Genomic DNA, 56,381 nt, shown 5'->3' on the forward strand with positions numbered 1-56,381 from the left:
GCCGCCGCCATCGACGGCGCGGGCTACTGGCGGGTCTTCCTCCAGGTGATCCTCCCGCTCTGCACCCCGGCCCTCGCCACGACCGGCATCTTCACCTTCATCTGGACCTGGAACGACTTCTTCAGCCAGAACCTGTACCTCACGAACTCCGACAACCTCACGGTCGCCGTCGCGCTGCGTCAGTTCCTCGACTCCAGTGGCGAGTCCTCGTGGGGGCCGATGTTCGCGATGTCGATCGTGTCACTGGGGCCGATCTTCGGATTCTTCCTGGCCGGCCAGAAGTACCTGATCCGTGGTGTGGCGACCACCGGTCTGAAGTAACACCCCCCGCAACCCTTAACAGGAGGTAGAGCCGTGAAGCCTAGGAAGATGTGGACGGTCGCCCTGCTCGCGGCCACCGTGATGACGTCGGTCGCCGCCTGCGGCAGCGGCGGCGACAAGGCCGCCGGAGACAAGGTCGAACTCCGCTTCTCGTACTGGGGCAGCGACTCCCGGCAGAAGCTCACCGAGCAGGTGATCAAGAAGTTCGAGGAGAAGAACCCGACCATCAACGTCGAGGGTGACTTCTCCGACTTCGCCAACTACTACGAGAAACTCGCCACCAAGGTGGCGGCGAACGACGCCCCCGACGTCATGAGCATCGAGATCCGGGGTCTGGGTGAGTACGCCGGACGCGGCGCTCTGGCGGACATGGCGGGCAAGGTGCCCACGACCGACTTCGACCAGCAGGCGCTCGCCGCCGGCAACATCGACGGCAAGCAGTACGGCATTCCCTCCGGCGTCAACGCCTTCTCCATGCTCGTCAACAAGGCGACGATCGAGAAGGCCAAGCAGAAGGTGCCCGACGACAAGAGCTGGACCTGGGACGACTGGATCAACCTGGCCAAGCAGATCAGCGCGAGCGGCACCGGCCTCACCGGAGCCGAGTACAACTACAACCCCGCCTGGCTGCAGATCTTCGCGGCCCAGCGCGGCGAGAAGCTCTACGACGGTAAGAAGCTGGGCGTCTCGCCTGACACGCTGAAGGCATGGTGGGGCATCCACCAGCAGCTCATCCAGACCAAGGGCTCGCCTGACGCGGCGAAGAGCTCCGAGCTGATCGCGGGCGGCGTCGAACAGTCGCCGCTGGGCACCAACACGGGTGCCACGGGCATGTGGTGGAGCAACCAGCTCGGCGGCCTGTCCAAGGCGTCCGGTCAGGAGCTGACCCTGCTGCGCATGCCGAAGACGAAGGAGGCGACCACCGGCGGCATGTTCCTGCAGCCGTCGATGTTCTACACGGTCGGCGCCAAGTCCGAGCACCCCGCGGAAGCCGCCAAGTTCATCGACTTCATGACCAACGACCCGGACGCGGCCTCGATCCTGCTGAGCGACCGCGGCCTGCCGATCAACGCCAAGGTGCTCGCGGCCGTCAAGGACAAGCTGCCGGCCGTCGACCAGAAGACGCTGGCCTTCATCGACGAGGTCAGGAGCGAGCTGGGCCCGATCGCCGCCCCGCCGAAGGGCGCCCTCCAGGTGGACGACATCCTCAAGCGCATCACCGAGGAGGTCGTCTTCGCCAAGACGACACCGGACGCCGCCGCGCAGAAGTTCCTGACCGAGGCCAACGCCGCCGTCGCCGGCTGAGGTCTGATCCCGGCTGGGGGTCCCGGCCCCCAGCCACCACTCCACGACTCGGGGAGAGAAGTTGAGCACCAGGTACGCCTTCGTCGGCCTCGGTCACCGCGCCCGGATGTACATCGACGCCCTGCTGGGCGACTGGCAGGACACCGGTACGATCGTCGGCCTCTGCGACGTCAACCAGACCCGCATGGACTACTACGCAGAGCGCATCGGCGACGACGTGCCCCGCTTCCGTCCGGACGAGTTCGGCAAGCTGCTGGAGCTGGCCGACGCCGTCGTGGTCACCACGGTGGACGCGACGCACGCCCGCTACGTCGTCGTCGCCCTCGACGCCGGGCTCGACGTCATCGTGGAGAAGCCGCTCACGGTGGACGCCGAGGGCTGCGAGGCCATCGCCGCCGCCGCCGAGCGCAACCCGGGCAAGCTGGTGGTCACCTTCAACTACCGGTACTCGCCGCGTAACTCGGCGGTGAAACGGCTGCTCAGCGCGGGCGAGATCGGCGAGGTCACCTCCGTACACTTCGAGTGGACGCTCGACACCATCCACGGCGCCGACTACTTCCGCCGCTGGCACCGCGAGCGGGTCAACTCGGGCGGGCTGCTCGTCCACAAGTCCACCCACCACTTCGACCTGGTCAACTGGTGGCTCGCGGCGGCGCCCGAACTCGTCTTCGCCCAGACCGACCTGCGCTTCTACGGCCAGGCCCTGCCCCGGGGCCCGCGCCCCGCCCGCGGCCAGGGCGCGCCCGGCCTGGGCACCGACCCGTTCATCCTCGACATCTCCGCTGACGAGCACCTCAAGCGCCTCTATCTGGACGCCGAGCACGAGGACGGCTACATCCGCGACCAGGACGTCTTCGGGCCGGGCGTGACGATCGACGACAACATGTCGGTCCTGGTCCGCTACGCGAACCGGGCCATGCTCACCTACTCCCTCACCGCGCACGCCCCGTACGAGGGCTATCGCGTGGTGTTCAACGGCACGGAGGGCCGGATCGAGCTGGAGGTCTGCGAGCGATCTTGGACGCCGCCGCACGCCGCGATCGACCCGAGCGCGGCCACCAAGCAACACGCGGCCGGCGCCTGGGAGCGGCTCACCCTGCACCGGCACTGGCAGGAGTCGGAGGAGATCCCGATCGAGCAGGGGGCGGGCGGCCACGGCGGCGGCGACCGGCTGCTGCTGGACGACGTCTTCCGCGGACCCGGCGACGACCCGCTCGGGCGCCCGGCCGGCTACCGCGACGGCATCCGCAGTGTGCTGGTGGGAGCCGCGGCCACCCAATCGGCCGTCACCGGCCGAGCCGTCCGCCTGACCGACGACGGCACCCGCCTGACCGACGCGTCAGGTCCTTGATCGCTGGCGGGGCGAGGAGCCTGGCCCACCGGCCTGTGCGCCATGCAGGACGATCTTGGCGTCTCTTCCCAGCTCCAGGTACATCCGGACATCGTCGAAGCGCAGGTCGCCCACCTCGATGACGTTGGGCAGTCTGCCCCACTCGCGGAAGCCGAGCCGCTCGTACAGCTCGATCGCTCCGAGGTTGTTGCCGCGCGCTCCCAGCGTCAGGGTTTCGATTCCGGCCTGCCGTGCGTGGTCGATGAGTGCGCTCACGATCAGCCGGCCCAACCCGAGCCCCCTCGCCGAGGGGTGCGCCATGATCTTCCCTATCTCGGCGGAGTGCGTGAAGATCGGCGCGGACCCCCGCATCCAGAGCCCCATCCCTTCGACCTGTCCGTCCACCAGGGCCAGCGCCAAGGCCGCATCATCGCGTTGTACGGCATCGAGCACGCCGGCCAGCCAGGTGTCGGCCTCGTCCCGTTCGGGCGGCTCCAGATAGCCGATCGCGCCGCCCGCTTCGACGACGGCTCGCAAGACCCTGTGGACCTCGGCACGGAGGGCTTCATCAGCGCTGACCGGCCAGAACAGCTCAATTTTCGGCTTCATAGCCAACCCATTATGGCGAGAAGCGCCGACATTCCCGGTCCGGGGTCCACGCAACCGGCGGCGCCCGCCGACTGGTGCCGGCGGGCGCCGCCAAGCTCAGGCGTGGCTATGCGTCGTAACGCGTAACCGTCGCATGGGTCATGTCGAATGTACATTCCCATCTGTCGAATGTGCCTTCGTAGCCTTTCGCGACTTCCGCGAATCCGTAGGTGTCGGGTTCGCCTTGGCAGGCATAGTGGATTTGCAGCTCCATGGATTTGGTGGCTTTCTTGCAGTAGCCATGACCGCTTGTGCCGTACCAGTAGCCGCGGCATCCATAGGTCCAGTGGTCTTCCGCACTGGCATTGGCCGTTGCTGTCGTCGCACCGAATGCCACGAGAGCCATGGCGATAGTGAGAGTGGTCTTGGCGATTTTGCGGGAACGTAACAGCTGACTTGTCGGAAACTCCATCGCCGAACCTTTCGCTAGGCGAATGTTCACATATCAACAGAGTAAGATCAGCCACTACAAACCAGCCATATAGCCGGCACATGCCGTTAAGCACAGAGAAAGCCCCGGTTCGCGGCGGGTGCCGCGAACCGGGGCCGGTGGGCGCTGATCAGTCGTTGAGGAACAGTTCGATGACCGGTACGGCGACATCCGGGCGGACAACCGGCAGGTCCATGGTCAGGACGTCCGGGGCCAGGCCACCCATTGTTGTGTTCCCGGCCGTCTGGGTGGGGTCGATGACGCGCGTACGGATCTCCGACGCGTCGTGCAGGAACTGGGCGTACTTCACGCGCCCGGCCAGCCCCGGCAGGTGCAGGTGGCGGAACGGCCAGGTGAACACGTGCAGATAGAGCCGGTTACCCCGCTGGGTGTAGCGGCAGTCGGGCGGCGCGGTGAAGCCGCTGGGGCCGCAGCCGTAGACGGAGCGGGAGTTCAGCCGCATCCAGGCGCCGATGTCACCGAGGGTATGGCTGGCGCGGGGGTCGATCTGGCCGCGCCCGTCAGGGCCCACGTTGAGCAGCAGGTTGCCGCCCTTGGCGACGCTGTCGACCAGCATGCGTACGAGCAGGTCAGGGGACTTGTAGTCGAGGTTGTCCCGGTCGTATCCCCAACTGCCGTTGAGGGTCTGGCAGGCCTCCCACGGCACCTCGCGGCCGTCGACGGTCATCGGGCCGGCGGGCTGGTACTGCTCGGGGGTGACGAAGTCGCCCGGGATGTCGAGCCGGTCGTTGACGATGATCCCTGGCTGGAGCTCTCGCACCATCTCCAGCAACTCGGGAGAGCGCCAGTCGTCAGCGCCCTTGCCGCCCCACTCGCCCGGCCTGTTCTTGTAGGAGAAGTCGAAGAACAAGTAGTCGATCCGGCCGTAATCGGTGAGCAGCTCGCGTACCTGGGCGTGCAGGTAGTCGGCGTACTTGGAGACGTCGCGGCCCGCGGTGGCGGCCTTGTACTCCTCGTCATCGCGCTGCGGGTGGCGGGAGTCGACGGGGAACTCGGGGTGGTGCCAGTCGATCAGCGAGTGGTAGAAGCCGACCTTCAACCCTTCGGCGCGTACGGCCTCCACGAACGGCGCGATCAGGTCCTTGCCCCAGGGGGTGCGGGTCACCTTGTAGTCGGTGTGCGCCGAGTCCCACAGGCAGAAGCCTTCGTGGTGTTTGGTGGTGAGGACGATGTAGCGCATGCCGGCCTCCTTGGCCAGCCGCGCCCACCGCACCGGGTCGTACAGGTCGGGCTCGAAGTGGTCGAAGTAGCGCTGGTAGTCCTCGTCGGTCAGCCGTTCGCGGTTCTTCACCCACTCGTGGCGGGCGGGGAGAGCGTACAGACCCCAGTGCACGAACATGCCGAAGCGGGATTCGGCGAACCAGGCGTGGTCCACAACATTCCTTTCAATGAGATTTCACCTGCCGCCGAAACCGCTGGTCGCGATCCCGCGTACGAGATGTTTCTGCAGAATGATGAGCAGCGCCGCGGTGGGCGCCATGGAAATCACCGAGGCGGCCATGATCAGGTTCCACTGGGTGCCCTGCTGGCCGAAGAAGAGATTCAGGCCCAGGGGCACGGTGGCCTTCTCGTCCACCGAGTTGATGATGATCAGCGGCCACATGAAGCTGTTCCAGAAGTTGATGAACGTGAAGACCGCCAGCACCGCGAGCGCGGGCCTGATCAGCGGCAGCATGATGCTGGTGAAGACGCGCACCGCTCCCGCGCCGTCGATGCGGGCGCTCTCGGACATCTCTTCGGGGATGGTCAGGAAGAACTGGCGCAGCATGAACGTCCCGAAGGCGGTGAACGCCCAGGGGAAGATCAGGGCCTGGAAGGAGTCCACCCAGCCGAACCATTTCATCAGCATGAACATCGGCACGACCAGCACTTCCTGGGGGATCATCAGTGTGGCCAGGAAGAGCAGGAACATACCGTCGCGACCGCGCCAGCGCAGCCGCGAGAAGGCGTACGCCGACATGGCCGACGCCACCAGCACCACAAGGGTGCCGCAGACGGCGACGGCGAACCCGTTGAGCACGAACCGCCCGAACGGCAGGTACTCGAACGCCTCGGTGTAGTTCTGCCACCGGAACACCGACCCGAACAGGCTCGGCGGCGACTCGAACACCTCGTCGGGGCGTTTGAACGAGGTGGCCAGCATGTACACCAGCGGCGACAGGAACGCGGCGGCCACCAGGTAGAGCGCGATGTGCGAGATGACCAGCCGGACGCGGCGGACGGCGTGATCAGACATCGTAGTTCACCCATCTGCGCTGGCCGGCGAACTGCACCGCGGTCACGCCCAGGATCAGCACGAACACGATCCAGGCCCCGGCGGACGCGAGTCCGAACTGATAGATCGAGAACCCCTTGTCGAAGACGAACATCATGAGGGTCTCGGTGTCGTTGCCAGGCCCGCCGCCGGTCAACAGGAACGGCTGGGTGAAGACCTGGAACGACGTGATGAGCGTCATGGTCGTGGCGAAGAACAGCGCTGGGGAGATCATCGGCAGCATGATGCGGAAGAACTGCCGCCATGGTCCCGCCCCGTCGATCTGCGCCGCCTCCAGCAGGTGCCGCGGGATGGCGTCCAGCGCGGCCGAGAAGACCAGCATGTTGTAGCCGAACCCCTGCCACACGCTCATCGCGACGACGGCGAACATGGCCCAGCCCTGCTCGCCGAGGAAGTTCGGCGCGTGCACGCCGGTGGCGGCGTACATCGAGCCGTCGATGAGCCCGTTCGGCTGGTAGATCATCCGCCAGACGACCGCGTTGGCCACCATCGGCGTGACCACGGGCAGGAAGAACACCACCCGCAGCGCCTTGCGGCCCCTGATGCGCGGGCCCATCCACACCGCCAACCCCACCGACACGATGAGGTTGAGCGGCAGGTAGAGCACCACGAACAGCAGCGTGTTGAACAGCGACCGCCGGAAGACGGGATCGGTGAACAGCGTCGTGAAGTTCTCCACCCCGGTGAAGGCGCGCTCGCCCACAGCGGGCCACTTGAAGAACGCCATCACCAGGGACAACACGATCGGGAAGAGGGTGAACACCGTCAACCCGATGAGGCTGGGCCCGGCGAACAGGGCCGCGGCCCGCCCATCACGGCGCAGGCGCGGCGGTTTGGCGTCGGCGTGCACGTCGCTCCCTACGCCGGTGCCTGCTGTTGCACCTGGCTGAGTACTTCCGCCCCCGTGGACTGACCGTTGAAGGCCTGGATGCCGTACTGGGCCAGCAGTTTCTCCACCGGGTCCCAGTTGCTGGTCGTCCGGAACGGCTTCGCCGAGGCGTTGGCGGCGTCGATGACCGGCTTGGAGCCCTCGAAGGCGTTCTCGTACCACTTGTTCTGTACGGACTTGCGCGCGGGATAGGCGCGTCCGACCGAGCCGAGCTGCCCGAGCACCTCGGCGCTGGTCATCGTGCTGACCGCCTTGAACGCTTCGTCAGGGTATGGGCAGGACTGGGAGATGCCGAAGCCGGACCCGGCCGAGTAGCTCTTGGTCCCGTCCGGACCGGCGGGGATGGTGGCCAGGCCCACATCGAACTTGGCCTGCGCCTTGAGCTCCAGAACGGACCAGGGGCCGTTCACCGACATCGCCGCGTTGCCGCCGAGGAACTGGGTCTCGGCCCAGTTGTTGTCCACGCCGGGCACCTTGGGCGCGACCCCCTGCTTGGCGGCCAGGTCCGCGTACCACTGGAAGCCGGCCTTCATCTGCTCGGTGGTGAGGGTGAGCTTGCCGGAGGAGTCCATCGGCTCCGCGCCCGTCTTGGAGAGGATCATCGAGAACATCCCCAGAGCCGAGGGGTAGGCCACGAAGCCGTACTTGCCGCCGGTGGTCAGCTTCTTGGCCGCCGCCTCGAAGTCCGCCACGCTCCAGCCGACCTTCGGCGCTGGCACGCCGGCCGCCTTGAACATGTCCTTGTTGTAGGTGATGATCAGCGAGCCGACGTCGTACGGCAGCGCGTACTGCTTACCGCCCGAGGCCAGCCCGGACATGATCGACGAGTCGAAGTCGCCGATGTCCAGGTTGTTCTTCTTGATCAGGTCGTCCAGAGGACGCATCCCGCTGACGTAGCCGCCCGTGCGCAGGCTCTGCATGGAGACGATGCACGCGGCGCTGCCGCCGGCCAGGCGGGTGCCGAGTTTGGTGAAGTAGTCCTTGAACGGCGACGTCTCGAGGGTGATCTTGATGTTCGGGTACTTCTGGGTGACCTGGTCGGCCACTTTCTGCCAGGCGTTTCGGTCTTCGGTTCCGGACGCCCACATCGACCAGTTGAGCGTCACTGCGCCGTTGCTCGCCTTGTTGCCTCCTGCCGACTCCTGGCTGCCGCCCCCGCAACCTGCCGTTAATCCTCCCGCGATGACCACCGCTGTTGCGACCGCCAGTGATCTCCGACCGCCATACATCCGCCTGCCCATCGCAGCTCCACTCAATAAGCTCGGGGCCGAGTTAATTGTTTCGAAACTAGGGCGTCGCAATCCGTAATGTCAATGAGATCTTGATAGGAAATATCCGATGACTGCTCGCCGAACGGCCGGTCGTGGTGATCTGACTCGCGTCGAGATCCTGGCACTTCTCGGCACCGCCGGCGCCCTGGACCGCCGTCAGATCGCGGTCCGGCTCAAGCTCGGCGACGCGACCGTGCACGAACACACGCGACGCCTGCTGGCCAGCGGTTATCTACGCACTCTGGCCCCGCAGGCCGGGGTGGTCGGGCGGCCGCGCATCCCGCTACAGGTCGTGCCGGAGGCCGCCGCGACCATCGGCGTACGGGTGGCGACCGACCACCTCGTAACCGTTGTAGCAGGGTTGGATGGCCGGACGCTCACATCCGATGTATTGCCCTTCGACTGTCACGCAGACCCGACCTCCCAGATACTCAGGGTCATCGGCCAGTGGCTGGCCGACCCCGCCGTCGGCCCCAGGCTCAAGGCCGCGGGCGTGGCCGTGCCGGCATCCGTCGATGCGGGTTATATCCGGTTCTGTCCGCGTTTTGGGTGGAGCAACCTTCCCCTCGGTGAACGGCTGCGGGCCGAGCTGCCGATCCCGGTGCTCGTCGACAACGACCTCACGGCCAGCACCACCGCAGAACTCCTGTACCGGACCGGACGTGACCATGACGACTTCCTGGTGCTCGGCATCGGCGACGGAGTGGGGATCGGGGCGGTCCTGCGGCGGCGGGTGCATCGCGATCCGAGCGGGCTGTCCGGCGAGTTCGGCCACACGCCGGTCGCCGCCACCGGCCCGCGCTGCGCCTGTGGCGCCCGGGGCTGTCTGGAGACGTTCACCAGCGACGACGGGATCCTGCGCGCCGCCCGTCTCGCGGGCCTCGCCGAGGCGTCCACCACCATCGAGGAGCTCCGCTCACGATGGGTCTCCGGTGAGCGGTCGCTGGCCGGGGTGCTCGCCGAGGTCGGCGCCGTACTCGGGCGGGCCGTCGCCGGTGTCGTCAATCTGCTCGGCACGCCCACCATCGCGGTCATCGGCGAGAACCACGTGCTCTGGCCGGGCCTGGAGCCCGGGTTCTCCGCCGTGATGCGGGCCAGTCAGGTCACCGCGGCCTACCGCGTCCAAGTGATCGTCCGTCCGTGGAGCGACGCCCAGCACGCGCTCGGCGCCGCCGGTCTGGCGCTCGCCGCTCCGGACACGCTTCTTGCCGGATGACCAGGGTGGTGCTGGTTCACTCCGGCGATGACGCGTTCCAGGCGGCCGGGCTCTGCCGCCACCGCTCGATGGCCTGCCGGAGGGCCTCGCTCACGAGGAGAAGGAGTTCGGCGGAGGACTCGAAGCGGGCGCCCGCCGGGGTCGCGGCCCCGAGGATCTCGCTTCCGCGCTGCGAGGCGGCCACCAGGGCCTGGTTCACCTCCACCGCCGCGACGATGGACCGGACCCAGATCCCGTCGTCGATGACGTAGCGTTCGCGGCGCCCGCCGGGAACCCGTTCGCGGCTGAGCAGTCCCTGCTGTTCGAGGTAGGTGACGGCGTGCGAGACCGACGCCGGGCTGACGCGGAGCCGCTGGACCAGTTCGGCGGCGGTGAGGCTGCCGGAGTCGGTGATGTACAGGCAGGCCATCACCCTGGCCACCATCCGGGCCATCCCCTGCTGGATGAGGAGATCGGTGAAGAACTCCGTGAAGTCCTGGACGGCTTGGGGGTCACGCCCATGGCCGCTGTCGGGGACCGGTGGTGGCGGCGGCTGGGCCTGCTTGTGCCGGCGCGCACGGTGCCGGGTGGCCTCGTGTGCCCGGTCCGCCCCGTAATCGTCGGGTCCGCCGTTGCGGGTGACCTCGCGCATGATGGTCGAGGCGGGCCGCCCCAGACGCCGGCCGATCTCCGCGTATCCGTGACCCTCGGCCAGCCACGCGGCGATGTGCTGTCGATCCTGGCCGGTCAGTCTGCCTCCGGGCATCGGTGCTCGTCTCCTGTCGCTCGGCCTGCGCGAACAGTATGCATTCACTCGCAGCCCATTGCAATTCTCATCCATTGCGTTCATTGTCAGACCCATTGCAATGGAAAGCCTGTTTTGCAGGCTAGATGCCCTTGAACTGTGTGTTGACGTATTTCTAAACGCAATGTACTGTCCCAGACGTTCAGCGATTCCCGAACGTTCGTGTGCGCAAGGAGATTGATGATGGAAACTGGCAAGGGCGGCTTCTCCGAGGCGGGGTTGCGCAGGCTTCGTGAGGTGCTGGCGCGGCATGTGGAGTCGGGGAAGATTCCCGGGCTTGTCGCCCTGGTCGGCCGGGGCGGTGTGACGCACGTCGAGGCGCTCGGGACGATGCGTCATGACGGTGGCGCGCCGATGCGCCGGGACACCATCTTCCGGATGGCCTCGACGTCCAAGCCGGTCGCGATGGCGGCGGCGATGGTCCTGCTGGACGAGTGCCGGCTGCGGCTGGATGACCTGGTGGAGCAGTGGCTGCCGGAACTCGCCGACCGGCAGGTGCTGAAGCGGATCGACAGCCCGCTGGACGACACCGTGCCGGCCCGGCGGCCGATCACCGTACGAGACCTGCTGACCTCCACCTTCGGGCTCGGCATGGACATGACGGCACTGGGCACCCCGATCATGGGCGCGATCTTCGAGCAGGGCCTCACCCCCGACCTGCCGGAGCCGATGCCCGGACCGGATGAGTGGATACGCCGTCTCGGCACGCTGCCGCTGATGTACCAGCCCGGCGAGCGCTGGCAGTACCAGATCAGCCACGACGTGCTCAGCGTGCTGGTGGCCAGGGTCACCGGCCAGCCGTTGGAGACGTTCCTGCGCGAACGCGTCTTCGGCCCGCTGGGCATGGCCGACACCGCCTTCCACGTACCCGCCGACAAGATCGACCGGCTGCCGACCCTGTACGCCCCCGACCCGCAGACCGGCGAGTTCCACGTGTGGGACGAGGCCGAAGGCGGACGCTGGAGCCGCCCTCCCGCCTTCCAGGGCAGCGGCGGCGGACTCGTCTCCACCGTCGACGACTACCACGCCTACTTCCAGATGCTGCTCAACGGCGGGACACACGACGGCCGGCGGATCCTGTCCCGGCCCGCCGTCGAACTGATGACCACCAACCGCCTCACCCCCGAACAGAACGCCGCCCGCACCGCCATGGCCACCGACAACGTCCACCTCTCCTACGGCCAGGGCCAGCACGGCGGCTGGGGCATGGGCATGGCGGTACGCACCTACCGCGGCGACTACGCCCCCATCGGCCAGTTCGGCTGGGACGGCGGCAGCGGCACCTCCACCTACGCCGACCCGAGCAACCAGCTCACCGGACTCCTGCTCACCCAGGTCGGCATGTCCGTCCCGAATTCAGCCCGGCTCATCCACGACTTCTGGACCACGCTCTACCAGGCACTCGACGACTGACACGTGGGTGGTCTACGGTCGTCGGGCCACCAAGAGCAGCCGGGGGCTGCCGAGCCGGAACGGTGTGCCGTCGGCGTCGCCGTACAGTTCGACGCCGTTGAACCCGGCCTCGGTGACCAGCCGGACGACCTCCGCCGCGGTGTAGACGTACTGCACGGAGGTCCCGCGGTGCTCCTGCCTACCCCGGCGGAAGGTGAACGAGGTGAGCCAGCGGCTGTTCGCCGCGTCGTACTCGTTGACCGAGACGGCCTCGACCCCGCCGAACGTCATCGGCGGCTCTTCCAGGGTCAGGTTCGGCAGCAGTGACTCGGCCACGAACCCGTAGTCCAGGATGAGCGTGCCTCCGGGCACGACGAGCCCGGCGAGGCCCGCGAGGAACCCCTGCGTGCCGGCGTGCTCCAGGTAGCCGAAGGCGTTGCCCATGCACATCGCCGCTTCGGCCCGGACCTCGGCGGGAAGCGCCCGCATGTCGCCTTGGCGCAGATCGAGGTCGAGCCGCTCGCCCGCGGCGGCGGCGCGGGCGTGGGCGATGGCCTCGGCCGAGACGTCCAGGCCGGTGACCTGGTAGCCGCGCCGGGCGAGTTCGAGGGCGTGCCGGCCGCTGCCGCAGGCCACGTCCAGCACCCGGGAACCGGGGCGGAGCCCGGCCAGGCGGGCGACGAAGTCAACCTCGGCGGCGGTCATCCACTCGGGTACGGCCGCCCGCCAGAAAGCGTTGGGCAGTTCGGTGAAGAAGTCCGCGTACCACGCGGACAGGGAGTCGTGCGACATTTCCGTGTGCTCCAGATCAGGTGCGCGGCGACCGGCACCGCGCGGACGAGACAATCTCCGCGAGACCGGGGCACGACGAACCCGTGCGTTCACACGCACCACACTGGCCGCCGGAACGGCCGTCTCGTCATCCGCCCCGGAGTGACCGGGCGGTGACCATGGCATCGCCTTCTCGTGATCGGCCGGGCCTGACCCGGCAGGAGCAACCAGAGCCAGCGTACGATCCACCCCACCGGCTCTTCAACGGGATAACCGGCCGGGACGCCCGCCGGCCGCCATGACGGCGATCGGCAGGCGACGTACACGAGCACGTGGGGGGTTGGGCATATGCCCGGCTAAGAGGCGGGTTCGTCGTCATAGAAGATGACGATCCGTGCGGTGTGCCGGTCGTCCTCGATCGGTTCGCCCGGTGACCGGCGGCCGGTGGCCAGAATGTCGCCGGTGCGGGGATCGACGACCCGGTAGGCCACGGGCAGTTCGTCCTCCCGCTTGGGACGGAGAGCGCCGCCGTGTTCTTGGTAGACGACGTGCAGCCGGCCTGGCACGCGCAGGGTTCGCGGGCTGATGAAGGTCTGCCAGTCCGGCTCCATGTCGGTGGTGGGCAGGCCATCGAGGATCTTGCCGAGGAGGCCGACGTAGGTGGATCCCTCGAAGTCGAGGGACTCGCGCCAGCCGCCGGAAGGGGCCAGGAAGTACGGTTCGTGGCCGGGTTCGCCGTCGTGCAGCCTCCACTGCCAGATGTTGGCGGCACCGTAGACCACGCCCATGGTGCCTCCCGCGCACAGGTTGCTCCACGCCTCGTGGCCCTGCCACCAACCGGCGGCGTTGGTGGCAGAGCGGGTCTGCTCGTAGGTCGGCTCGCCGTTGGCGACGGCTTTGAGTGGGGTGTTGCGCCACATGTCGGCCACCCGTTCGGGGACGTGCTCGCCGCCGTGGCCGGTCTGGCACCACTGGAAGTCCAGCCACTCGGCGTCCTGCCAGGCCCGGTTGTCGCCATGAGGGCGGTAGTGGATGCCGGTGGGCTGGGCGTAGCAGTCCCAGGCGTGGACCTCGGCGCCACCGGCCGGGATCTGCGGTTCGTGGCCGGAGCCGTCGGCCCCCACCAGGTAGATCGCCGGTCGGGCGCCGTAGCGGGCCACCAGGTAGCGGCAGTAGCGGGCGTATTCGGCGGGCGGGACGACGGTCCCGGCCACGTCCAGGCCCTTCCAGCCGAACCCCTGGAAGACCGGTTGCAGCACGGGGACGATCTCGTGCTCGACGAGGACGTCCAGCAGCCGGTCCAGGTACTGGAAGTAGGCGGGGTTGAGGGCGTTGATGTGGCCGGTGGGCAGGTCCTCGAAGGCGACGTCGAACCCCGTGTCGGCGCCGCGGTCGCGCGGCCCGACCGCGCGCATGTCGGGTTGGACGGACATGAGCAGCACCGCGTTGAAGCCCTTGGCGTGCCGGTCGGCCGCGTAGACGCGCACCTGTTCCTCGGTGGCGCGCCAGGGCAGCCCCCAGGCGGTGTCGGCCACGAGGATCGCCGGGGTGCCGTCGGCGTGGACGAGGTTGCGTCCGCCCGGTGACATCGTCCAGAAGCCGTGGCGCTGGAAACGATTGGTCGCCGGGCCGCCGGGTTCGACCTCGACGAACCCGGTCGCTCCGCGAAGACCGGGATCGTCGAGGGACGCGTCGGACGTCCACTGCCAACGCCCGTGCGGCAGCGGTGAGCTGAAGCGGATACGCCAGGTGCGGCCGCCGTCGTGGAAGGCGGGCCGGCGCAGGGTGAGACCGTTGTCGTGGGTGAATTCGGCCCAGACGTCTACACCGGTGTAGGCGTCGGGGATGTCGGCGGAGGCGGTGAGGGTGATCTCCGCTTCGCGCCAGGCGCCGCGGACTTGAGTGACTTCGCCCATCAGCCGTCGACCTCGGCGCTCAGCAGGGCCTTGCGGGCGATGCGCTGCGCGGCCAGGGCGTCCTGGCGGGCCTGGGCCTCGGCGAGGGCGTCGACGTCGAGGATCTGCAGGGCGCGCCAGATGGTACGCATGACCTCGACGCCGGCGCGGGCCGCCTCGACGGAGTCCTCGCGGAAGGGGAACTGGTCGAGCTGCCAGACGCCCTGCCAGCCGGCCTGGCGCAGGGTGTGGAAGAACTCGAAGGTCTCCACCAGGTGGATGGAGCCGACGACCATGTCGTCGTCCCAGCCGCGGAAGTTGTCGTTGACGTCGATGGCGTACAGACGGTCGTGGTCGAGGATGAGCTGGGCGGCGTCGGCGGGGGATTCCAGGCCGTAGAGGGAGTGGCCGAAGTCGAGCAGGATGCCGACGTTGGGCACGTCCATCTTCTCGATGGCCAGCAGGGTGCGGGCCGCGGAGGAGAAGGTCATGCGGTTGCGCGGCTCGCGCGGCTTGTACTCGATGGCGAAGCGCAGGTCGGGATGGCGCTGCGCGAGCTCGCGGACGGCGTCGATGGACATCGCCCACAGGGCCTTGTAGTCGGCCTGGAAGGGGTAGTCCCAGCCGTCCTGGCCGGGCCAGAGCTTGACGTAGTCGCAGCCGAGCCGGCGGGACAGGTCCGCCGCGTCGCTGACCAGCTCGATCGCGGCGCGCCGGACCTCGGGGTCGGGGTTGGTGAAGCCGCCGCGACTGAACTTGCGGGTGTAGATCTCGGGCGTCAGGGCGATGGCGCGCAGCCCGTTGGCCTTCAGCCGCTCTTCCAGAAGCGCCACGTCGAGGTCGGCGGGGTTAAACGGGTAGTTGATGTCGACGACCGACAGGCTGCCGACCTGGCCGGCCCGGTCGACGGCCTCCAGCGTGGAGACGGGCGGGCCGTAGCCGTCGGTGGCGTAGCGGTCGCGGAACTGGCCGAAGTGCCAGAGTCCCGCGCCGAAGAGAGGTTCTGCGGCCATGGAACGGTTCCTATCCCTTGACGGCGCCGGCCAGGGCGCCTTGTGTGAAGAATCGCTGGAACATCAGGTAGACGATGAGAACGGGCAGGATGGACATGATGATGAAGGCGTTGAGCTGGCCGTAGTTGGAGGCGAACTGCGACTGGAAGGCCTGCAGCGCCAGCGGCACGGTGCGCACCTCCTGGTCCTGCAGCAAGACCAGAGCCATGCCGTACTCGTTCCAGGTCGCGACGAAGTCCAGGATGAACAGCGCGGCCAGCGCCGGCTTCGCGAGCGGCAGGCACACGCTCAGGAACAGCCGCCAGTTGCCGGAGCCGTCGATGCGGGCGGCCTCGTCGAGCTCTAGCGGCAGCGAGCGGAAGAACCCGTACAGGAAGAACACCTGATACGGGATGCCGAAGGCGAGATACGGCAGGATGATGCCGTTGGTGGAGTTCAGCAGGCCCATGCTCGACAGCGTGGTGAACATCGGGGCGAGGGCCACCTGGACCGGGACCATCGACCCCAGGGTGATCACGATGAGCAGGGCCCGATGCCGCTTGAAGCGCAGCCGGGCGATCGCGAAGGCGGCGGCGGCCGACACCAGCAGCCCCAGCGGCACCTTGATGAGCGCGATGTAGGCGCTGTTGGCGGCAACGGTCCACAGCTCGCCGCGTTCGGCGGCGTTGGCGTAGTTGTCCCAGTGCCACACCTCCGGCAGGGCCCAGATGGAGCTGTGGCCGATATCGGCGGTGGACTTCAACGACGTCAAGACCATGAAGGCGAACGGCGCCAGCCAGACCAACGCACTGATGACCAAGGCGATCCACAGCCCGATGAGGGGGTAATTGGTCCGGCGGACCGCGCTCATCGCTCGTCCTCCTTCAAGGTCCACATCAGGTACGGCAGCACGAGCGCCAAGGTGATCAGGAGCAGGACGACGGCGAGGGCGTTGCCGCCGCCGAAGTTGTGGTTGATGAACGACTGGCTGTAGGACCACAGGGCCAGGACCTGGCTGGACTGGGCGGGGCCGCCGTTGGTCATGCCGACGATGAGGTCGAACACCTTCAGCGAGCTGATGACGGTCAGGACCAGGACGACCGTGAAGGTGGGCCGCAGAGCCGGCAGGGTGACGTTGCGGAAGGTCTGCCAGGCGGAGGCGCCGTCGAGTTTGGCCGCCTCCACCAGGTCGACGGGCACCGTCTGCAGCCCGGCCAGGAAGAGCACCATGGAGAAACCGGTGGTCTGCCAGACGAAGGCGACGAAGACCGAATAGAGCGCGATCTGCGGGTCGCCGAGCCAGTCCTGAATCCACGACGACAGGCCGAGCGAGGTCAGCGTCCCGTTGACCAGGCCGGAGTTCGGGTTGTACATCCAGGTCCACATGGTCGCCACGGCGATCGAGGCGAGTACGGCGGGGATGTAGAACACCGACCTCAGCAGGTTGCGTCCCAGCAGCCTGCGGTTGAGGGCCAGGGCGAGCAGCAGGGCCAGCACGGTGGGCACGATGAGCGACAGCACCACCCAGATGAGGCTGTTGCGCAGGGCGGTGTGGAAGACGGTGTCGTTGGTGAGGATGTCCCGGTAGTTGGCCAGCCCCGCCCACACCTGCGGCACGGTGGGGAAACCGTTCCACCGCATGAAGCTCAGGTAGACGGCCGAGACGATCGGGAACAGCAGGAACACCGCGTACAGCGCCAAGGCCGGGGCCAGGAATGGCAGCGCGCCCAGGATCGGCATCTTCCCCCGTCTTCGTCGGGGGTGGTGAGGGCGATGATCGGTGGGGCGTGGCGTGGCCGGGGCGGTGGACACGGTGGCCATGGCCGCTCCTTGTCGGTTGATTGTTCGGTGCCGGTGGGGCCTGGCAGGTCAGTTCTTATGGGTGTCCATGAACTTCTGCAGCAGCGCGCCGGCTTCCTTGGGCGCGATGGAGCCGCTGGTGACCCCGTTCTGGATGCGCCAGTACTCGGTCGTCACGTCCGTCGGGAAGTTCTGGTCGTTGTTGAGGAAGAAGCCCTTGGCCTGACCCGTGAGCTGGGCGATCTGGGCGTTGATGGGCTGAAGGGCGTTGGCCGACTTGCTCTCCTTGTTGACCGGCAAGGAGGAGAAGACGCCCAGGTACTTCCCCTCGACCGGCGCGGAGGAAAGGTAGTCCAGGAACTTGGCGGCCTCGTCGGGGTGCTTGCTGCTCTTGCTGATGTACATGCCTTCGAAGAAGCCGTAGAGCCGGCCGGTGCCCGTCGGCATCGGGAAGACGCCGACGTTGTTCTGATCGTCGCCGGCGTCGACGTTCTGCTGGGTGAACCAGTCGCCTTCGAGCTGCATCGCCGACTTGCCGGAGTTGAACAGGGCGGCCGCCTCGGCCGCCGGCAGCCCGGCGAAGCCCTTGTTGAAGTAGTTGGCGGACCACTGCTTGAGCTGCTCGAAGGACTTGTCGACGCAGGGCTGGCCGGCCCAGCTCGTCGCGCGGGTGTTGAGCTTGTCGCCCAGCTCGGCGCCGCAGTTGGTCTCGATGAAGGTGTCCAGCAGGCGCATGACGTGCCAGTTGTCCTTGCCGCCCATGGAGATCGGCGTGAGGCCCGCGTCCTTGAGCTTCTGCGCCGCCGTGGCCCACTCCTCATAGGTGGTGGGCGGTGCGCTGATGCCCGCCTTGGCGAACTGGTCCTTGTGGTAGTAGACGACCTCTGTCCGCTGCGTCCAGGGGATGCCGTGGTGGCCGCCGTACTGGGTGAACGCGGACAGCGTGGCGGCGTTGAAGCGGTTGTTCCACTGGTACTGCTGGTAGTACTTGCTGAGGTCGAGGCTCACGCCGGACTTGACCAGCTCACCCCCGAGACCGGGTCCTGCCCAGTTGTAGTAGATGTCCGGACCCGAGGTGCTGCCGGCCGTGGTGCGTAGCGCGTCCTTGTGGGCGTCCACGGCTCGGTACTGCAGATCCACCTTGATGTTCGGGTTCTGCTTCTCGAAGTCGGCGATGATCGACTTCAGTGCGGCGCCCGCCGTGTCGGCGTTCTGCGTGACCATCCACCAGCTGAGCTTGACCTGGCCCCCGCTCCCGCTGGTCGCACCGGTGTCTTGCACACGGCCGCTACAAGCGGCCAGGAGCAGCACGGAGGCTGCCAGCGCCGCGGCTTTCGTCGGGATGTTCATGTGCGTCTCCAAGAGCAGGGGAGAGTATTCGGTAGCGATTCGTGAGGCGCGCTCGGGTACGTCAACGTCGCCATGCGACGTTTCCGCTGGTCGGAGGACCATCGTAGGAGCGAAAGCAGAGTGTGAATATCTATTCAATGCTGCTTTGCTATTCAGCCGGAATGTAACGTCGGCGACTGCGCCCGTCAAGGAGCCGGCGCGTAAGTGATCATCACCCCCTCGTTGACACGAATCCGCCGACGGCCGTAGCTTCTAGTTATGTCTAGTCGCTATGGAATAGATATTCACATCGGTGATGTCGATGCTCGCCCCTGATCTGGTGCGAGCGGCCGCCTACCGCAAGACGGTCGAGCGCATCCGGGAGACCGACCGGGAGAGCGCCGCGGCAGAGCTGGACCGGTTGGCCACGGACGTGCGCCGGAGCATCATCCAGACCATCGGTCGGGCCGGCATGGGACACATCGGCGGCGATCTGTCGGTGACCGACATCTTGGTGTCCTGTTTTTACGGAGCGTTGTCCGTCGACCCTGAGCGTCCGCACTGGTCCGGGCGCGACCGGTTCGTGCTGAGCAAGGGCCACTGTGCCGCCGCGCTCTACTCGACCCTGGCCCAGTGCGGCTTCTTCGCCCCGGCGGAGCTGGAGACGTTCATGGCGCCGCTGTCGGCGTTGAACGGCCATCCCAACCGGCTCAAGGTTCCCGGGGTCGAGACCAACACCGGCGCGCTCGGGCACGGCCTGCCGGTGGCGACCGGCTGTGCGCTGGCGGCCCAGCTGGATGGTCTGAGCTGGCGTACCTTCGTCGTGCTGGGCGACGGTGAGCTGCAGGAAGGCAGCAACTGGGAGGCCGCGATGGCCGCCTCTCACCATGGCCTGTCGTCGCTGACGGCGATCGTCGATCGCAACCGGCTGCAGCAGGGCGCCAGGACGGAGGAGACCAACGCTCTCGGCGCTCTGGGGGACAAGTGGCGCAGCTTCGGCTGGGAGGTGCGCGAGATCGACGGTCATGACCACCAAGCGCTGCTGCGGGCGATGAACGGCTCGCTCACCGGCCGGCCGGTCGTCGTCATCGCCGACACGATCAAGGGGAAGGGCGTGTCGTTCATGGAGGACAGGGTGGAGTGGCACCACAAGGTGCCCAGCCCGGACCAGGTCGAGTCGGCGCTGGCGGAGCTGGCACGATGACCCTCACCGAGCAGCAGGCCGTCTTCGACTGCCGCCAGGACTTCGCCGACGAGTTGCTGGCCCTGGCCGGCGCGGACGAGCGGATCGTGGCGGTGTGCAACGACTCCGTGGGCTCCAGCAATCTCGTCGGGTTCCGTGAGCGCTATCCCGACCGCCTGATCAACGTTGGCATCGCCGAGCAGGATCTTGTGGGCGTGGCCGCCGGTCTGGCGAACGCGGGCAAGATCCCTTTCGTGTGCGCGGCGGCGCCGTTCCTGACCGGACGGGCCCTGGAGCAGATCAAAGCCGATGTCGCCTACAGCGAAGCCCATGTCGTGCTCTGCGGGCAGAGCCCCGGCATGGCCTATGGCGAGCTGGGGCCGACCCATCATTCGATCGAGGACCTGTCCTGGATGCGCGCGGTCGCGAACCTGGACGTGATCATCCCGGCCGACCCGGTGCAGACCCGGGCCGCCGTACGCTGGGCGGCGGCCTCACCAAGGCCCTCCTACCTGCGCATCCCACGCTTCAAGGTGCCGGTCGTCACTCCCGACGACGCGCCGTTCGAGCCGCGCCGCGCCGTGCTGCTGCAGGACGGCGGCGACGCCACCGTCATCGCGATCGGCTCGCTGACCTCCCGCGCTCTGGAGGCGGCGGCCCGGCTGCGCGGCGAGGGCGTGTCGGTGCGGGTGCTCAACATGCCCTTCCTCGAACCGCTGGACGAGGAGGCCGTTGTCGCTGCGGCCCGCGAGACCGGCCGGATCGTCACGGCCGAGGAGGCCACGGTCAGCGGGGGCCTGGGCGCGGCGGTGTCGGCGGCCGTCGTCACCCACCACCCGGTGCCGATGCGGATCCTCGGCGTGCCCCGCGTGTTCGCGCCGACCGGTGACACCGCTTTCCTGCTCGACCACTTCGGGCTGTCGGCCGAGGGCATCGTGGCCGCGGTGAAGGACCTGCTGCGCCAGGGCTAGGTGGTTCTACCGGTGAGGCCAATACAACCGTGGACCAGCGGCCGCGGTCTGGTGCGGTTCGGTGTCGGCGAGCTGGGCGCGGACATAACTGGCGTCGGGGTGAGCGAGCTCGTCGAGAATGACGAGGGCTTGCCGCCAGGTGTCGCGGGCGGTGTCGTGCTCGCCGTCGGTGTGGTGGGCGTTGCCGAGACGGATCAGCGCCTCGACTTCGCCGATGCGATCGCCCAGCTCCAGGTGCAGCTTGAGCGCCTGCCGGTGACAGCATTTGGCCAGGTCGTACTGACCGAGGTGGTGGTGTGCGTACCCAAGGCCGTCGAGAGACGCGGCCTGACCGTTGAGGTCGCCGAGTTCCTCGAACAGGGTGAGGGCTCGCCGGCAGTACCCGAGCGCTCGGTTGTGGTGTCCGAGGAGGGCGTGGCAGTTGCCGACCCCGTTGAGCGCCTTGGCGTGTCCAGGGCGGTGGCCGGCCGTTCGGAACAGGTCGAGGGCTTGCCGGTCGGGGTGGAGGCCGACTTGACGTACTACCTCTTCTTCACCAGAGCAGCGGGAAGCCTGGACTTCTGCCTCGATGCGAAAGCCCAGACCATCGGCAACGGCGGCATCGTCCAGCTCTGGACCTGCAACGGCGGGAACCAGCAGCAATGGGCGTTCTACCGCAACGTCGGTACGTACACGTACTTGAAGAACAGGGCGTCACCGGCCGGCCGGACACTCGTGCTCGACGCGAAAGCCCAGACGATCGGAAACGGTGGCGCCATCCAGCTCTGGGACTACAACGGCCAGGCCCAGCAGCGGTGGGCACCGTACGGTAACGACGCCTTGAGGAATGTCGCCTCCCCAGCGGGGCACAATTACGTCCTCGACGCGAAGGCGCAGGAAATCCGCGACGGCGGCAAGATTCAGCTCTGGGAATACAACGGAGGGCCTCAACAGCAATGGGACACCGTGCAATGGGACGTCGGTCCGTGAATCGGTGATACGGGCGGGGAGCGGCATCAGTCTCGCTCCCCGCTCTTGGGATCAGGTTCGGTGGGCATGTCACCACGCTGATCGACCGGTTCGAGGGCAAGGACCTTCGACGGTGTCGCCCCACCCTCATGATCACGCCCGCCCGCGCCACTACCTCAGCCCCGGGGCAGCACTGTCGACTTCGTTACCTTCCTGGCTGCCTGGCCCCCGAGCAGGTCACTGCGACGGTCGACCATCGCCTCCTCAGGGACGCGCACGATCAGATGATCTTCGACGGCCGGGTCTCCCGCGAACTCGACCCGGCCAAGGGCTACGTGCGGTGCGTGTGGTGGCATCGTGGCTGGATACGTTTCGCCGAAGACAGCGGTGGCAACCTGCTCTGCATCGACCTCGCGCCCGCCCACCACGGAAGCCGCGGCCAGGTGATCCAATGGGAGACCCACGGCGGACCGTACGGCCCCCAAGCCTGGTCGTTCGAGGATCACCTGCGCGAACACCATGACACGCTGATCAGCGTGCAGCATATCTACGACGTGCAGGGACGGCTGGGACGCCCCTGCTGACGGCCGAGCGCATGTGACTCGCCCTCGGGAACCCCAGAGAAGCGTTGCGTCTAGCCGGCGGCGGACGCAGGGCAGAACACCGATACGAGGGCCTGATCGACGCGCCTCCCAACAGCGCCGCGCTCGGCATCGTCCGCGGCCACCGTCACGGAGACCGCGAACTGCAGTTTCCCGTCCGGGGAGGTGTAGGTCACGGCGACGAAGCCGGGAGCGCTGCCGCCGCGTGGCTGGAAGCTGGGGTTGCCCTCGCACAGGCCGCCCTTCGGCGGCGGCTGCTGGCCGGGCGCCGGGTCGGTGATCACTTTTTGCAGGGAGTCCGGCAGCAGTCTGCCCTGAACGAAGGCGCGTTCGAAGGCGCTGATGTCGTGCGCGGTGGAGATCACGCCGCCGGCGCCCAGCATGGTGGTGGCGTTGAGCTTGTCGACATCGAGCAGCTTGCCCGTCTCATCCACCATGTAGCCGTGCCCATGCGGGCCCTTGATCCCCTCGGCGGCCTTGACCGGCAGGTAGGTGTCTCGCATGCCCAGCGGGGTGAAGATCCTCCGCTTGAGCTCGGTCGCCAGCGAATGCCCGGTCAGCTTCTCGATGATCATGCCGACCAGGATGTAGTTGGTGTTGGAGTAGTTGAAGGTCCCGATCTCCGATGGCCGTTGCCGCTTGCGGGAGGCGGCCAGCAAGTCGGCGGGGCGATACGTGATCGTGGTGTCGAGCGGGTCGATGTCGGGGGTGAGGAAGTCGGGGATGCCCGAGGTCTGCTGGATCAGGTCGCGTACCGTGATCTCGTCGGCCCGTTCCACGAGATCCTTCTCCGCCACCTCGGGGAGCAGCTCGCTGAGCTTGTCGTCCAGCTTCAGCTTCCCGCTCCGCACGAGTTGCAGGGCCGCGGTGGCGGTCATGTTCTTGCTCTGTGAGCCGATCCGGTAGCGGGCGGTGGAGGGGATCGCGCCACCGTCGCCGTCGAGCAGCTGGGATCCGGCCGATCCCTTTCCGGCCCGCTTGCCGTTCACGTACACCTCGCCGATGGCGCCCACCACGTGGCCTGTCTTCACCAAGGCCTCCATCGCCTTCTGCACGTCCCCTAGCTTGACGGAGGCGTTGTCCGTCGACGCGATGGCGGGCGCGGACACGCTCAGAGCCAATGCCGCGCATCCTGCGGAGACGACGCGGGCGACTGCCGATTGACGCGAAACCATGAGTCACTTCTCCTAGAAAGCCGAAGCTCCGATGTGAAGCTCCAGTCCTAGTCAGGAGACCGTTTCCTCGGCGTTTCCATCGAGCCGGTACGAGCCAGGCCCGCGAGCGGCTGGGTCACCTTCGACTGCTACGGCACGCTGGTGAATCGGAAGGCGGCCCTGACGGGCGCCCTGCGCACCGCACAGCTCGCCGGCGCCGCCCTCGACGTCCTGGCGCTGGAACCACCGGATGAGCATGAGGACCTCATCGGCCCGCCCAATGTCGTCATCACCCCCCCACGCAGGTTTCTGCTCCGAGCAGTCGCCGGCCGACCTCAGGTCCGTACGGCACTGCGCGGGGAGATCCCGCGGAACGCCGTGAACCGGCTCGGCGGCTAGAAATGTCGAGGAAAGGATCGCGCGTTCCTGTTCACCAGTGAGGCGGCCGGAAACGCCGAAGGCTCGCGGCCCGTGTCGCCGATGTCTCAGATAGGATCTGGCCCGCCAAAGGCACCATTTATCGGTAAATCCCCGCAAAGGTGGCATCGTGACAGAGACCGCGCCACTGCGGGGACGGCATCGCGAGTTAATGGAGCTGGGCGCGCTGATGGACCGTGCCCGCGCAGGTCACAGCGGCGCGCTGATCGTCTCCGGCGAGGCCGGCGTCGGCAAGACGGCACTTCTGGACCGCATGGCGGCGCGCGCCGCGACCGACGTCCGGGTCGAGCGCATCGTCGCGTCGGAGTCCGAGATGGAGCTGGCCTACGCCGGTCTGCAGCAGTTGTGCGGGCACATGATGGGTTCTTCCGGGCGCCTGCCCGCCCCGCAGCGCGAGGCGATCGAGGCGGCGTTCGGCCTGCGCCAGGCTTCCGCGCCCAGCCCGTTCCTCGTCGGGCTCGCACTGCTCGGGTTGCTCACCGAGGCCGCGGGAGACCGGACGCTGCTCTGTATCGTCGACGACGCGCAGTGGCTCGACGAGGCGTCGGCGCGCGCTGTCGCGTTCGCCGCCCGGCGGCTCGACGTCGAGGGGATCGTCATCGTGCTCGCCATGCGCACGGTCAACGAGGTGTTCGCCGGGCTTCGGCAGCTGGTCGTCGAAGGGGTGGGCGACGACGACGCCCGCGAGCTCCTGCGCCTCGCGGTCCCCGGCGGCCTCGACCAGCGGGTACGCGACCAGCTGATCGCGGAGGCGCGCGGCAACCCGCTCGCGCTGCGGGAGCTGCCCTGGGCGCTGAGCCCGGCCGAGATCGCCGGCGGGTTCACTCTCACCGGCTCGATCCCGCTGGAGAGCCGCATCGAGCAGAGCCTGGTCGCGCAGCTCGAACCGCTGCCCGAGTCGGTGCGCCTGCTGTTGCTGCTGGCGGCCGCGGACCCGACCGGAGATCCCGGGCTGTTGTGGCGGGCGAGCGCGGCACTGGGACTGGGCCCGGAGGACTTCGACGCCGCCAGGAACGCCGACGCGCTCGCCGTCGGCACGCGCGTCGGCTTTCGCCATCCGCTCGTGCGGTCGGCGGTCTACCGGGCGGCGTCGCCGCAGGATCGGCGGCGCGTCCACGCCGCGCTGGCCGACGTCACCAGCGTCGAGCACGACCCGGATCGCCGGGCATGGCATCGGGCCAGCGCGACGCTGCGCCCGGACGAGGAGGTCGCTGCCGACCTCGAGCGGTCCGCGGTGCGTGCGCGGACCCGCGGCGGCGCGGCCGCCGCGGGCGCGTTCTTGGAGCGGGCGGCGGAGCTGACGCCCGCGCCGGTCCGCCGCGTGCAGCGGCTGATCGCGGCCGCCGAGGCCAAGCACGAGGCGGGCGCGCCCGCAGCGGCCCTGCACCTGCTCGACACCGCCCGCGACCATCCTCTCACCGCGTTGCAAGAGGCGCTGGTCGCCCGGCTGCGCGCCCGCGCCGGGTACGCACTGCATCGAGACAGCAGCGGGCCGCAGCTCCTCCTCGCCGCGGCCCAGGGCCTCGAAGGGCTCGACCCGGTGCTCGCCCGCGACACCTACATCGAGGCGCTGTCGGCCGCGATCTACGGCGGTCGGCTCGGTGACGCCGAGCAGGTGGCCGCGGTCTCGAACGCGATCCTGGAGGCGACCGCCGCCGAGGAGCCCGACGCCGCCGAGGAGCCCAGCCCAGCCGAGGAGTCCGGCCGTGCGCGGGATCTGATTCTGCGCGGCCAGGCGCTGCTCGCCGCCAAAGGGCAGGAGGCCGCGATCGACACCCTGCGCCGGGCGCAGCGCGCGTTCCTCGAGCAGGCCCCGGACTCGCTCGAGCTGCACTGGATGTGGTTCGCCTCCCGCGCCGCGCAGGACCTCTGGGATGCCCGCGGGCTCCGCGCGCTCGCCGATCGGCAGGTCGAGCTCGCCCGCGTCGAAGGCGTCGTGACAGTGCTGCCGATCGCCCTGAGCCTGCTGATGGTGGCGCAGACGGTCGACGGCGAGCTGGACGCGGCCGAAGCCTCCTGCGACGAGATCGACGCCATCAAGGACGTCACCGGCCACCCGCTCCCGCAGTACGGGCGATTCTTCCTCGCGGCGTATCGAGGGCAGGCCGGCGAGGCGGAGCCCCTGGCGGAGCAGATCCGAGCCGACGCGCAGGCGCGAGGCGAGGGGTACGGGCTGAGCGCGGTCAACTTCGGGGAGGCCATCCTCTACAACGGCCTGGGACGCTTCGCCGAGGCGGTGGCCAGCGGTTGCCGTGAGCTGCCGTACACGCACGAGCTGAGTCACGCGATGCGCACGCTGCTCGAGCTCGTGGAGGCGGCCACGCACACCGGCGAGCTCGCGCTCGCCGAGCAGGCGTTCGAGCAACTGGCGAACGTCACGCGGCCGGTGGGGACCAACTGGGCGTTGGCCGTGCTGGTGATGGCCGAGGCGCAGTTGCACGAAGGTGACGAGGCCCAGGCCCTGTACCTGGATGCGATCGACCGCTTCGAGCGCGAGCGGATTCCGATCATGGTCGGGCGCTGCCGCTTGCTGTACGGGGAGGAGCTGAACCGCCAGGGCCGGCACGCCGATGCCCGCGAGCAGCTCCGAGCCGCGTACGAGGTGTTGTCGGGCATCGGCTTGAGCGGCTTCGCCGGGCGCGCCGCACGCGAGCTGAGCGCGAGCGGCGAGACCTTGCGCGTGCGCGCGCATGGGTCAGCGGCGCAACTCACCGACCAGGAGCTCAATGTGGCGCGCCTCGCACGCGAAGGACTCACGAACCGGGACATCGGCGCGCGGCTGTTCATCAGCGCGCGCACCGCCGAGTACCACCTGCGCAAGGTCTTCATGAAGCTCGGCATCAGGGGGCGCGCCGAACTGAAGACCGCGCTCGCCGATGATGGACGCTCATGAGCGTTGCTCCGGTGGCACGTATTCGAAGGTGGGGCCCGCCGTGGTGCTGTCCTCGTCGGGCATCAGCATGAGGGCGCCGGCCTGGGCCTTGAGCGCGTACATGGTGCCGACGGCGGCCCCGAGCTGTTTCGGGTCGCCGTTGAAGGCCTGCTCCAGCTGGTTCAACAGGGTGCAGTAAGTACGGTTGAACTCTTCCTGCGCGGTACGGATGGCGCTGCCCGAGGCATGATCGGACAGCCGCGGGTTGGGCCGCATCGGGCGCGCGGCGGCCAGATTCATCGAGATCGGCTCGCCGGTGGGCCCGGACTGCGGGGTGTCGCCGCGCTGGTAGCGTCGGCCGAGTTTGAGTTCCTGGAAGCGGTAGTAGTGGGCGACCTCGTCCCGGTCGGGGTGGAAAACGTCCTGGTCGCCGTCCCAGACCTCGCCCCGGGCCGTGCCCTCGCCCTGTTCGACGATCTCCTCCAGCGCGCCCAGCGCCGACTCCAGATCCTCCACCGCGAACAGCGAACCAGCGGTGTGCCGGAAATGGCTGCCGTTCACCTGGCGGGCAGAGTCGCCGCAGAAGACCTCCCGCTCGCCGAGTTGCTCGCACAAGTGGCGCAGTCCTTGTTCTATCGCGTCGTAGAACTGCCCGATTGTCTCGTAGCCGTCGCCTTGCGGCGGGGCGCCGGGCGGAGCGGGCCGTTCCAGACGCAGGAACACCTCCAGGGCCTCCGGGCCGAACGGGAGCAGCGACAGTTCCACATCGCTGTGGGGCAGCCGCCGGGGATGCGGCGGCAACATCCCCGGCAGGTCGAGGCGCGGCCGGCCGCCGACGGCGTTGAGCAGGTTCGCGGCCAGCGCCAGGTGCAGCATCTCCTCGGCGAAGACGCTGCCCACCACCTCCATCGCCTCGGGGTTGCGCTCCGGGTCCAGGGAGTACAGCGCGCACAGGTACGGCGGCAACGTCGCGTGTTCCAGCTCGACGGCCCACTGCAGGTGCTCACGCAGACTGTCGAGGGTGTCGATCCGTCCTGCCCCGGAAACAGCGACAGGTTCCAGATTCTTCATCAAAGTCCTACCTCTATGTCAGGCGGCTTGGTGGCGCTGCCAGTGCTCCTCGAGAGCGGCGGCGACCCGCGCCGGCCGCTGCAGCAGCGGCCAGTGGTTACAGTCGAGCTTGAGTACGTGTTTTGTGTGGACGGCCCGGCCCAGTTCGTCGGCGAACTCGACCTGACAGGCGGGGTCGCGTGCACCCCAGAACACGAGGCCGAGCGCGGTCATCTTCGCCAGCTCGGGCTCCCACTCACTGCCCATCCGCACCGCGGAGCGGTAGAGCTTGAGAATGCTGTCCTTCATCGGCGCGTCCACGTGCCGCACCATCTCCTGGGCCAGGTCGTCGGGCACCTCGAAGCCGTTGATCAGGGCGTCGGCGAAGCCCTGCGGCGTCAGCCCGGCCATGAAGCGGTCCTCCTCGACGGGGTCCTGCCAGAGCTTGGCCAGCGGATGCCAGACGTACCGGGCGCTGATGGGGCCGTTGCCGCCGGCCCAGGTGCGTACCAGGTCGGGGCGCAGTGACGCGACCCGGGCGGTGAGGATGCAGCCCCAGTCGTGGCCGACCAGGTCGACCGGCTCGCCGATTTCCGCCAGGCGGCCGATCAGCCAGTCGGCGTACTCCTCCTTGGTGCTGTTGAAGCCGTCCGGGCGTGGAGCGCCGAAGCCCGGCAGGTCCCAAGCCTCCACGTCCGTGCGCGTCAGGCGCCGGCGGACGCCGGCCCAGACGCGGTGGGTGTCGGGGACGCCGTGAATGAGGATCGCGGGCAAGGTGGTGTCACTCCTGCGCGTGGTCGGCGGCGTCGCGGATGACCGCGGTCACGGCGTCGGGCCGCGAGGCGGCGACCGCGTGCGAGGCGCCGGGGATCTCGCGGGTTCCGCGTGAGCCGGCGCGTTCGGCCATGAACCGCAGCGCCGCGGCCGGGATGTTGAGGTCGCGCTCGCCGTGGACGAACCAGGACGGTTTGCTGCGCCAGCCCGGCTCGCTCGCGGTCAGGGCGTCGGTCAGCGCCCGCTCGGTCACCGGCCGCTGGGTCGCGGCCATCAGGGCGGCCTCGCCGGCATCGAGGTCGGCGCAGAACTGGTGGTGGAACTTGTCCTCGGCGATACGGAACTCGTTCCCGCCGGAGGCGACCGGATACGCCTCCAGCGCGCCGGCCAGGGTGCTGCCTTCGAACTTGGCCGACAGCAGCAGCGCGCTCTCACCGGGTTCGGGAGCGAAGGCGGCGACGTAGACCAGAGCGCGGACCGCCGGGTTGCCGGCGGCGGCCTGGGTGATCACCATGCCGCCGTAGGAGTGGCCCACCAGCACGACCGGGCGGCCGATGTCGGCGATCACGTCGCGCACGTACGCGGCGTCGCCTTCGACGCCGCGCAGCGGGTTGGCCACGGCGACGGCGGTGAGCCGGTCGCTGTGCAGGCGTTGGATGACGCGGTTCCAGCTGGCCGATTCGGCGAAGGCGCCGTGAACCAGGACGATGACCGGCCGTTCGCTCATCAGTTGGCCTTTCCGGTGTTCAGGGCGGCGTCGAGGACCTCGATGGCCTGGGCGGTGGCGGCGCGCGCGGCGTGGGTGTCGCGGACGGGGTTGAGCATCATGAAGTCGTGGAGGGTGCCGTTGTAGCGGACGCTGGTGGTCGGCACGCCGGCCGCGGTGAGCTTGCGGGCGTAGGCCTCGCCCTCGTCGCGCAGCACGTCGTTCTCGTCGACGATGACGAACGCGGGCGGCAGCCCTGCCAGGTCCTCCAGGCCGGCGCGCAGCGGTGAGGCGGTGATCTCGGCGCGCTGGGCGGGGTCGGCGGTGTAGGCGTCCCAGAACCAGGCCATGGCCTTGGCGGTCAGGTACGGGCCGTGGGCGAACTCGCGGTAGCTGCCGGTGTCCTGGGCCGCGTCGGTCACCGGGTAGTACAGCGACTGGTGCACGAAGGTCACGTCGCCGCGCCGCTTGGCCAGGATGGTCAGCGCGGCGGTCATGTTGCCACCGACCGAGTCACCGGCCACCGCCAGCCGGGAGGCGTCCAGCCCTTCGTCCGCGCCGTGCCTGGTGATCCACTGGGCGGTGGCGTAGGCCTGCTCGATGGCGACCGGGTAGCGGGCTTCGGGCGAGCGGTCGTACTCCACGAAAACGACCGCGGCGTTCGCGCCGACGGCCAGCTCGCGGACGAGGCGGTCGTGGGTGCCGGCGTTACCGAGGATCCAGCCGCCGCCGTGGACGTACAGGACGGTGGGCAGCGCGGCGGTCGTGCCGGCGGGCTTGACGATGCGTACTCGTACGTCGCCGACCTCGGCCGACACCGTGATCCACTTCTCGTCCACCCCGGGCTTGTCGACCGGGGCGGACTGGAGGTCGTCGAGGACCTTGCGGGCGCCTTCCACGCCCAGCTCGTACAGGAACGGGGGCTTGGAGGTGGCGTCGGCGAGCTCCTGCGCCGCCGACTCCAGGACGTGGCTATTCATGCGGAATTCTCCGTTTCCAAGTTCGGGTCGACTCACCCACTTAGACCGGACAGCCCCCCGATCCGTGACACCGGGGATCGAGAGGAAAGGAGATGACCATGGGCACCGGGGCCCGACCAGGTCGCGGGTCAGGCCGTGGCCGCCGTGCCTTTGAGCAGCGTGGTGCTGATCTGTTTGCGGGACACGATGCCGAGCTTGACGAAGATTTTGCGTAGGTGCCATTCGACGGTGTGCGGGCTGATGAAGAGCTGAGCGCCGATCTCGGGGTTCGTCAGCCCGTCACCGGCCAGGCGGGCGATCTGCGCTTCCTGGGCGGTGAGAGTGGTTCGCGCCTCGGCGGTGCGCTTGCGTACCGTCAGGCCGGTGGCTTGGAGCTCGCGCCGGGCGCGTTCCGCGAACGCCTCGGCCCCCATCCGGCTGAACATCTCGTACGCGATGTCCAGTTGCTCGCGTGCGTCGACACGCCGGTTCTCCCGCCGCAGCCACTCGCCGTAGAGCAGTCGGCCACGGGCGAGCGTCACCCGGACCTCGGTGCGGTCGAGCCGCTCGATCGACTCACGGTACAGAGCGTCGGCGGCCGATCCGTCGCTCACCTGGGCACGCGCGCTCGCCGAGGTGCCGAGGGCCCAGTCGGTGCCACTGGCCCGGGCCATCTCGTCGAGTCGCCGGGCGGCTTCGGCGGCGCGGGCCGGCCTTCCGCTCCGGGCGGCGGCCTCGACAAGCTCGATCAAGGACCTGATGAACGGGCCCCCGAGCTCCTGTGGGTGCTCGCAGCCTCGCTCTGCCGCGACGTACGCCTCCTCGTAGCGACCGAGGCTGTTGTAGAGCACCGCGTTCGCCCATTGGGTGGCGGTCACCACCTTGCCTTCCCCGTGAAGGGCCGTGTCCTACGTGAGCGCTTCGATCGCCTGTCGTGTCGCGGCCTCCCGGCCCCTCCAGGGCTCGAGCACCAGGGCCGCGTACTGGGCGAAGAAGCGGCTGCCCGTCACCTCGCCGATCGTCACCGCCTCAGCGAGCAGCGCGTCGGCGACGGCGAGTTCGCCGGCGAGGGCCCGGTTCGACACGAGCATGTGGAGAGCCGACGGCAGCACCGACAGAGCCCCCGTCTCGCGTGCCAGGTCGACCAGCCTGGCCGAGAGCGCCGACCAGCTGTCGAAATCCCAGACGTTATGGGCCATGCGGCACGCGAACGAGAGCCAGCCAAGGCTTTCTTCCCTGGAGACTCCTTCGGCGCGGAAGGCGACCAGGGCCTGGAGCACCATCGGCACACCCGCCGAGTACCCCTCAGTGGCCACCACGGCCACGCCGTTCAGGAACAGATCGTTGCGCTCCGGTGGCGGCCCCGGCGGTGCGGCGAGCGTCGCCTTGGCGACATCCGCCAATTGAGCGCCTCTCGGCAGGCGGCCGGCCGTCAGGGCCGCGTTCAGCGCGTCTCGGTAGGTCTCGCGGGCCAGTCCGGGGTCCAGCGGCTCAAGTTGCTTGCCGGCTTTGAGCAGCAGCGGCAAGGCGGCGCCGGCACTTCTGGAGACGAACACGATCTGACCGCGCAGCAGCTGGGACCGGGCGAGTTCGCGTTCGTCCAGAGGGCTGAGTTCCGCCGCGTTCAGCAGCTCGAGCGCGGCGCCGTACCCACCGGCCTGATACTTGGCCCGGGCCGCCGCCAACGCTCTGGCGCCGCGGCGTGCGGAATCGGGGGTCAGCTCGGCCGCCCGCTCGAGGAACGCGGCCGCCGCCGCGACTCCGCCGCGCGCCTGCGCCCGGTCGGCGGAGCGCTCCAACTCGGCGGCCACCGTCTCGTCCGGGCTGGTCGTCGCGTTGGCCAGATGCCACGCCCGGCGGTCGGGATCCGACTGGGGGTCGGTCGCGTCGGCCAGCGCGCGGTGCACGTTGTGCCGGTCCTGCGGGGCCGCCACACGGTAGGCCGCCGAACGTACGAGGGGATGACGGAAACGTACCCGGGTCCCGATGGTGATCAACCCCGCCGCTTCGGCCGGCGACGCGCCGGCCCTCGCGATTCCCGACAGCTCGGCCGCTCGCGTCAACAAGGTCACATCGCCTACCGGCTCGGCCGCCGCGATGAGCAGCAACTGCTGCGTCTCGGCCGGTAGCGACCGGATCTGCCGGAGGAAGCTCTGCTCGATCTGGCCGGCCAGCGGCCGGGCGTCGGGCCGCCCGAACCCACCTGCCAGCTCCGCCGGTGTCAACCCCCGGGGCAGCTCGAGCAGGGCCAGCGGGTTTCCCCGCGTTTCGGCGATGATCTGGTCCCGGACCTGCTCGTCGAGTCGCCCGGGAGCCACGGAGTCGAGCAGGGCGCGGGCGTCGCTGTCACTCAAGCCCCCCACCTCAAGCTGCGGCAGCCCCGCCAACTCGAGTTCGAGGCTGTGCTCGCGCACCGCGAGCACCAGCCCGATCGGCTCCGCGAGCAGGCGCCGCGCGACGAAGGCGAGGGCCTGCGCGGAGGCTTCGTCCAGCCACTGGGCGTCATCGACGAGGCAGACCAGAGGCTCTTGCCCGGCTACGTCGGCGAGCAGGCTGAGCACCGCGAGCCCGACCAGGAAGCGGTCCGACGGGGTCCCTGAGCTCAGGCCGAATGCCGTCCCGAGCGCGTCGCGTTGCGGGCCCGGAAGGCGGTCGAGATGATCCAGGAACGGGGCGCACAGCTGATGCAGGCCGCCGAAGGCCAGCTCCATCTCCGACTCGACGCCCGCCGCTCTGGCGATCCGGCAGCCGGACGCGCTGCCCCGCGCGTACTCCAGCAAGGCCGTCTTGCCGATGCCGGCCTCGCCGCGCAGGACCAGGACAGAGCTATGGCCGACCCGCACAGCCGTCACGAGTTGGTCCAGCGTCTCGCACTCGATCCGCCGCCCACGAAGCCGCGACCCGGGACTTCTGCCTGCCATGGACACCGCCCCCGCCGACCGTTGACCGCTGACTGCAGCGGTCCGGACCAGGGTACCGACCAGGCTCTCCCCAGGGCGCGATGGAGGGGCCCATGAAGCGACCGTGATCACAGTGGCATCGCCGGATGCTGGGGTGCGAACGGAGCCGAGATCGTGACCATGAACCTGTTGGAGTCGTACAGAGGCCATGCGGAGCCGAGCGATGAGGGGTCGATCAGCGGATGGGACGGAGCCGTTTCAGCGTTCGTCAGTGCCGCGCCCCGGCTCTTCACGATCGGGCTGCGTGTCCTGCAAGACGTGGGGGAGACCGAAGACGTGGTGCAGGAGACCTGGCTGCGATGGGCCGGCGCCGATCGCTCGGTCGTCATCAGCCCGCCCGCGTTCCTTGCGCTGACCACCACCAGGCTCGCCCTCAACGTCGCCCAATCCGCCCGCAGGCGCCACGAGACCTCCGCCGGCCCTTGGCTTCCCGAGACGATAGACGGCTCTGTCAGCCCCGAGACGGCAGCCGAACGGCGCGATGCGGTCGACACCGCGATCCGGCTGCTGCTGGAGAGGGTGCCCCCCGCCGAACGCGCGGTCTATCTCCTGCGCATAGCCTTCGACTACCCCTACCGTCGGCTCTCCGAGATTTTCCACCTGGGCGAAGACCATGCGCGTCAACTCGCGCGACGCGCCCGCCACCACCTCGCCACCGAACGACGCCACCCGGTGAGCACCGCCGCGCACCGGCGCCTCGTACAGACGTTCCTCGCCGCCGCGCAGACCGGCGACCTCGCCGAACTGGAAGAACTGCTCGCCGCCGACGTCGTCCGCTAGGTCCGGGGGCTGGCGTCGCTCGCCTACTGGGTCTGGTCGGTCGGGCGAATGAGGATCTCGTTGACCGCGACGTGCTCCGGCTGGGTGACCGCGTACACGACGGCATTGGCGATGTCCTCGGGTTGCAGGGTGCGCATAGAGGTGGCCAGTTGCCGCGCGGCGGCCCGCATCGTGGGGTCGGTGATGTGGTCGGCCAGTTCGGTGGCGACGAAACCGGGCTCGACGACCACGACACGCACGCCTTGGGCGGTGACCTCCTGCCGCAGCGACTCGGAGAAGGCGGTGACGCCGAACTTCGTCGCGGCGTAGACGCCGTTGTAGGCCGAAGCGATCCGGCCCGAGGTCGAGGAGACCTGCACGACGGCGCCCTTGCGCTCCAGCAGCTGCGGCAACGCCGCGTGGACCGTGTACATCGACCCGAGCAGGTTGGTCTCGACCATGCGCGTCCATTCCGTGACGTCCGCCCCCACGATCGGGCCGGCGAGCATCACCCCGGCGTTGTTCACCAGGATGTCCAGGGCGCCGAAGCGTTCGACGGTCTTCGCGACCGCGGCCCGCACCGACTCCTGGTCGGTCACGTCGAGTTCGAGGGCCAGCACCTCGCCGGGCGCCTTGCGCACCAGAGCCTCCAACCGGTCGGCGCGCCGGGCCCCGACCGCGACCCGGGCCCCCTCTGCGGAGAGGGCCAGCGCAGTGGCCTCTCCGATGCCCGACGACGCTCCAGTGATGAGGACGACTCTTCCATCCAACGCGTTGCTCATGTGCTTCCTTTCGCAGGGGTCTCACAGGTTTCGTCATGCGCCGGGCCAGTCGTGGTAACGCGATCCCGTCTGTCCGCCGACCATCTCGTTGCCGCCCAGTCGCCAGCTAAGACCGGGCAGCCTCCAGGCTTGTGACAGCTACCGCCGAATTCCTTAACGGTCAGCGTTGCCCTTGGCCGCCACACGAGAAGTTCCTGGCCTGGCTGACGTCACCGTGGCCTTGGTACTTCGGCCACAGCGGGTATTCGCACAAGGGGCGTGTGCGGTTCTTCGTGGCGGGGTTGGCGTCGGTCGCCACCGGGTTGACCGGAGGGTTGTTCCGGCTCGTCCAGTCGTCCAGGGCAGTGAGGGAGTCCCACGCCAGGTCGAAGCGTGGCGCGCGAAACGGTCGATGTCGGGGTCCGTCGTGTTAAGGAGCCGGGACAGTTCCTTGACGCGCTTCTCGTACCGTCGATAGTCGAAATTCACCGAGAACCCGTCGGCATCCTGTTCGATGAAGTAACGGATTATCGGATCGAAGAGCGTGTAGTAGCCGGTGGCTTCACCATTTCCCGCGCCGTCGAGCATCAGCGGGGCGAGATCGGCACCCCGCAAGACGGGATAGGGTCCTGTCCCGGTGACTCCGTTCGCCAGCGGGAACGCGAACTTGTACCGAGATGCCGCTGCCTGCAGGGTTTGGAGCTGAGCCTGGGACAGACAGGAGTCTGAGCTGTCGGTTCCGCCGGGGCAGCGTAGCGGCTCGATGGAGAAGGCATCGTCGCAGCCCCGGACATTGGAGATCATTCCGTCGACGGCACCGTCGAGTTCGTCGCACGTGCTGTACGCGGCGTTGGCGACCCGCTGCTGCTTGGCGGGGTTGAGATAGCCGCCGGGACGGCCGTATGCCTGTTGCCATATGTGGTACCAGCTGACGGGGGCGGAGGATGGGGTGTGCAGCTCGGCAATCGGCCGGATTCACGGCCACCCAGGGCGCCAAGCGGGTCAGCTTGTGGGCCAGGCAGGGCACTCCGGGGATTTCTGCCGCGACTCTCAGGATGACGTCGTGGTGGCCGTGACCAGTAGTCACTGCCTCAACGTCGACGTCCCGGCCCGCAGGGTCGTGCGGGCCGGGACCGGTCGCGGCAAGCCGAGGATCTTCGGCTTTGGGCTCCACGATCCACCGGCTCGCTGTCCCGCCGTGACTCGCGGATGCAGGGCCCCATCCCAACCCGTCCAAAGCCGCTGACGGCAAACGGCTCCACAGGCTGGAGCCCAACCCGCTGCGGTGATGGCCTCGTCGAAGCGCCGCACCTGGCACAGGGCGCGGCCGAGGTTGTTCAACGCCCGGCCTTCGCCGTGGCGGTGGCCGAGGTCGCGGCAGACTTGCGTCTCTTGTCGGTGGGCCGGCCCGAGTGGTGGACCGGCTATTGGTCGGGGTCGATCACCTCGACCACGTAATTGACCTCGCAGGCGACGTCGTTGAACACGAAGTTGGTCGCGTTCGCGTACGGGCCGTTCAAGGTGGCGTTGAATCCGAGGTCGAAACTCGTGCCCCCGGGGATGGCCGGGTGCCAGACGGGGTTGGCGACCGTGACCGTGCCCGTGCCTATCACCGACCAGTTGCCGTTCCAGGTCTGAGTGATGTTCTGGTTGTTGGGGAGGTCGAATTCCAGGTACCACGGAGGTCCCGGCGGGACCGTGAAATTGTGCAGGGCCATGTCGGCCGAGAGGCCCGTGCCCCAGGTCGTGACCTTGTAGTCCACCACGCATGGCGGGATGAGGGATGCCCCTCGGGCCGGCTCGCCGAAGAGCGCGATCAGGAGGAGGGCGGCCATTCCGGTGGCCAATAATCGCCTTGTCAAGCGCATGGTTCGGCCTTTCTGGACGAGGGGGTTCGGCCAGACGCCTTGCCTGGAGATCGTCAGCCGCTGCTCATCCGATGTCAACAACCGCTGCGTGTACGTCCCGCGCTTCGGCGGCGGCGATGGCAAGGCAGACGCGGTCGCGAGCCGACGGCAGCGTGCGGAACCGGATGCCGGTGGCATGCCGCGCGCGTTGGCCGGCGCGGGAACCACCGGAGTGAACAGGCTCTCGCTCATCGACTTGGCTCCGAGCGGGCCGACGGTATCGGAGGCGCGATCCAGAAGCGCCGAGCGCGGGCACTCCGTTGCCGCGGCGCAGTGACTGTTCCTCCCGGGTGTGCGGACGTGCCAGGCGCTCCCGAGTACGCCCGAAGCGATGGATAAGGGATCAATCTTCGGCGAGGACGATGACCATGTCCCGGGGGCCGAGCGTGACCGGATCGGATTTGCCGGGGTTGAGCACCACGCCGAAGTTGGGTGGCGCGGTGGACTCGACCTGCAGCCGGTAGCCGATGGCGGTCTCGCCGCGCATCCGCGCCGAGGCGATGACGGTGGCGAAGCTGACCGTCATGCCGGGGTGAACGTAGTCGGTGGCGGGCTTGAGGTAGATCTCCGAACCTTCGGCATCGAACAGGTATTCGAACACGGCGCCCAGGTGCGGATTCTCCGAGAGCTGGGTCATCAGCAGGCTGATCAGCTTGTCGCCGACCACGAAGTCGTCGGCCTGGGTGACCTGGCCCAGGCGGCGGTTGCGGTCGTCGTTCATCTCGCTGACGATCGGGAACCGCTGCCCGGTCCGGGAGCCCATGTCGCGCAGGTGCAGCAGAGTGACCAGGGTCCGCGAGTCGGCGTACTGGGGCTCCAGATGCCCGTCGGCCAGCACGATGATGTGGTCGAACATGCCCGGGTTCAGCGACTCCAGCACGATCCGGTCGGTGGTGTCGCACTCCTTGACGTTCACCACCAGGTTGCGCAGTCCGGCGGTGAGCCGCTCCAGGTGCTCGGTGTCCTCGATGACGCCGGCCGCGATGTTCAGCGCCGAGCCGGGCGAGACGTACTGGGCGAGCTCGGTGACGACCTTCGGGGCACGCTTGTTCCAGCCCAGGAGGAGCGTGGTCTCCGGGGGCATGGGCTGGCGAGGGGGGTGAGTGATCGCCTGCTGGACGACGGGCGGGAAGCTGCGGACGAGCCGGATGGTCGAGTCGTCCTCGGCGATCACGATCATCTGGTCGCCGTCCATGATCTGGGTGTCCATCGGCGGATTCAGTACCACCGAGCCGTCGCCGTGCCGAATCCCGATCAGAGAGGCGGTCCCGTAGGCGAACAGCGCCTCCCCGTACGGGAAGCCGGTCAGCTTCGGCTCGGCCCGCATGTAGATCTCGTCGCCGCCGAAGTCCAGCAAATCGGTGCAGACCACCGACAGGCCCGACTGGCGGGAGGTCTGGACGATGAGTCGTGAGGCGATGTCGTCGCTGTCGACCACCTGTGCGTGGCCGCCTCCGGCCAGCTCGGCGGCGGCCAGGTTGTTGGTGTCGATCACCGAGGCGATGATCGGTGGGCGCCGCCTGCGCCAGTTGCGGTTGGTCAGCGCGAGCAGCGTCTTGATGACGTGCGCGTCGGAGTCCTCGCCGGGCGGCGAGAGCACGATGATCGAGCGGGCGCTGTCCAGGCTGAGCAGGTCGAGGTCGGACGGCTCGGCCGGGCTGCCGCTGCGTACGACGATCCGGGTCTTGCCGGTGTCGCCGACCCGGGCGCGCAGTTCCTCCTCCATCTCCAGCTTGTCGCCGTCGCCGAGGATGGCGATGCAGGACTTGGCCTCGCTCTCGTTGGCCTCGACCAGCTCCGGGATGATCGTGAAGATCTGGTCCGACCAGCCGATCAGCGCCGTGTGGCCGGACTCGACGATTCTGGAACGGCCCTTGCGCAGCTCGGTCAGCTTGTTGTCCAGGCCTGTGGTGAGCACGCCGACGAGGCTGGAGACGATGAGCAGCCCGCCGATCGTAATGGAGAACCCGAGGATCGTGAAGATCGTGCTGCCGTCGTTGTCGCCCGCCACAGTGCCGGCATCCATCGCGCGCATGAGGCTGCCCCACAGCGCTTCGTACCAGCTGTCGTGCACGTCCTTGTCGGCGAAGAGCATGGACAGGCCCGCGAACACCGTGACCATGACGACGGTGACCAGCGCGAGCCAGCCGATGAGAGCCGGTGTGCCTTTCGACATGCTGTTGTCGAACCGGTAGCGCAGACGTTCTCGTCGTGTGGCCATGACAACCCTGTCCTGTCGGCCCGGCCACCTGAAAGCTGCTCGATGAACTGTTGGCGGGCGAGCTGAGAGGAAGTGGCCAGGGAAGCGCGAATATTATCAATCGCCACAATTGTCACTTTGATGCTTTCCCATCACTTGCAGCTCCCTTACACCCAGGCCTCTCGGACTGGGACCAGCAGCGTCGCGGAGGTGGACGATGCCCAGCGGCCTCGTGCAGCTCGGCGGGTTCGTCGCCTTGACCGGCCACCTACCTGGCCTGCGCGATCACCGCCAAGGCCAGGCTCCAGCATCAGCCGCACTGAGTGAAGACGCGACGTCATACCGCCCAGCACCACGAGGCACCCTGCGCTAAGGGCCTTGATCGCGTTGGGGTATCAGGCCGACTGATCGTCAATGCCGAGGCCGGATCGACCCTTCACTGAACCACCTTGGCGATGTCGACGCCGTGTCGGACCGGATGTGTGTCCGAGGGCTGAGCACCACCAGTTCAGTCTTCGCGTAACGCCTTTTGCTGGTCACGGGCGACCGACTGAGTTCTCCTATCGCACGTTGTGGCGGAATTGAAGCCGATCTTCGCCGGGTATTGACAGTCGCCGTGTCGTTGATGACACTTTGGTCGAACACAGCAATCTGCATGTTATGGCGGGACGCTCGTCGGCGCTTGACCTGCGGTTTACGTCACTGTGCGCAGAGCCATGCCGACGGTGCCATACCAAGGAACCGGCCAATTGCCCGTTGATAACAGAAACGCGTGTGGATATTTATGTTAGCGCTAACAATTCAACTTTGTTTCACGAAAATGTTAGCGCTAACAGATTTGCTCTATCCCCAATGGTAACCGCGCTGTCCCGCCGCACACGAAAGGCACACTATGGGTTTCTGGTCTCTGCGCCACTGGCGGCGAACGGCCCTCTCGGTCGCCTCCTTCGCGGCGCTCGTCGTCACCGCGCTGGTCGCCGTGCCAGGCACGGCACAGGCGGCCGGCATGTTGTCCTGCGACATCTACGCGAGCGGCGGTACGCCGTGCGTCGCCGCTCACAGCACCACCCGTGCGCTGTTCGGCTCCTACAACGGGGCGCTCTACCAGGTGCGGCGCTGGTCCGACGGTGCGACGACCAACATCGGCGTGCTCAGCGCCGGCGGTTACGCGAACGCCGCGGCCCAGGACTCCTTCTGCTCGGGCACGTACTGCACGATCGTTCGCATCTACGACCAGACGTCGCGGCACAACGACCTCACGATCGCTCCCGGCGGCGGCGCCAATCCCACAGCCGACCAAGGCGCGAACGCGGCGGCTCTGCCCGTGACGGCAGGTGGCCACAAGGTCTACGGCGTCTACATCTCCGCGGGCAACGGCTACCGCAACAACGCGACGAACGGCGTCGCCACCGGCAGCCAGCCCGAGGGCATGTACATGGTGACCGAGGGCACCCACGTCAACAACCGGTGCTGCTTCGACTACGGCAACGCCGAGACCAACAACATGGACACCGGCAACGGCGACATGGACGCGATCTACTTCGGCACGCTGTGCTGGTTCGCACCGTGCGCGGGCGGACCGCGCGTCGCGGCGGACCTCGAGAACGGGTTGTTCGCCGGCGGCGACGGTTCCTGGACCGCGAACACCGGCCGTAGCTCCGCATTCGTGACGGCGATGCTGAAGAACAACGGCACCTCGACATACGCCATCAAGGACGGCAACGCGCAGTCGGGCAGCCTGGCGACCCGGTACAACGGAGCGCTGCCGAGCCAGGCCGGCTACCGCCCGATGACCAAGCAAGGCGCGATCATCCTCGGCATCGGCGGCGACAACAGCAACGGCTCAGTCGGATCGTTCTTCGAAGGCGTGATGACCAGCGGCTATCCGAGCGACGCCACGGAGAACGCCGTGCAGGCCAACGTCGTCTCCGTCGGCTACGGCAAGAGCGTCACCTTCCCCGTGAACGGAGCCACCTACCGGCTCACGAACCTCACCAGCGGCAAGGTGCTCGACGCCGTCAACTGCGGCACGGCCAACGGCACGCAGATCGACCAGTGGCAGGCGCTCGGCAACACCTGCCAGCAGTGGCGCTTCAACAGCGTCGGCGCGAACAAGTGGACGATCACCAACGTCAACGCCGGCAAGGTGCTCGACGCCGTCAACTGCGGGCTGGCCCTCGGCACGGCCGTCAACCTGTGGGAGCCGCTCGGCAACACGTGCCAGCAGTGGGCGGTCATCCCCGCGGGCAACGGCCGATATGAGCTGGTGGTCGAGAACAGCGGCATGGTGCTCGACGACCAGAACTGCGGCACGGCGAACGGCACGCCGGCCCGGCTGTGGATGTGGCTCAACAACACCTGCCAGCTCTGGTCGATCGCACCGTAGGGCACCGGCTGGGCGCACTCGAACGGCATGAGCGTGGGACCGTCAGACGCCGGCGGTCCCACGCTCCATCTCGCACCGCAGATTCCGGCTGAGCGATCGAGTGCCCGTCACGACGATCGAAGAACGGTGATCGCGCCGGCCCCGCCGACCAGCACCGAGCGGTTCCGCCTTCCATCACTAAGCGCGTCTTGCCTCAGACGCTCAGTGCTGTCAGCAGCGACGATCGGCGTCGGACTGAACACGCTCAGGCTCGATCACCCCGAAGCTGCCGAGGTGAGCTCGGGGATGTGACAGGCGTGCATGGTGGCGTGCACCTGGCGAACAAGGTCGATGAGGCAGGCGTACAGGACCGCACGGGCAGCCGGCGGATGTCGAGCAGGGCCAACGTGACGCGTTGGACACTGCGGATCTCGAGAGGGTGAGCTGCCGCCTGGCTCTACAGGTCGCTACAGGCGCCGACATGCGAAACGGGAGAAGTCATCACTTCTCCCGCTTCAATATGAAGTGTCCGAGGGGGGACTTGAACCCCCATGCCCCGCAAAGGGCACTAGCACCTCAAGCTAGCGCGTCTGCCTATTCCGCCACCCGGACTTGGTGCCTGCACGCGAGACCGTCATCCCGCGTCGGCTCCGTAAGGTTAGCAAACTCTGAGGGGTGCGTCATACCAGGATTCCGGAGGGAGGATGAGACGGGAATTCGTACCCGAGCGAAGGAGCCGCCATGGCCGAGGACGAGGTCGTCGAGCTGTGCTGTGATCTGATCCGGATCGATTCGACCAACGCCGGTGACAACGCGGGGCCCGGGGAGAGGGCGGCGGCCGAATACGTCGCGGCGAAGCTCGCCGAGGTGGGGCTTGAGGCGACGATCCTGGAGAGTGATGAGCGCCGGGCGAACGTCGTCGCGCGCGTCGAGGGCACCGATCCAGGGCGTGACGCGCTGCTGCTGCACGGGCATCTCGACGTGGTGCCGTTCGACGCGGGGGATTGGCGGCATCATCCGCTCTCGGCGGAAGTGGACGACGGGTGCGTCTGGGGGCGCGGGGCCGTGGACATGAAGGACATGGACGCGATGATCCTGGCGGTCGTGCGGCAGCGGCTCAGGGAGGGGCGCCGGCCTGGGCGGGACGTGGTGCTCATGTTCACCGCCGATGAGGAGGCAGGTGGGGAGTACGGGGCGAGGTTCCTGGTCGATGAGCATCCGGAGCTGTTCGAGGGGGTCACGGAGGCGATCGGGGAGGTCGGTGGGTTCAGCGTGTCGATCGGAACGGATCGTCGGCTCTACCTGATCGAGGCCGCGGAGAAGGGCATGGCGTGGATGCGGGTGGCCGCGAAGGGCCGGGCCGGGCACGGGTCGATGCTCAACCTGGACAACGCCGTGACCGAGCTCGCCGACGCCGTGGCGCGCGTGGGCAGGCATGAGTGGCCGGTACGGCTGACACCGACCATGAGCAGGTTCCTGGAAGAACTGGGCGCCGGCGATCCCGAGGTCGCGATCGCCAAGCTGGGGCCGGTGGCCAGGATGCTGGGCGCGGGGCTGCGCAACACGGTCAATCCGACCATGCTGGAGGCCGGTTACAAGTCGAACGTGGTGCCGCAGACGGCTTCGGCGGTGATCGACGGGCGGTTCCTGCCGGGGTTCGAGGAGGAGTTCTTCGCCACGATCGACGAGTTGCTCGGGCCCAACGTCACGAGGGAGTTCGTGCAGCACCAGGTGGCGCTGGAGTTCGGCTTCGAGGGGCCGCTGGTGACCGCCATGGTCGAGGCGCTGCTGGCCGAGGATCCGGACGGACGCGCCGTGCCGTACACGATGTCCGGAGGGACGGACCTCAAGTCGTTCAGCCGGCTGGGAATCCAGGGATACGGATTCGCGCCGCTCAAGTTGCCTGCTGACCTGGACTTCTCCGGGATGTTTCATGGGGTCGACGAGCGGGTGCCGGTTGATTCGCTCCGGTTTGGGGTGCGGGTGCTTGACCGCTTCCTGGATTACTGCTGAAAAGCCCTTGCGACGACTTTGAGTGATGCTACGGTTACGGATCGTTGAGGGGTGAGTCCATGGACCGGCCTCACACTGTGAGGTCGGTTCTGGAGCGCTTTGAGGGAGGGTCACGTGGCACGCATGCCGGTGCGGCAGTGGAGGCTGATGCCTCTCGCTGCTCGGCGCGTGCCCGTGAGCATCCCCGTAGAGGATGCGATCGCCGATCGGGCCGCCCGGATGGCGCGGTTCGCGGCCGGCGCCCGCGAGGTCATCGCACGAGCAGTCGCGGTCGGCGCCCTGCTGGCCGCGGGATGGCTGCTCGCCGTTCTCTTCGGAATGCTCTCCGCCGCTCCGGCGGCCGCGGATTCCACCGCGGCAGCAGGGACGGCGGCAGATACGGCTACAACAGTCGGCACACCTCACACCGTCACCGGGTCCATCATGGACGGTTTCCCCACGGCTGACGGAAAGGTCTCGGCGTCGGACAACGCCGAGGCGATGGCGGGGCGGACGGTCGACGGGCTCAACAGCCAGTCCGATCCCGGCCTGCCACCTTCTTCCACTGCCAGCGACATCCTGGACACCAATGGTCTGGTGCCCAACGGCGGTGGCAGTGGCCCCTTCGGGCCAGGCATGGGAGACATCGCGAGGTCCTGCTACGACCCGCGTATCGAGGCTCGGCGCGCCCCCCTGGCGTCCGTGCTTCCTCCGGTCGTCCGCACAGCGGCGGATGACCCCTCTTTCTCACCTGACTGACCCCCGCCACAGATTCCGGTAAGTACGGCGGCGGAGCGCGGCTCGATCCCCTCCGCCAGCGGGTGACATGTCAGTCATCTTGGTTCGCGATTTCCCCGAGGTCTCCGCTGTGCGCGGCGTTCTGCGACCTCGCATGCCCTCGGCTGCCCGCGAACTGTCAGGTATCTCCCCATGAACCAAGTAGGAGCATTCATCATGCGTACGTGGGCGAAGGCTTCGGCCCCCGCGGCTCTGCTAGCTGTCGCGGTCATGTCCCTCGGCAGCGGCACCGCGCTGGCCGACACCTCCGGCGACTCCTCCATCGGCGGCGGCAACCAGATCAACGCGCCTGTCTCGCTGCCGATCGACATCAGCGGCAACGCCGTCGGCGTGGTTGGCAAGTCCCACGCCGACTCCGAGGGCGGCGCTTCGGTCGAGAACAAGGGTGCCGGCACCGGCGGCAACACCACCTCGGGCCGTCACTCCGTGCTCGGCGGCAACCAGGTCAACGCGCCGATCAGCGCCCCGATCAACGCCTGTGGCAACGCCCTCTCCCTGATCGGCAGCTCCGACGCGGGCTGCAAGGGCGGCGCCTCGGTCAAGAACAAGGGTGTCGGCGGCGGCAACCGTACCTCGGGCGACTCCAGTGTCCTCGGCGGCAACCAGGTCAACGCGCCGATCTCCACTCCGGTGAACGTCTGCGGCAACGCGCTGGCGATCTTCGGCAGCTCGACGGCGGGCTGCAAGGGCGGCGCCTCGGTCAAGAACAAGGGCGTCGGCGTCGGCGGCAACCGCACCTCGGGCCGTCACTCCGTGCTCGGCGGCAACCAGGTCATCGCACCGATCAGCGCACCGATCAACATCTGCGGCAACTCGGCCGCCGTGCTCGGCAGGGCGTTCTCGGGCTGCAAGGGCGGCTCGTCCGTGACCAACGGCGGGCACACTCCTTACCGCAGCCCGCACGGCTCGACGGGCAACGACACTGACGGGCGCTTCGCGGTCGGCAGCGGCAACCAGGTCATCACGCCGGTCAGCCTGCCCATCACGGCCTGCGGCAACGCCGTCGGCAACGGGCACGCCGGGTGCAAGGGCGGCGCGTCGGTCAAGAACGGCGGTGGCTCGGGTGCGGGCGGCAACCGCACCTCGGGCAGCGGCTCCGTGCTCGGCGGCAACCAGGTCATCGCACCGATCACCGCGCCGATCAACGTCTGCGGCAACTCGGTCGCCGTGATCGGCAGGGCGTTCTCAGGCTGCAAGGGCGGCGCGTCGGTCAAGAACGGCGGCGGCTCGGGTGCGGGCGGCAACACCACTTCGGGCCGTGGCTCCGTGCTCGGCGGCAACCAGGTGGTGGCGCCGATCACCGCGCCGGTCAACGTCTGCGGCAACGCCGTGGCCGTGATCGGGCTGGCCCAGGCCCACTGCAAGGGCGGTGCCAGCGTCTCACCGCAGGGCGGCACCGGGGCCGGCGGCAACCGCACCTCGGGCAGTCACTCCGTGCTCGGCGGAAACCAGGTCATCGCGCCGATCACCGCGCCGATCAACGTCTGCGGCAACGCCGTGGCCGTGCTGGGCGACGCCGCGGCCGGGTGCCTCGGCGGCTCGCGCGTCGGCAAGCCGGTGGACGAGGACTACGCCCCTAACAGCCACTACAGCTACCGCAGCAAGGTCGCCAGTTCCAAGTCCGACGGGGTGCTGCCCGCGCTTCCCCCGGTGCCGGTCCTGGGCGGCCTGCAGAGTGTCGGCAAAGTCACTCCGATGCGCGGTGGCGGCTCGCCCGACGTGCCCCTCGTCGAGGGCATGCCGCTGGTCGGGGAACTGCAGGAGATGTTCAACCTGCCCAACCTGCCCGACCTGCCCGAGCTGCCCGGCCTCGCCGGCCAGCCCTCGACCCCGGTGAGGCACGTCACTCCGGCCAAGCACGTCAAGAACGGCAAGGCTCCGGTCGCCAACGCCGCTCGCGCCGCGGACCCGCAGTCGCCCCTCGCTCCGGCCACCTCGCTGATCGCCTCCACCCCCGTCGGCGGTGTGGTGAAGTCAGCGACCGGCAACCTGCCGACCGGCGCCCTGGGCCTGATGAGCGCGTCTCAGTCCGCGGGGGTCACCGGGATGACCACCGGCTCGCTGTTCGCGCTGGTTCTGGGCGCGATGTTCGCCGCCTCGGCGACGCTGTTCGCGGCCACCCGCCGCTTCCGGCTCGGCCGGAAGTAATGACAAGAACGTCTACCGCTCACAGCCGGTGAGCGAGTAGCGAAAGACGCTTTGCCCGTTCCGGGGGCGCGGCCCGGGGCGGGCAAAGCCATGCCCGATCACAGGGTGCTGCGGACGCGCATGACCTTGCGGCGCAACCGTACGTGACGACTTCCGTCAGGGTGCAGGCGTACGCGGGAGAGCTCCCACTGACCGTACTCCGCGTGCTCGGTGAGCAGTTGACGTGCTGCTTCGCGGGAGAGATCGCGCGGAATGAAGATATCCATGTAGGAGTAGTCGAGCACAACGATTAGTCTCCAGGGTGAGTCAGGGCGCAATGCCGCTCGATGGGGCTTATTCTGCGTGCTTGTGGGTGGGTCCGGAAGCTAGTGGGTAGTCCCGGGGGAAGGAAATTTCCGCGAGTCGGGTTACCTTTCAGATCAGTGCCGGCTCCCGGCAGGGGGAATTGCAAGCGAACAGTGAGGTAGGAAGCAGCGTGCCAGCCAACAACGGCAGCACCGGCGGAACCCGCCGCCTGGTGATCGTCGAGTCGCCCGCCAAGGCGAAGACGATCATGGGATACCTCGGTGCCGGCTACATGGTCGAGTCCAGCATTGGCCACATCCGTGACCTGCCGGAGCGGGCCGATGACATTCCCGAGAAGTTCAAGGGGGAGCCGTGGGCACGCCTCGGGGTGAACGTCGAGAACGAGTTCGAGCCGCTGTACGTCGTCAACCCTGACAAGAGATCGCAGGTCAGCAAGCTGAAGCAGCTGCTGAAGGATGCCGACGAACTTTACCTGGCGACTGACGAGGACCGTGAGGGCGAGGCCATCGCGTGGCACCTGCGTGAGGTGCTCAAGCCCAAGGTGCCGGTGCACCGCATGGTCTTCCACGAGATCACCCCGCAGGCCATCCGGGACGCGGTGGCCAACCCGCGTGACCTGAACCTGCGTCTCGTCGACGCCCAGGAGACCAGGCGCATCCTCGACCGGCTCTACGGCTACGAGGTCAGCCCGGTCCTGTGGAAGAAGGTCAAGCCGCGGCTGTCGGCGGGCCGGGTGCAGTCGGTGGCGACCAGGCTGGTGGTGGAGCGCGAGCGGGAGCGCCTGGCGTTCACCTCCGCCCATTACTGGGACCTGCAGGCGCTGTTCGACACCAACAAGCCCGATGAGCGTCCGCGTGACTTCACCGCGACGCTGACCTTGGTCGACGGCAAGCGGGTCGCCCAGGGCCGCGACTTCGCGAGCACCGGCGTGCTCAAGAACAACGACGTGCTCCACCTGTCGGAGGCCGCCGCCGGTGAGCTGGCGGGCAGGCTCCAGGGATCGTCGTTCGCCGTCAAGTCCGTGGAGCGCAAGCCGTACACCCGCAAGCCGTACGCTCCCTTCCGGACGACCACGTTGCAGCAGGAGGCCAGCCGGAAACTGGGCTTCTCCGCGAAGTACACGATGCAGGTGGCGCAGCGGCTCTACGAGAACGGCTTCATCACCTACATGCGTACCGACAGCATCACGCTGTCGGAGACGGCGGTGGCGGCCGCGCGCTCCCAGGCGATCAAGCTGTACGGCTCCGCGTATGTTCCCGACAAGCCCCGCGTCTACACCAGCAAGGTCAAGAGCGCCCAGGAGGCGCACGAGGCGATCCGGCCTTCTGGGGAGGAGTTCCGCACTCCTGGCGAGACCGGGTTGTCCGGTGACATGTTCCGCCTGTACGAGCTGATCTGGCAGCGGACCGTCTCGTCCCAGATGAAGGACGCGGTCGGCGAGTCGGTCACCGTCAAGGTGCGTGGCGCGTCCGCCTCCGGTGAGGACGTCGAGTTCAGCGCCTCGGGCCGGACGATCACGTTCTACGGCTTCCTCAAGGCGTACGTGGAGGGGGCCGACGATCCGTCGACCGACCGCGACGACTCCGAGAAGCGGCTGCCCAACCTGGTCGAGGGCGACGCGCTGAGCGTGTCGCGGCTCGACGTGGCCGGCCACTCGACCAAGCCGCCCGCCCGTTACACCGAGGCGTCGCTGGTCAAGGAGCTGGAGGATCGGGAGATCGGGCGTCCTTCGACGTACGCGTCGATCATCGGCACGATCCTCGACCGTGGCTACGTGTTCAAGAAGGGCACCGCGCTGGTGCCCTCGTTCCTGGCGTTCGCCGTGGTCAACCTGCTTGAGCAGCATTTCGGCAACCTGGTCGACTACGACTTCACCGCCGAGATGGAGAAGGTGCTCGACGACATCGCCAACGACCGGGCGGAGCGGGTGCCGGAGCTGCAGCGCTTCTACTACGGCGAGGAAGGCGACGAGGGTCTGAAGGAGATGGTCACCGACCTCGGCGACATCGACGCCAAGGAGATCAGCTCCTTCCCGATCAGGGACACTGACATCGTCATCCGGGTCGGGCGATACGGCCCATACCTGGACAGGGACGGCTCTCGGGTGAACATTCCCGAGGACATGACGCCCGACGAGCTGACCGCGGAGAAGGCGGAGGAGTTCTTCTCGCGGCCGACCGGCGACCGCGAGCTGGGCGTCGATCCGGTGAGCGGGCACAAGATCGTGGCCAAGGACGGGCGATTCGGGCCGTACGTCACGGAGATCCTGCCCACGCCGGAAGAGGAGACCCCGAAGCGGCGCACCAAGAAGGCCGACGCGGCGAAGCCGCGGACGAGCTCGCTGTTCAAGACGATGTCGCTCGACACCGTGACGCTCGACGACGCGCTCAAGCTGCTGTCGATCCCCCGAGCCGTCGGCGAGTTGGAGGGCGAGGAGGTCGTCGCGTACAACGGGAAGTTCGGCCCCTACCTGAAGAAGGGCACCGACTCGCGGTCGCTGACCTCGGAGGAGGACCTGCTCACGGTCACCATCGAGCAGGCCAAGGAGCTGTTCGCGCAGCCCAAGCCGCGCGGCAGGGGCCGGGCGGCGGCCGCGGCGCCGCTGCGTGAGCTGGGTGATGACCCCAACTCCAAGAAGCCCGTCGTGGTCAAGGAGGGGCGATTCGGCCCGTACGTGACCGATGGCGAGACGAACGCGTCGCTGCGCAAGGGCGACACGGTCGAGGAGATCACGATCGAGCGGGCGGCGGAGCTGCTGGCCGAAAGGCGTGAGCGGGCTCCGGCGCCGAAGAAGACGACGACCAGGAAGGCGCCGGCCAAGAAGGCACCCGCGAAGAAGCCGGCGGCCAAGTCGTAAGTAGCATTGCCGGCGTGGTGGTCTTGGTCTTCGTGGGCTTGGTGTTCGCGGCACATCTCTATCTGTGGCAGCGGATGGTGCGGTCGACCACCCGGCCTGGGCGGTTACGCAAGGGCCTGAGCTGGGGGTTGGTAGGGCTCATCCTGCTGGTCGTCGCGACGTTCGCGGGGTCGCGGCTGGGGGTGTTCCAGTGGCTGGCGTGGCCGGGGTATCTGTGGATCGCGGTCATGTTCTACCTGGTGGTCTTCCTGGTCCTGCTGGAGATCCCCCGGCTGGTGGCGTGGTTCGCGCTGGTCCGTGGGCGTGCGGCCGTTTCGTCGCCGGCAGAGGCCGTGCTGGTGCCTGCTGGGCCGGTTTCGGTGGATGTGGCGCCGCCCCTTGAGGCGCCACCGGCAGGCATCGACGCGATGAGCAGGCGGCTCTTCCTCGGGCGGGCCACCGCCGCCGTCGCGGGCGTGAGCGCGCTCGGCACGGTCGGGTACGGCATGAGCGTCGCGCTGGGTGATCCGGTGATCGAGCCGGTCAAGGTCACGCTGCCCGGGCTCGACTCCAGACTGAGCGGCCTGCGGTTCGCCGTGGTCAGCGACATCCACCTGGGGCCGCTCACGGGTAAAGGGCATACCGAGCGCATCGTACGGATGGTCAACGGGCTGCGGGCGGATGTGGTGGCGATCGTCGGCGACCTGGTCGACGGCTCGGTCGCCGAGCTGGGCGCGCTGGCCAGGCCGCTGCGGAGCCTCGAATCCCGCTATGGCGCTTATTTCGTGACAGGAAATCACGAGTACTACACGAGAAACGGCCCCGGTGAGTGGGTCGAGGAGCTGGACCGGCTCGGCGTGCGCTCGCTGCGGAACGAACGGGTGGAGATCCGGCACCAGGGCGGCGTGCTCGACCTGGCCGGGGTGAACGACCTCAACGGTGCCACCGCGAACGACGCGCCCGACTTCGACAAGGCGCTCGGTGGTCGTGACCCGAGCCGCTCCACGGTTCTGCTGGCCCACCAGCCGGTGCAGGTCGAGCAGGCCGCGCGTTACGGCGTCGATCTGCAGCTGTCCGGGCACACGCATGGCGGGCAGATGATGCCGTTCAACCTCGTGGTGCCGTTCCAGCAGCCGGTCGTGTCGGGGCTGGCCACGGTTGACGGGGTGCAGGTGTACGTCACGCGCGGCGCCGGGTTCTGGGGGCCGCCGGTCCGGGTGGGCGCGCCGCCCGAGATCACGCTGCTTGAGCTGCGCTCCTGACTTTCCGCGATCCGCTGGCTACTCAGGCCGCCAAGGCGTAGTATCCAAGCGGATACGTTGGAGGTGCGATGATCTCTTCCCCGGTGGAGGGGGTGTTCGGCGGTCTGCTGCCCGAGCGGGGCGAGGCGCCCGGGGGCTCGCCGCCCGATGTCACGTTCTGGGCGGAGCGTGGCGGTCTGCTGCTCAAACAGGCCAGACACGCCGCCAACATGAACCAGAAGGCGCTGGCCGGCATGAGCGGCACGTCGCGGACGACACTGTCGGCCTACGAGCACGGCCGCAAGTCGCCCACGCTCGAAACGGCCGGGCGCATCCTCGACGCCGCCGGGTTCCGGCTGACGCTGGAGGTGAAGGTCGAGTTCACCACCCACCGGGCCGCCGACGGGCGTCCGTTCTTCGTGCCCAACCGGTTGAGCAGGCTACCGACGTTGCGGGCCTTGGCCACCGTACGGCTCGGGGGCAGGGTCTTTGACCTGGCCGATCGCGGGGATCGCCGGGACGCGTACGCGGTGCTGTTGCGGGAAGGGAGCCAGGAGGAGTTGCTCGAACATGTGGACGGGCTGCTGCTGGTGGAGTTGTGGGATGAGCTGGTGCTGCCTGAGCCGGTCCGCGCCGGCTGGCAGCCTTTGGTGGAGCTCGCTCGGCCGTACAAACCGAACTAACGAGACGAGAGGGATCTGTCTGGTGTTTTCGGGGGCCTATTCGAGGTGTGTATCATGCGCGTCGGCCCGCATACGTAATACCCTCAGCGACGAGCAGCCGGGTATATCCGGCTGGTCGCCCATCTTCCCTTTTCCGGCGAACACCTGGATACGCTGACATCATGACCGCCCGTGGCCGACGCCAACCGACACATGTGCTGGCAAACGCATCTTTCCGCCGGCTCTGGACGGCGATGTCGGTGTGCAGCCTCGGCGACTGGCTGAACATCCTGGCACTCACCGCCCTCGCCGGAAACCTGACCCAGGGCGACTACCGCACGCAGTCACTGGCCGTCGGCGGTGTCTTCATCGCCAAGATGCTGCCCGCCGTCCTGCTCGGGCCGCTCGCGGGAGCGTTCGCCGACCGGTTCGACCGCCGGGTGACGATGTTCTCCTCCGACCTGGCCCGGTTCGCCGTGGTGCTGTCGATCCCGTTGATCGGCAGCTATCAGTGGATCATCGTCGCGACGATCCTGGTCGAGTGCGTCAACCTGTTCTGGGTCCCGGCCAAGGACGCCACGGTCCCCAACCTGGTGCCGAAGGAGCAGCTCGAATCGGCCAACCAGCTCAACCTGCTGGTCACCTACGGCAGCGCGCCGATCGCCGCGATCCTGTTCACGGCGCTGTCCGTGGTGGGCGACGTGCTGAAGAACGCCGTTCCGTTCCTGTCCGGCATGGACTCGACCGGGCCGGCGCTGGTCGTCAACGCCTGCGCGTACCTGGTGTCCGCGTTCCTGATCTTCACGCTGCGGGGCATCCCCAAGCGTGACGGCGCCATCTCCACCCCGTCGGTGCTCAAGCAGATCGTCGAGGGCTGGCGGTTCGTCGGCGGCAACCGGCTGGTGCGCGGCCTGATCATCGGCATGCTGGGGGCGTTCGCGGCGGGCGGCGCGGTCGTGGGCGTGGCGAAGATCTACGTGGGCGCGCTCGGCGGTGGCGACGCGGCCTACGGCGTGGTGTTCGCCGCGGTCTTCGTCGGCATGGCGCTGGGCATGTTCTTCGGCCTGCGGCTGCTGCGCGAGCTGTCGCGGCGGCGGCTGTTCGGCCTGGCGATCACCGTGGCGGGCGTGGTGCTGATCGCGATCGCCCTTGTGCACAACCTGGTGATCGTGGTCATGCTGACCGTGCTGCTCGGAGCGTGCGCGGGCATCGCGTGGATCATCGGCTACACGCTCATCGGCCTCGAGGTCGAGGACTCGATGCGCGGCCGGACGTTCTCGTTCCTGCAGTCGACCGCGCGGGTCACGCTGCTGTTCGTGGTGGCGGTGGCCAACCCGCTGGCCGCGCTCTTCGGCGCGCACCCGCTGCGGCTGGGCGATCTGGTCTACCAGTTCGACGGCTCCAACCTGGTGCTGGTGATCGGCGGTGTCCTCGCCACGGTCGTCGGCGTGCTGGCGCTGCGGCACATGGACGACAGGAAGGGCGTCTCGCTCTCCGAGGACCTGATCGCGGCGGTGCGTGGCGAACGGCCGCAGTCCGAGGCGGCGGAGCAGGTGCCGGGGCTGTTCGTGGCGTTCGAGGGCGGCGAGGGGTCGGGTAAGACGACCCAGTCGCGGCTGCTCGCCATCTGGCTGCGCGACCAGGGGTTCGATGTCGTACAGACCCGTGAGCCCGGTTCGACCAAGGTCGGCATGCGGCTGCGCGCGATCCTCCTCGACGCGGCCGAACGCGGGCTGTCGGCGCGCGCCGAGGCGCTGCTGTACGCCGCCGACCGGGCCGAGCACGTCGAGAAGGTCATCAGGCCGGCCCTCTACCGCGGCTCGCTGGTGATCTCCGACCGCTACGTCGACTCGTCGCTGGCCTACCAGGGAGCGGGGCGGGCGCTCGATCCCGACGACGTGTCCAAGGTCAACGCCTGGGCCACGGGCGGGCTGGTGCCGCATCTCACCGTGCTGATCGACACGCCGCCCGAGGTGGGGCTGACCAGGCTGGGCGGCGCGGCGGACCGGATCGAGTCCGAGCCGCTGGAGTTCCACGAGCGGGTGCGCAAGGAGTTCCGGACGCTGGCCGCCGCCGATCCCGGCCGCTATCTGGTGGTCGACGGGACGCTGCCGCCCGAGCAGATCACCCGGCTGATCCAGGATCGGGTGCACGAGATCCTGCCCGATCCGGTGCCCCAGGAGTCCGAGGACATCACCGGTACGATGCCCGCCATCCGCGACTAGCCTTGTCGGGTGAGCGTCTTCGATGACCTCGTCGGTCAGGACCAGGCGGTGGCCGTGCTGTCGCGCGCCGCAGCGGCGGCGGGCGACGCCGTGGGGGGTGGCCGCGGCGCGGGCATGACGCATGCCTGGCTGTTCACCGGCCCGCCCGGCTCGGGCAGGGAGGAGACGGCGCGGGCGTTCGCGGCGGCGCTGCTCTGCCCCGACGGCGGCTGCGGTCACTGCGACCAGTGCCACCAGGTGCTGATCGGCTCACACCCCGATCTCGAAACGGTACGTCCCCAGGGCCTGTCCTACAGCGTCAAGCAGACGCGCGAGCTCATCCTGCGGGCGGCCGGCGCGCCGACGCAGGGCCGCTGGCGCGTCATCCTGTTCGAAGACGCCGACCGGGCCACGGAGTCGGCGGCGAATGCCCTGCTCAAGGCCATCGAGGAGCCGCCACCCCGTACGGTCTGGCTGCTGTGCTCGCCGGCCGCCGACGACATGATGATCACCATCCGGTCGCGCTGCCGCGTGGTCACCCTGGCCACCCCCCGCACGGAGGCCGTCGCCCACGTGCTGGCCACCCGCGACAGCGTGCCCTGGGACACCGCTCACTTCGCCGCCCGCGCCTCTCAGGGGCACATCAGCCGGGCTCGGGCGCTGGCCCTGGACGAAGGCGTACGCCGGCGCCGCGAGGCCGTCCTGGCCATCCCCCGCTCGCTGTCCGGGGTCGGCGAGTGCATCTCGGCCGCCGAACGCCTGGTCAAAACGGCCGAGGAAGAGGCCGCGGCGGCGACGGCCGCGCTCAACGAGACGGAGACCACCGAGCTGCGCAAGATCTACGGCGAGGGATCCACGGGCAAGGGCCTCAACCGCGGGTTGGTGCGGGGTGGCGCTGGGGCGTTGAAGGAGCTGGAGGACCGGCAGAAGTCACGCGCCACACGCATCAAGCGGGACTCGCTCGACGCCGCTCTGCTGGAGCTGGTGTCGTTCTATCGGGACGTGCTGGCCATGCAGTTCTCGGCCGGGGTTGAGCTGGCCAACGACGACATCCGCTTCGACCTCGACCAACTGGCCAAGGTGTCGACGCCGGAGGAGACGCTGCGGCGGATCGACGCGATCATGCGGTGCCGCGAACGCCTGGACGCCAACGTCAACCCGCAGATCGCGGTCGAGGCGATGATGCTGTCCCTCCGGTCCGCCGCGTAGGCGGGTTGTTGGCTCGGTCGGTTTGGTCCGTCGTATGGCGGTCGGTTGGCTTGGGGCGCCGGGTGGCGGTCTGTCGGCTCGGGGTGGCCGGATATCGAAGCAGACGGCCAAGAAGACGCACGTCACGGCGCCCAGCCCGGTAAACCGCAGGAGCGTGCCCCTGGACGGGGGCCAGCTCCGTACGGAGGGTGGGGCCCACCGGGCTGGCCGTAAAACCACTCGGTAAAAGGCGTGTGACCAGAGCAGCAGATGGGGCTGTGGGGCGTCTCTGTTATGTGAAAGTCGAGCAGCTGTCCCCTGGAGGGGCTCTGATACGGAAACGCGTCGATGTCGCGGCGATCTTCGCCGAGCATCATGTGGGTCTCGTCCGGCTGGCGCTGGTCATGGTCGGTGATCAGGCGACCGCCGAAGACGTCGTCCAGGAGGCGTTCACCCGTACCCACGCGGGCCGAGGGAGGTTGCGAGATCCGGACAAGGCGCTGACCTATGTGCGATCGGCGGTGTTCAACGGCTGCCGGTCGGTGATGCGGAGGCGGGCGACGGTTTTCCGCCGCGCCGTGCCGTACGAACCGCCTGTCTGGTCGGCGGAGAGCGCGGCCCTGCTGAGCGAGGAGCGTCGCGAGGTGCTGCGTGCCCTGCGAGGACTGCCGGACCGGCAGCGCGAGGCGCTGACGCTGCGCTACTACCTCGACCTGTCCGATCAGGAGATCGCCGAGACCATGGGGATCAGCGGGAGCACCGCCAGGTCCACGATCGCGCGAGGGCTCGCCGCCCTCGGCCGAGCACTTGGGGAGGATTCATGAACAGCCCTGTGGAAGACCGCCTGCGCGAGGCGCTGGCCGAGGCGGGGGCGACCGTTGACACCAGCACGCTGAGCCCCCTGCAGTCGACGGGGCGGCCTCGGGTGCGGGTCGACTTCCGGCTGCTGGCTGCGGCGGGGGCGGTCGTGCTCGCGGGGGCCGTGACCGCCGCCGTGCTCATCTCGCCCGGTGGCGAACAGTTCTCTCCCGGCGGCGAACAGCGAGCGGGGGTAGCCAACGCACCTGCCGATCAGAAATCCACGGATGTATCCATCTTCCTGTGCGGGAAGCTGTCGCCGAGCCAAACCTGTCCTGGAGGCAGCGTGACCGCTGAGCAGACAAAGGCGGTCATGGATGCTCTGAGGGAGGCGCCAGGGGTGATACAGGTGCAATACGTGAGTAAGGATCAGGCCTATGCGCGCTTCCGCCGAGACTACGCCGACGAAAAGGCGCTGCTTGACGCGATCGACGCGACCGACCTGCTTCCCTCGTTTCAGGTCAAACTGCGGCCGGGAGCCGATTCGAAGGTGTCGCTGGGCAAGATGAAGTCCATGGAAGGCGTGAGCGACATCACGTTTCCGGGGGAAGCCGCCGACCTGATCGGCTCAGGACCGGAGAAGACAGCAGATGTCTCTGCCTTTCTCTGCGGAGAGCAATCGAGCATAGCGTCGTGCGGAGCCGTTGCCGCGCCCGACTCGACGCGTTCCGCTCCCAAGTTCGTCAAATACGGTAAGGCCGTCACACCTGCCCAGCGGAGAGCTCTGGGCACGGAGATCGGCGCGATACCCGGCGTTCAGTCGACACATTTCGAGAGCCGGCAGGAGGCATACGAGAATTTCCAGCGCAGCTACAAGGGCAACAAGGCACTCGTTCAGGCCACCAAGCAATCGGACATGCCGGAGTCGTT

The 56,381-nt window shown here is 68.3% G+C and carries 49 protein-coding genes, 1 tRNA gene and 1 pseudogene (1 of these 51 running past the window's edge); 23 read left to right on the forward strand and 28 right to left on the reverse strand.

Annotation, left to right across the window (positions count from 1 at the left end; genetic code table 11):
• The 3 genes from ACGFNP_RS49360 to ACGFNP_RS49370 all read left to right on the forward strand — a co-directional run.
• Window positions 1–321 (forward strand): carbohydrate ABC transporter permease (locus ACGFNP_RS49360; protein ID WP_393330163.1); only part of this gene is annotated, 321 nt, incomplete at its 5' end.
• A 33-nt stretch (window positions 322–354) separates the two neighbouring features.
• Window positions 355–1,626 carry an ABC transporter substrate-binding protein gene (locus tag ACGFNP_RS49365; protein ID WP_393330165.1) on the forward strand — a complete coding sequence of 424 codons (1,272 nt, stop codon included), beginning with the start codon at window positions 355–357 and terminating at the stop codon, window positions 1,624–1,626.
• A 61-nt stretch (window positions 1,627–1,687) separates the two neighbouring features.
• Window positions 1,688–2,977 (forward strand): Gfo/Idh/MocA family protein, encoded by a 1,290-nt coding sequence (locus ACGFNP_RS49370; protein ID WP_393330167.1) that lies wholly within the window; start codon window positions 1,688–1,690, stop codon window positions 2,975–2,977.
• Here the strand turns inward: ACGFNP_RS49370 and ACGFNP_RS49375 are convergent.
• The 6 genes from ACGFNP_RS49375 to ACGFNP_RS49400 all read right to left on the reverse strand — a co-directional run bounded on the left by ACGFNP_RS49375 (window position 2,966) and on the right by ACGFNP_RS49400 (window position 8,325).
• Complete coding sequence (locus ACGFNP_RS49375; RefSeq protein ID WP_393330169.1) at window positions 2,966–3,565, reverse strand: GNAT family N-acetyltransferase; 600 nt, start codon at window positions 3,563–3,565, stop codon at window positions 2,966–2,968. The genes ACGFNP_RS49370 and ACGFNP_RS49375 overlap by 12 nt on opposite strands.
• A 106-nt stretch (window positions 3,566–3,671) precedes the next feature.
• Window positions 3,672–4,016 (reverse strand): hypothetical protein, encoded by a 345-nt coding sequence (locus ACGFNP_RS49380; protein WP_358320779.1) that lies wholly within the window; start codon window positions 4,014–4,016, stop codon window positions 3,672–3,674.
• Between the two features lie 148 nt (window positions 4,017–4,164).
• Window positions 4,165–5,430 (reverse strand): alpha-L-fucosidase, encoded by a 1,266-nt coding sequence (locus ACGFNP_RS49385; protein WP_358320776.1) that lies wholly within the window; start codon window positions 5,428–5,430, stop codon window positions 4,165–4,167.
• A 21-nt stretch (window positions 5,431–5,451) separates the two neighbouring features.
• On the reverse strand, window positions 5,452–6,291 hold the full coding sequence (locus ACGFNP_RS49390) for a carbohydrate ABC transporter permease (RefSeq protein WP_358320773.1): 840 nt from the start codon (window positions 6,289–6,291) through the stop codon (window positions 5,452–5,454).
• A complete protein-coding gene (locus ACGFNP_RS49395) occupies window positions 6,284–7,180 on the reverse strand; it encodes a sugar ABC transporter permease (RefSeq protein ID WP_358320771.1) in 897 nt (298 codons plus the stop codon). The genes ACGFNP_RS49390 and ACGFNP_RS49395 overlap by 8 nt, the downstream gene beginning before the upstream one ends.
• A gap of 8 nt (window positions 7,181–7,188) precedes the next feature.
• On the reverse strand, window positions 7,189–8,325 hold the full coding sequence (locus tag ACGFNP_RS49400) for a sugar ABC transporter substrate-binding protein (RefSeq protein ID WP_358320768.1): 1,137 nt from the start codon (window positions 8,323–8,325) through the stop codon (window positions 7,189–7,191).
• A gap of 232 nt (window positions 8,326–8,557) precedes the next feature.
• On the opposite strand from ACGFNP_RS49400, the gene ACGFNP_RS49405 reads away from it, so the two are divergent.
• Window positions 8,558–9,706 carry an ROK family protein gene (locus ACGFNP_RS49405; RefSeq protein ID WP_358320766.1) on the forward strand — a complete coding sequence of 383 codons (1,149 nt, stop codon included), beginning with the start codon at window positions 8,558–8,560 and terminating at the stop codon, window positions 9,704–9,706.
• Between the two features lie 16 nt (window positions 9,707–9,722).
• Here ACGFNP_RS49405 and ACGFNP_RS49410 read toward each other — a convergent pair whose 3' ends face one another.
• On the reverse strand, window positions 9,723–10,451 hold the full coding sequence (locus ACGFNP_RS49410; RefSeq protein ID WP_358320763.1) for a helix-turn-helix domain-containing protein: 729 nt from the start codon (window positions 10,449–10,451) through the stop codon (window positions 9,723–9,725).
• 222 nt (window positions 10,452–10,673) lie between these two features.
• Here ACGFNP_RS49410 and ACGFNP_RS49415 point away from each other — a divergent pair, with 222 nt between their 5' ends.
• The gene (locus ACGFNP_RS49415; RefSeq protein WP_393330174.1) at window positions 10,674–11,903 is read left to right on the forward strand and encodes a serine hydrolase domain-containing protein; all 1,230 of its coding nucleotides are present in this window, start codon (window positions 10,674–10,676) and stop codon (window positions 11,901–11,903) included.
• A gap of 12 nt (window positions 11,904–11,915) precedes the next feature.
• Here the strand turns inward: ACGFNP_RS49415 and ACGFNP_RS49420 are convergent, their stop codons facing one another.
• The 6 genes from ACGFNP_RS49420 to ACGFNP_RS49445 form a co-directional block, all read right to left on the reverse strand.
• A complete protein-coding gene (locus ACGFNP_RS49420; protein WP_393330176.1) occupies window positions 11,916–12,674 on the reverse strand; it encodes a class I SAM-dependent methyltransferase in 759 nt (252 codons plus the stop codon).
• A gap of 335 nt (window positions 12,675–13,009) precedes the next feature.
• Window positions 13,010–14,569, reverse strand: a complete 1,560-nt coding sequence (locus tag ACGFNP_RS49425) for a DUF4038 domain-containing protein (protein WP_393330177.1) — start codon at window positions 14,567–14,569, stop codon at window positions 13,010–13,012.
• On the reverse strand, window positions 14,569–15,561 hold the full coding sequence (locus ACGFNP_RS49430) for a sugar phosphate isomerase/epimerase family protein (protein WP_358320753.1): 993 nt from the start codon (window positions 15,559–15,561) through the stop codon (window positions 14,569–14,571). Before ACGFNP_RS49430 ends, ACGFNP_RS49425 begins: the two co-directional genes overlap by 1 nt.
• A 10-nt stretch (window positions 15,562–15,571) precedes the next feature.
• Window positions 15,572–16,411, reverse strand: a complete 840-nt coding sequence (locus ACGFNP_RS49435) for a carbohydrate ABC transporter permease (protein ID WP_358320751.1) — start codon at window positions 16,409–16,411, stop codon at window positions 15,572–15,574.
• Window positions 16,408–17,361 (reverse strand): sugar ABC transporter permease, encoded by a 954-nt coding sequence (locus tag ACGFNP_RS49440; protein WP_358320748.1) that lies wholly within the window; start codon window positions 17,359–17,361, stop codon window positions 16,408–16,410. The genes ACGFNP_RS49435 and ACGFNP_RS49440 overlap by 4 nt, the downstream gene beginning before the upstream one ends.
• A gap of 48 nt (window positions 17,362–17,409) precedes the next feature.
• On the reverse strand, window positions 17,410–18,690 hold the full coding sequence (locus ACGFNP_RS49445; RefSeq protein ID WP_393330181.1) for an ABC transporter substrate-binding protein: 1,281 nt from the start codon (window positions 18,688–18,690) through the stop codon (window positions 17,410–17,412).
• 301 nt (window positions 18,691–18,991) lie between these two features.
• Here ACGFNP_RS49445 and ACGFNP_RS49450 point away from each other — a divergent pair, with 301 nt between their 5' ends.
• Both ACGFNP_RS49450 and ACGFNP_RS49455 read left to right on the forward strand, forming a co-directional pair.
• Window positions 18,992–19,873 (forward strand): transketolase, encoded by an 882-nt coding sequence (locus ACGFNP_RS49450; RefSeq protein WP_393330183.1) that lies wholly within the window; start codon window positions 18,992–18,994, stop codon window positions 19,871–19,873.
• Window positions 19,870–20,823: a transketolase C-terminal domain-containing protein gene (locus ACGFNP_RS49455; protein ID WP_358320742.1), complete on the forward strand. Its 954-nt coding sequence runs from the start codon at window positions 19,870–19,872 to the stop codon at window positions 20,821–20,823. The genes ACGFNP_RS49450 and ACGFNP_RS49455 overlap by 4 nt, the downstream gene beginning before the upstream one ends.
• A 6-nt stretch (window positions 20,824–20,829) precedes the next feature.
• Here the strand turns inward: ACGFNP_RS49455 and ACGFNP_RS49460 are convergent, their stop codons facing one another.
• Entirely contained in the window at window positions 20,830–21,432 is a 603-nt protein-coding gene (locus tag ACGFNP_RS49460; protein ID WP_393331150.1) for a tetratricopeptide repeat protein, read from the reverse strand.
• On the opposite strand from ACGFNP_RS49460, the gene ACGFNP_RS49465 reads away from it, so the two are divergent.
• Together ACGFNP_RS49465 and ACGFNP_RS49470 are read left to right on the forward strand one after the other, a co-directional pair.
• Entirely contained in the window at window positions 21,325–21,792 is a 468-nt protein-coding gene (locus ACGFNP_RS49465) for an RICIN domain-containing protein (protein ID WP_393330186.1), read from the forward strand. The genes ACGFNP_RS49460 and ACGFNP_RS49465 overlap by 108 nt on opposite strands.
• Window positions 21,793–22,055: 263 nt before the next feature.
• Window positions 22,056–22,355: an SMI1/KNR4 family protein gene (locus ACGFNP_RS49470; RefSeq protein WP_393330189.1), complete on the forward strand. Its 300-nt coding sequence runs from the start codon at window positions 22,056–22,058 to the stop codon at window positions 22,353–22,355.
• Between the two features lie 50 nt (window positions 22,356–22,405).
• Here ACGFNP_RS49470 and ACGFNP_RS49475 read toward each other — a convergent pair whose 3' ends face one another.
• Window positions 22,406–23,548: a serine hydrolase domain-containing protein gene (locus ACGFNP_RS49475; protein ID WP_393330191.1), complete on the reverse strand. Its 1,143-nt coding sequence runs from the start codon at window positions 23,546–23,548 to the stop codon at window positions 22,406–22,408.
• Window positions 23,549–23,689: 141 nt separating this feature from the next.
• On the opposite strand from ACGFNP_RS49475, the gene ACGFNP_RS49480 reads away from it, so the two are divergent.
• Together ACGFNP_RS49480 and ACGFNP_RS49485 are read left to right on the forward strand one after the other, a co-directional pair.
• Complete coding sequence (locus tag ACGFNP_RS49480) at window positions 23,690–23,926, forward strand: NAD(P)-dependent oxidoreductase (protein ID WP_393330194.1); 237 nt, start codon at window positions 23,690–23,692, stop codon at window positions 23,924–23,926.
• 148 nt (window positions 23,927–24,074) lie between these two features.
• A complete protein-coding gene (locus tag ACGFNP_RS49485) occupies window positions 24,075–26,858 on the forward strand; it encodes an AAA family ATPase (protein ID WP_393330196.1) in 2,784 nt (927 codons plus the stop codon).
• On the opposite strand, the gene ACGFNP_RS49490 is transcribed toward ACGFNP_RS49485, so the two are convergent.
• The 6 genes from ACGFNP_RS49490 to ACGFNP_RS49515 form a co-directional block, all read right to left on the reverse strand.
• Window positions 26,853–27,908, reverse strand: coding sequence for a ferritin-like protein (locus ACGFNP_RS49490; protein WP_393330198.1), 1,056 nt, complete (start codon window positions 27,906–27,908; stop codon window positions 26,853–26,855). The genes ACGFNP_RS49485 and ACGFNP_RS49490 overlap by 6 nt on opposite strands.
• Before the next feature lie 18 nt (window positions 27,909–27,926).
• The gene (locus tag ACGFNP_RS49495; RefSeq protein WP_393330200.1) at window positions 27,927–28,661 is read right to left on the reverse strand and encodes an alpha/beta fold hydrolase; all 735 of its coding nucleotides are present in this window, start codon (window positions 28,659–28,661) and stop codon (window positions 27,927–27,929) included.
• A 7-nt stretch (window positions 28,662–28,668) separates the two neighbouring features.
• The gene (locus tag ACGFNP_RS49500; protein ID WP_393330202.1) at window positions 28,669–29,388 is read right to left on the reverse strand and encodes an alpha/beta fold hydrolase; all 720 of its coding nucleotides are present in this window, start codon (window positions 29,386–29,388) and stop codon (window positions 28,669–28,671) included.
• Window positions 29,388–30,347, reverse strand: a complete 960-nt coding sequence (locus ACGFNP_RS49505; RefSeq protein ID WP_393330205.1) for an alpha/beta hydrolase — start codon at window positions 30,345–30,347, stop codon at window positions 29,388–29,390. The genes ACGFNP_RS49500 and ACGFNP_RS49505 overlap by 1 nt, the downstream gene beginning before the upstream one ends.
• A 128-nt stretch (window positions 30,348–30,475) precedes the next feature.
• The gene (locus ACGFNP_RS49510) at window positions 30,476–31,204 is read right to left on the reverse strand and encodes a LuxR C-terminal-related transcriptional regulator (protein ID WP_393330207.1); all 729 of its coding nucleotides are present in this window, start codon (window positions 31,202–31,204) and stop codon (window positions 30,476–30,478) included.
• Between the two features lie 30 nt (window positions 31,205–31,234).
• Entirely contained in the window at window positions 31,235–33,247 is a 2,013-nt protein-coding gene (locus ACGFNP_RS49515) for an AAA family ATPase (protein ID WP_393330209.1), read from the reverse strand.
• Between the two features lie 159 nt (window positions 33,248–33,406).
• Here ACGFNP_RS49515 and ACGFNP_RS49520 point away from each other — a divergent pair, with 159 nt between their 5' ends.
• A complete protein-coding gene (locus ACGFNP_RS49520) occupies window positions 33,407–34,066 on the forward strand; it encodes a sigma factor-like helix-turn-helix DNA-binding protein (RefSeq protein WP_393331153.1) in 660 nt (219 codons plus the stop codon).
• A gap of 23 nt (window positions 34,067–34,089) precedes the next feature.
• On the opposite strand, the gene ACGFNP_RS49525 is transcribed toward ACGFNP_RS49520, so the two are convergent.
• The 5 genes and pseudogenes from ACGFNP_RS49525 to ACGFNP_RS49545 all read right to left on the reverse strand — a co-directional run bounded on the left by ACGFNP_RS49525 (window position 34,090) and on the right by ACGFNP_RS49545 (window position 38,934).
• Complete coding sequence (locus tag ACGFNP_RS49525) at window positions 34,090–34,827, reverse strand: SDR family NAD(P)-dependent oxidoreductase (protein WP_358320710.1); 738 nt, start codon at window positions 34,825–34,827, stop codon at window positions 34,090–34,092.
• 160 nt (window positions 34,828–34,987) lie between these two features.
• Window positions 34,988–35,191: a tannase/feruloyl esterase family alpha/beta hydrolase gene (locus tag ACGFNP_RS49530; protein ID WP_393331156.1), complete on the reverse strand. Its 204-nt coding sequence runs from the start codon at window positions 35,189–35,191 to the stop codon at window positions 34,988–34,990.
• A 68-nt stretch (window positions 35,192–35,259) separates the two neighbouring features.
• Window positions 35,260–35,781: pseudogene (locus ACGFNP_RS49535) on the reverse strand (tannase/feruloyl esterase family alpha/beta hydrolase); the annotation flags it as partial.
• 449 nt (window positions 35,782–36,230) lie between these two features.
• The gene (locus ACGFNP_RS49540; RefSeq protein WP_393330212.1) at window positions 36,231–36,905 is read right to left on the reverse strand and encodes a cellulose binding domain-containing protein; all 675 of its coding nucleotides are present in this window, start codon (window positions 36,903–36,905) and stop codon (window positions 36,231–36,233) included.
• Between the two features lie 151 nt (window positions 36,906–37,056).
• Window positions 37,057–38,934 carry a potassium transporter TrkA gene (locus tag ACGFNP_RS49545; protein ID WP_393330214.1) on the reverse strand — a complete coding sequence of 626 codons (1,878 nt, stop codon included), beginning with the start codon at window positions 38,932–38,934 and terminating at the stop codon, window positions 37,057–37,059.
• An 871-nt stretch (window positions 38,935–39,805) separates the two neighbouring features.
• On the opposite strand from ACGFNP_RS49545, the gene ACGFNP_RS49550 reads away from it, so the two are divergent.
• Window positions 39,806–41,299, forward strand: a complete 1,494-nt coding sequence (locus tag ACGFNP_RS49550) for an arabinofuranosidase catalytic domain-containing protein (protein WP_393330216.1) — start codon at window positions 39,806–39,808, stop codon at window positions 41,297–41,299.
• A gap of 505 nt (window positions 41,300–41,804) precedes the next feature.
• Here the strand turns inward: ACGFNP_RS49550 and ACGFNP_RS49555 are convergent.
• Window positions 41,805–41,890 (reverse strand) — tRNA-Leu (locus ACGFNP_RS49555).
• A gap of 129 nt (window positions 41,891–42,019) precedes the next feature.
• On the opposite strand from ACGFNP_RS49555, the gene ACGFNP_RS49560 reads away from it, so the two are divergent.
• The 3 genes from ACGFNP_RS49560 to ACGFNP_RS49570 all read left to right on the forward strand — a co-directional run bounded on the left by ACGFNP_RS49560 (window position 42,020) and on the right by ACGFNP_RS49570 (window position 46,216).
• Window positions 42,020–43,291 (forward strand): M20/M25/M40 family metallo-hydrolase, encoded by a 1,272-nt coding sequence (locus tag ACGFNP_RS49560; protein WP_393330218.1) that lies wholly within the window; start codon window positions 42,020–42,022, stop codon window positions 43,289–43,291.
• Between the two features lie 174 nt (window positions 43,292–43,465).
• Entirely contained in the window at window positions 43,466–44,029 is a 564-nt protein-coding gene (locus ACGFNP_RS49565) for a hypothetical protein (protein ID WP_393330220.1), read from the forward strand.
• Window positions 44,030–44,224: 195 nt separating this feature from the next.
• Window positions 44,225–46,216, forward strand: coding sequence for a chaplin family protein (locus ACGFNP_RS49570; RefSeq protein ID WP_393330223.1), 1,992 nt, complete (start codon window positions 44,225–44,227; stop codon window positions 46,214–46,216).
• Window positions 46,217–46,314: 98 nt separating this feature from the next.
• Here the strand turns inward: ACGFNP_RS49570 and ACGFNP_RS49575 are convergent, their stop codons facing one another.
• A complete protein-coding gene (locus ACGFNP_RS49575) occupies window positions 46,315–46,482 on the reverse strand; it encodes a DUF5703 family protein (protein ID WP_205302617.1) in 168 nt (55 codons plus the stop codon).
• A gap of 209 nt (window positions 46,483–46,691) precedes the next feature.
• Between ACGFNP_RS49575 and topA the strand changes: the two genes are divergently transcribed.
• From topA to ACGFNP_RS49610, 7 genes are all read left to right on the forward strand, one after another.
• Window positions 46,692–49,379 carry a type I DNA topoisomerase gene (topA, locus tag ACGFNP_RS49580; RefSeq protein ID WP_393330225.1) on the forward strand — a complete coding sequence of 896 codons (2,688 nt, stop codon included), beginning with the start codon at window positions 46,692–46,694 and terminating at the stop codon, window positions 49,377–49,379.
• 14 nt (window positions 49,380–49,393) lie between these two features.
• The gene (locus ACGFNP_RS49585; protein ID WP_393330228.1) at window positions 49,394–50,620 is read left to right on the forward strand and encodes a metallophosphoesterase; all 1,227 of its coding nucleotides are present in this window, start codon (window positions 49,394–49,396) and stop codon (window positions 50,618–50,620) included.
• A gap of 68 nt (window positions 50,621–50,688) precedes the next feature.
• Complete coding sequence (locus ACGFNP_RS49590; RefSeq protein WP_358320681.1) at window positions 50,689–51,282, forward strand: helix-turn-helix domain-containing protein; 594 nt, start codon at window positions 50,689–50,691, stop codon at window positions 51,280–51,282.
• 161 nt (window positions 51,283–51,443) lie between these two features.
• Window positions 51,444–53,486, forward strand: a complete 2,043-nt coding sequence (tmk, locus tag ACGFNP_RS49595) for a dTMP kinase (protein ID WP_358320678.1) — start codon at window positions 51,444–51,446, stop codon at window positions 53,484–53,486.
• A gap of 9 nt (window positions 53,487–53,495) precedes the next feature.
• The gene (locus tag ACGFNP_RS49600; RefSeq protein WP_358320675.1) at window positions 53,496–54,674 is read left to right on the forward strand and encodes a DNA polymerase III subunit delta'; all 1,179 of its coding nucleotides are present in this window, start codon (window positions 53,496–53,498) and stop codon (window positions 54,672–54,674) included.
• A gap of 275 nt (window positions 54,675–54,949) precedes the next feature.
• Complete coding sequence (locus ACGFNP_RS49605) at window positions 54,950–55,477, forward strand: SigE family RNA polymerase sigma factor (RefSeq protein ID WP_308127204.1); 528 nt, start codon at window positions 54,950–54,952, stop codon at window positions 55,475–55,477.
• On the forward strand, window positions 55,474–56,381 hold the 5' portion of the coding sequence (locus tag ACGFNP_RS49610; RefSeq protein WP_393330231.1) for a permease-like cell division protein FtsX. The gene runs 175 nt beyond the window's last position; 908 of the gene's 1,083 nt are visible here — the first part of the coding sequence; its start codon is at window positions 55,474–55,476; its stop codon lies beyond the right edge, outside the window. Before ACGFNP_RS49605 ends, ACGFNP_RS49610 begins: the two co-directional genes overlap by 4 nt.

The sequence above is a fragment of the Nonomuraea sp. NPDC049269 genome (genome assembly GCF_043197155.1).
Lineage (GTDB): Bacteria > Actinomycetota > Actinomycetes > Streptosporangiales > Streptosporangiaceae > Nonomuraea.

What these genes read in the sequence shown, in the direction of transcription:
- ACGFNP_RS49475 (WP_393330191.1), bottom strand. Translation starts at nt 23,548, where the DNA reads ATGGTTTCGCGTCAATCGGCAGTCGCCCGCGTCGTCTCCGCAGGATGC.
- ACGFNP_RS49375 (WP_393330169.1), bottom strand. Translation starts at nt 3,565, where the DNA reads ATGAAGCCGAAAATTGAGCTGTTCTGGCCGGTCAGCGCTGATGAAGCC.
- ACGFNP_RS49390 (WP_358320773.1), bottom strand. Translation starts at nt 6,291, where the DNA reads ATGTCTGATCACGCCGTCCGCCGCGTCCGGCTGGTCATCTCGCACATC.
- ACGFNP_RS49455 (WP_358320742.1), top strand. Translation starts at nt 19,870, where the DNA reads ATGACCCTCACCGAGCAGCAGGCCGTCTTCGACTGCCGCCAGGACTTC.
- ACGFNP_RS49430 (WP_358320753.1), bottom strand. Translation starts at nt 15,561, where the DNA reads ATGGCCGCAGAACCTCTCTTCGGCGCGGGACTCTGGCACTTCGGCCAG.
- ACGFNP_RS49545 (WP_393330214.1), bottom strand. Translation starts at nt 38,934, where the DNA reads ATGGCCACACGACGAGAACGTCTGCGCTACCGGTTCGACAACAGCATG.
- ACGFNP_RS49540 (WP_393330212.1), bottom strand. Translation starts at nt 36,905, where the DNA reads ATGAGCGAGAGCCTGTTCACTCCGGTGGTTCCCGCGCCGGCCAACGCG.
- ACGFNP_RS49445 (WP_393330181.1), bottom strand. Translation starts at nt 18,690, where the DNA reads ATGAACATCCCGACGAAAGCCGCGGCGCTGGCAGCCTCCGTGCTGCTC.
- ACGFNP_RS49470 (WP_393330189.1), top strand. Translation starts at nt 22,056, where the DNA reads ATGATCTTCGACGGCCGGGTCTCCCGCGAACTCGACCCGGCCAAGGGC.
- ACGFNP_RS49415 (WP_393330174.1), top strand. Translation starts at nt 10,674, where the DNA reads ATGGAAACTGGCAAGGGCGGCTTCTCCGAGGCGGGGTTGCGCAGGCTT.
- ACGFNP_RS49380 (WP_358320779.1), bottom strand. Translation starts at nt 4,016, where the DNA reads ATGGAGTTTCCGACAAGTCAGCTGTTACGTTCCCGCAAAATCGCCAAG.
- ACGFNP_RS49525 (WP_358320710.1), bottom strand. Translation starts at nt 34,827, where the DNA reads ATGAGCAACGCGTTGGATGGAAGAGTCGTCCTCATCACTGGAGCGTCG.
- ACGFNP_RS49590 (WP_358320681.1), top strand. Translation starts at nt 50,689, where the DNA reads ATGATCTCTTCCCCGGTGGAGGGGGTGTTCGGCGGTCTGCTGCCCGAG.
- ACGFNP_RS49440 (WP_358320748.1), bottom strand. Translation starts at nt 17,361, where the DNA reads ATGGCCACCGTGTCCACCGCCCCGGCCACGCCACGCCCCACCGATCAT.
- ACGFNP_RS49450 (WP_393330183.1), top strand. Translation starts at nt 18,992, where the DNA reads ATGCTCGCCCCTGATCTGGTGCGAGCGGCCGCCTACCGCAAGACGGTC.
- ACGFNP_RS49505 (WP_393330205.1), bottom strand. Translation starts at nt 30,347, where the DNA reads ATGAATAGCCACGTCCTGGAGTCGGCGGCGCAGGAGCTCGCCGACGCC.
- ACGFNP_RS49435 (WP_358320751.1), bottom strand. Translation starts at nt 16,411, where the DNA reads ATGAGCGCGGTCCGCCGGACCAATTACCCCCTCATCGGGCTGTGGATC.
- ACGFNP_RS49420 (WP_393330176.1), bottom strand. Translation starts at nt 12,674, where the DNA reads ATGTCGCACGACTCCCTGTCCGCGTGGTACGCGGACTTCTTCACCGAA.
- ACGFNP_RS49425 (WP_393330177.1), bottom strand. Translation starts at nt 14,569, where the DNA reads ATGGGCGAAGTCACTCAAGTCCGCGGCGCCTGGCGCGAAGCGGAGATC.
- ACGFNP_RS49560 (WP_393330218.1), top strand. Translation starts at nt 42,020, where the DNA reads ATGGCCGAGGACGAGGTCGTCGAGCTGTGCTGTGATCTGATCCGGATC.
- ACGFNP_RS49550 (WP_393330216.1), top strand. Translation starts at nt 39,806, where the DNA reads ATGGGTTTCTGGTCTCTGCGCCACTGGCGGCGAACGGCCCTCTCGGTC.
- ACGFNP_RS49490 (WP_393330198.1), bottom strand. Translation starts at nt 27,908, where the DNA reads ATGAAGAATCTGGAACCTGTCGCTGTTTCCGGGGCAGGACGGATCGAC.
- ACGFNP_RS49575 (WP_205302617.1), bottom strand. Translation starts at nt 46,482, where the DNA reads ATGGATATCTTCATTCCGCGCGATCTCTCCCGCGAAGCAGCACGTCAA.
- tmk (WP_358320678.1), top strand. Translation starts at nt 51,444, where the DNA reads ATGACCGCCCGTGGCCGACGCCAACCGACACATGTGCTGGCAAACGCA.
- ACGFNP_RS49410 (WP_358320763.1), bottom strand. Translation starts at nt 10,451, where the DNA reads ATGCCCGGAGGCAGACTGACCGGCCAGGATCGACAGCACATCGCCGCG.
- ACGFNP_RS49405 (WP_358320766.1), top strand. Translation starts at nt 8,558, where the DNA reads ATGACTGCTCGCCGAACGGCCGGTCGTGGTGATCTGACTCGCGTCGAG.
- ACGFNP_RS49515 (WP_393330209.1), bottom strand. Translation starts at nt 33,247, where the DNA reads ATGGCAGGCAGAAGTCCCGGGTCGCGGCTTCGTGGGCGGCGGATCGAG.
- ACGFNP_RS49500 (WP_393330202.1), bottom strand. Translation starts at nt 29,388, where the DNA reads ATGAGCGAACGGCCGGTCATCGTCCTGGTTCACGGCGCCTTCGCCGAA.
- ACGFNP_RS49570 (WP_393330223.1), top strand. Translation starts at nt 44,225, where the DNA reads ATGCGTACGTGGGCGAAGGCTTCGGCCCCCGCGGCTCTGCTAGCTGTC.
- ACGFNP_RS49520 (WP_393331153.1), top strand. Translation starts at nt 33,407, where the DNA reads ATGAACCTGTTGGAGTCGTACAGAGGCCATGCGGAGCCGAGCGATGAG.